Source organism: Alloalcanivorax mobilis (assembly GCF_002864685.1).
Classification (GTDB): Bacteria; Pseudomonadota; Gammaproteobacteria; order Pseudomonadales; family Alcanivoracaceae; genus Alloalcanivorax; species Alloalcanivorax mobilis.
Genome location: NZ_NMQZ01000038.1, coordinates 1 through 57,671, shown reverse-complemented (window position 1 = coordinate 57,671; position 57,671 = coordinate 1). Strand labels below are relative to the sequence as shown.

Annotated in this window: 51 protein-coding genes and 2 pseudogenes (1 of these 53 running past the window's edge); 38 read left to right on the top strand and 15 right to left on the bottom strand. The window is 64.6% G+C overall.

Going from position 1 to position 57,671, the window contains the following annotated elements; translation table 11 throughout:
• From CGS25_RS15505 to CGS25_RS15485, 5 genes are all read left to right on the top strand, one after another.
• A protein-coding gene (locus CGS25_RS15505; protein WP_089031206.1) for a ZIP family metal transporter crosses the window boundary here: on the top strand, positions 1-874 show its 3' portion. It extends 8 nt beyond the left edge of the window; the window shows 874 of its 882 coding nt (coding positions 9-882); the start codon falls outside the window, past its left edge; its stop codon occupies positions 872-874.
• A gap of 101 nt (positions 875-975) precedes the next feature.
• On the top strand, positions 976-2,454 hold the full coding sequence (gene lnt / locus CGS25_RS15500; protein ID WP_101676014.1) for an apolipoprotein N-acyltransferase: 1,479 nt from the start codon (positions 976-978) through the stop codon (positions 2,452-2,454).
• 170 nt (positions 2,455-2,624) lie between these two features.
• Entirely contained in the window at positions 2,625-3,491 is an 867-nt protein-coding gene (locus CGS25_RS15495; RefSeq protein WP_101676013.1) for an MBL fold metallo-hydrolase, read from the top strand.
• Positions 3,492-3,528: 37 nt separating this feature from the next.
• Positions 3,529-5,220, top strand: coding sequence for a bifunctional protein tyrosine phosphatase family protein/NAD(P)/FAD-dependent oxidoreductase (locus CGS25_RS15490; protein ID WP_101676012.1), 1,692 nt, complete (start codon positions 3,529-3,531; stop codon positions 5,218-5,220).
• Positions 5,221-5,250: 30 nt separating this feature from the next.
• The gene (locus CGS25_RS15485) at positions 5,251-6,957 is read left to right on the top strand and encodes a SulP family inorganic anion transporter (protein ID WP_101676011.1); all 1,707 of its coding nucleotides are present in this window, start codon (positions 5,251-5,253) and stop codon (positions 6,955-6,957) included.
• A gap of 148 nt (positions 6,958-7,105) precedes the next feature.
• On the opposite strand, the gene CGS25_RS15480 is transcribed toward CGS25_RS15485, so the two are convergent.
• Positions 7,106-7,744 carry a YdcF family protein gene (locus CGS25_RS15480; protein ID WP_232802440.1) on the bottom strand — a complete coding sequence of 213 codons (639 nt, stop codon included), beginning with the start codon at positions 7,742-7,744 and terminating at the stop codon, positions 7,106-7,108.
• Positions 7,745-7,827: 83 nt separating this feature from the next.
• Here CGS25_RS15480 and leuS point away from each other — a divergent pair, with 83 nt between their 5' ends.
• The 16 genes from leuS (at position 7,828) to lipA (ending at position 24,631) form a co-directional block, all read left to right on the top strand.
• Positions 7,828-10,278 (top strand): leucine--tRNA ligase, encoded by a 2,451-nt coding sequence (leuS, locus tag CGS25_RS15475; protein WP_101676009.1) that lies wholly within the window; start codon positions 7,828-7,830, stop codon positions 10,276-10,278.
• Positions 10,279-10,326: 48 nt separating this feature from the next.
• Complete coding sequence (locus CGS25_RS15470) at positions 10,327-10,827, top strand: LPS-assembly lipoprotein LptE (RefSeq protein WP_101676008.1); 501 nt, start codon at positions 10,327-10,329, stop codon at positions 10,825-10,827.
• Positions 10,828-10,831: 4 nt separating this feature from the next.
• Positions 10,832-11,833 carry a DNA polymerase III subunit delta gene (holA, locus tag CGS25_RS15465; RefSeq protein WP_101676007.1) on the top strand — a complete coding sequence of 334 codons (1,002 nt, stop codon included), beginning with the start codon at positions 10,832-10,834 and terminating at the stop codon, positions 11,831-11,833.
• A gap of 140 nt (positions 11,834-11,973) precedes the next feature.
• Positions 11,974-12,825 (top strand): class I SAM-dependent methyltransferase, encoded by an 852-nt coding sequence (locus tag CGS25_RS15460; RefSeq protein WP_101676006.1) that lies wholly within the window; start codon positions 11,974-11,976, stop codon positions 12,823-12,825.
• A 148-nt stretch (positions 12,826-12,973) separates the two neighbouring features.
• On the top strand, positions 12,974-14,230 hold the full coding sequence (locus tag CGS25_RS15455) for a glutamate-5-semialdehyde dehydrogenase (RefSeq protein ID WP_101676005.1): 1,257 nt from the start codon (positions 12,974-12,976) through the stop codon (positions 14,228-14,230).
• Between the two features lie 85 nt (positions 14,231-14,315).
• Positions 14,316-14,999 carry a nicotinate-nucleotide adenylyltransferase gene (gene nadD / locus CGS25_RS15450; RefSeq protein ID WP_101676004.1) on the top strand — a complete coding sequence of 228 codons (684 nt, stop codon included), beginning with the start codon at positions 14,316-14,318 and terminating at the stop codon, positions 14,997-14,999.
• On the top strand, positions 14,996-15,355 hold the full coding sequence (gene rsfS, locus CGS25_RS15445; protein WP_101676003.1) for a ribosome silencing factor: 360 nt from the start codon (positions 14,996-14,998) through the stop codon (positions 15,353-15,355). The genes nadD and rsfS overlap by 4 nt, the downstream gene beginning before the upstream one ends.
• Before the next feature lie 25 nt (positions 15,356-15,380).
• Positions 15,381-15,851: a 23S rRNA (pseudouridine(1915)-N(3))-methyltransferase RlmH gene (gene rlmH / locus CGS25_RS15440; protein WP_101676002.1), complete on the top strand. Its 471-nt coding sequence runs from the start codon at positions 15,381-15,383 to the stop codon at positions 15,849-15,851.
• A gap of 84 nt (positions 15,852-15,935) precedes the next feature.
• Positions 15,936-17,825: a penicillin-binding protein 2 gene (mrdA, locus tag CGS25_RS15435; RefSeq protein ID WP_101676001.1), complete on the top strand. Its 1,890-nt coding sequence runs from the start codon at positions 15,936-15,938 to the stop codon at positions 17,823-17,825.
• A gap of 10 nt (positions 17,826-17,835) precedes the next feature.
• Complete coding sequence (rodA, locus tag CGS25_RS15430; RefSeq protein ID WP_101676000.1) at positions 17,836-18,975, top strand: rod shape-determining protein RodA; 1,140 nt, start codon at positions 17,836-17,838, stop codon at positions 18,973-18,975.
• 70 nt (positions 18,976-19,045) lie between these two features.
• On the top strand, positions 19,046-20,149 hold the full coding sequence (mltB, locus tag CGS25_RS15425) for a lytic murein transglycosylase B (RefSeq protein WP_332872162.1): 1,104 nt from the start codon (positions 19,046-19,048) through the stop codon (positions 20,147-20,149).
• Positions 20,149-21,066, top strand: a complete 918-nt coding sequence (locus CGS25_RS15420) for a septal ring lytic transglycosylase RlpA family protein (protein WP_101675999.1) — start codon at positions 20,149-20,151, stop codon at positions 21,064-21,066. The genes mltB and CGS25_RS15420 overlap by 1 nt, the downstream gene beginning before the upstream one ends.
• A 136-nt stretch (positions 21,067-21,202) precedes the next feature.
• Positions 21,203-22,321, top strand: a complete 1,119-nt coding sequence (locus CGS25_RS15415) for a D-alanyl-D-alanine carboxypeptidase family protein (RefSeq protein WP_089034433.1) — start codon at positions 21,203-21,205, stop codon at positions 22,319-22,321.
• A gap of 219 nt (positions 22,322-22,540) precedes the next feature.
• Positions 22,541-22,810, top strand: coding sequence for a YbeD family protein (locus tag CGS25_RS15405; protein ID WP_101675998.1), 270 nt, complete (start codon positions 22,541-22,543; stop codon positions 22,808-22,810).
• A gap of 53 nt (positions 22,811-22,863) precedes the next feature.
• The gene (lipB, locus tag CGS25_RS15400; RefSeq protein WP_101676020.1) at positions 22,864-23,517 is read left to right on the top strand and encodes a lipoyl(octanoyl) transferase LipB; all 654 of its coding nucleotides are present in this window, start codon (positions 22,864-22,866) and stop codon (positions 23,515-23,517) included.
• A gap of 85 nt (positions 23,518-23,602) precedes the next feature.
• On the top strand, positions 23,603-24,631 hold the full coding sequence (gene lipA, locus CGS25_RS15395) for a lipoyl synthase (protein ID WP_101675997.1): 1,029 nt from the start codon (positions 23,603-23,605) through the stop codon (positions 24,629-24,631).
• 105 nt (positions 24,632-24,736) lie between these two features.
• On the opposite strand, the gene CGS25_RS15390 is transcribed toward lipA, so the two are convergent.
• On the bottom strand, positions 24,737-25,087 hold the full coding sequence (locus CGS25_RS15390; RefSeq protein WP_101675996.1) for a DUF6164 family protein: 351 nt from the start codon (positions 25,085-25,087) through the stop codon (positions 24,737-24,739).
• A gap of 165 nt (positions 25,088-25,252) precedes the next feature.
• Here CGS25_RS15390 and dacB point away from each other — a divergent pair, with 165 nt between their 5' ends.
• A complete protein-coding gene (dacB, locus tag CGS25_RS15385; protein WP_101675995.1) occupies positions 25,253-26,776 on the top strand; it encodes a D-alanyl-D-alanine carboxypeptidase/D-alanyl-D-alanine endopeptidase in 1,524 nt (507 codons plus the stop codon).
• Between the two features lie 246 nt (positions 26,777-27,022).
• Here dacB and CGS25_RS19350 read toward each other — a convergent pair.
• The 3 genes and pseudogenes from CGS25_RS19350 to CGS25_RS15370 form a co-directional block, all read right to left on the bottom strand.
• A pseudogene (locus CGS25_RS19350) lies at positions 27,023-29,035 on the bottom strand (TonB-dependent siderophore receptor).
• Positions 29,036-29,551: 516 nt separating this feature from the next.
• The gene (locus CGS25_RS15375) at positions 29,552-30,529 is read right to left on the bottom strand and encodes a FecR domain-containing protein (RefSeq protein ID WP_089031184.1); all 978 of its coding nucleotides are present in this window, start codon (positions 30,527-30,529) and stop codon (positions 29,552-29,554) included.
• Positions 30,526-31,041: a sigma-70 family RNA polymerase sigma factor gene (locus CGS25_RS15370; protein WP_101675994.1), complete on the bottom strand. Its 516-nt coding sequence runs from the start codon at positions 31,039-31,041 to the stop codon at positions 30,526-30,528. Before CGS25_RS15370 ends, CGS25_RS15375 begins: the two co-directional genes overlap by 4 nt.
• A 188-nt stretch (positions 31,042-31,229) precedes the next feature.
• Between CGS25_RS15370 and CGS25_RS15365 the strand changes: the two genes are divergently transcribed.
• The 6 genes from CGS25_RS15365 to CGS25_RS15340 all read left to right on the top strand — a co-directional run bounded on the left by CGS25_RS15365 (position 31,230) and on the right by CGS25_RS15340 (position 35,566).
• The gene (locus tag CGS25_RS15365; protein ID WP_408608733.1) at positions 31,230-31,922 is read left to right on the top strand and encodes a glutathione S-transferase; all 693 of its coding nucleotides are present in this window, start codon (positions 31,230-31,232) and stop codon (positions 31,920-31,922) included.
• A 573-nt stretch (positions 31,923-32,495) separates the two neighbouring features.
• Entirely contained in the window at positions 32,496-32,921 is a 426-nt protein-coding gene (locus CGS25_RS15360) for a copper resistance protein NlpE (RefSeq protein WP_089031182.1), read from the top strand.
• Between the two features lie 255 nt (positions 32,922-33,176).
• On the top strand, positions 33,177-33,863 hold the full coding sequence (locus tag CGS25_RS15355) for a MotA/TolQ/ExbB proton channel family protein (protein ID WP_101675993.1): 687 nt from the start codon (positions 33,177-33,179) through the stop codon (positions 33,861-33,863).
• On the top strand, positions 33,853-34,236 hold the full coding sequence (locus CGS25_RS15350) for an ExbD/TolR family protein (protein ID WP_101675992.1): 384 nt from the start codon (positions 33,853-33,855) through the stop codon (positions 34,234-34,236). The genes CGS25_RS15355 and CGS25_RS15350 overlap by 11 nt, the downstream gene beginning before the upstream one ends.
• Positions 34,233-34,730 carry an ExbD/TolR family protein gene (locus tag CGS25_RS15345; protein ID WP_101675991.1) on the top strand — a complete coding sequence of 166 codons (498 nt, stop codon included), beginning with the start codon at positions 34,233-34,235 and terminating at the stop codon, positions 34,728-34,730. The genes CGS25_RS15350 and CGS25_RS15345 overlap by 4 nt, the downstream gene beginning before the upstream one ends.
• Positions 34,727-35,566, top strand: a complete 840-nt coding sequence (locus tag CGS25_RS15340) for an energy transducer TonB (protein ID WP_232802439.1) — start codon at positions 34,727-34,729, stop codon at positions 35,564-35,566. The genes CGS25_RS15345 and CGS25_RS15340 overlap by 4 nt, the downstream gene beginning before the upstream one ends.
• 95 nt (positions 35,567-35,661) lie before the next feature.
• Here the strand turns inward: CGS25_RS15340 and CGS25_RS15335 are convergent, their stop codons facing one another.
• On the bottom strand, positions 35,662-36,276 hold the full coding sequence (locus CGS25_RS15335; protein WP_089031178.1) for a flavin prenyltransferase UbiX: 615 nt from the start codon (positions 36,274-36,276) through the stop codon (positions 35,662-35,664).
• Entirely contained in the window at positions 36,273-37,658 is a 1,386-nt protein-coding gene (gene mpl, locus CGS25_RS15330; RefSeq protein ID WP_089031177.1) for a UDP-N-acetylmuramate:L-alanyl-gamma-D-glutamyl-meso-diaminopimelate ligase, read from the bottom strand. The genes CGS25_RS15335 and mpl overlap by 4 nt, the downstream gene beginning before the upstream one ends.
• 146 nt (positions 37,659-37,804) lie before the next feature.
• Between mpl and CGS25_RS15325 the strand changes: the two genes are divergently transcribed.
• Positions 37,805-38,263, top strand: a complete 459-nt coding sequence (locus CGS25_RS15325) for a MaoC family dehydratase (protein WP_089031176.1) — start codon at positions 37,805-37,807, stop codon at positions 38,261-38,263.
• Between the two features lie 156 nt (positions 38,264-38,419).
• On the opposite strand, the gene CGS25_RS15320 is transcribed toward CGS25_RS15325, so the two are convergent.
• From CGS25_RS15320 to urtA, 7 genes are all read right to left on the bottom strand, one after another.
• Entirely contained in the window at positions 38,420-38,752 is a 333-nt protein-coding gene (locus CGS25_RS15320; RefSeq protein WP_089031175.1) for a zinc ribbon domain-containing protein, read from the bottom strand.
• Positions 38,753-38,769: 17 nt separating this feature from the next.
• Positions 38,770-39,999: a formamidase gene (fmdA, locus tag CGS25_RS15315; protein WP_089031174.1), complete on the bottom strand. Its 1,230-nt coding sequence runs from the start codon at positions 39,997-39,999 to the stop codon at positions 38,770-38,772.
• A 37-nt stretch (positions 40,000-40,036) separates the two neighbouring features.
• Positions 40,037-40,738 carry an urea ABC transporter ATP-binding subunit UrtE gene (urtE, locus tag CGS25_RS15310; RefSeq protein WP_089031173.1) on the bottom strand — a complete coding sequence of 234 codons (702 nt, stop codon included), beginning with the start codon at positions 40,736-40,738 and terminating at the stop codon, positions 40,037-40,039.
• A gap of 2 nt (positions 40,739-40,740) precedes the next feature.
• On the bottom strand, positions 40,741-41,490 hold the full coding sequence (gene urtD / locus CGS25_RS15305; RefSeq protein ID WP_101675990.1) for an urea ABC transporter ATP-binding protein UrtD: 750 nt from the start codon (positions 41,488-41,490) through the stop codon (positions 40,741-40,743).
• A complete protein-coding gene (gene urtC / locus CGS25_RS15300) occupies positions 41,487-42,632 on the bottom strand; it encodes an urea ABC transporter permease subunit UrtC (RefSeq protein WP_101675989.1) in 1,146 nt (381 codons plus the stop codon). The genes urtD and urtC overlap by 4 nt, the downstream gene beginning before the upstream one ends.
• Positions 42,633-42,634: 2 nt before the next feature.
• Entirely contained in the window at positions 42,635-43,561 is a 927-nt protein-coding gene (gene urtB / locus CGS25_RS15295; RefSeq protein WP_101675988.1) for an urea ABC transporter permease subunit UrtB, read from the bottom strand.
• 66 nt (positions 43,562-43,627) lie between these two features.
• Entirely contained in the window at positions 43,628-44,887 is a 1,260-nt protein-coding gene (gene urtA, locus CGS25_RS15290) for an urea ABC transporter substrate-binding protein (protein ID WP_101675987.1), read from the bottom strand.
• A gap of 317 nt (positions 44,888-45,204) precedes the next feature.
• On the opposite strand from urtA, the gene CGS25_RS15285 reads away from it, so the two are divergent.
• Both CGS25_RS15285 and CGS25_RS15280 read left to right on the top strand, forming a co-directional pair.
• Positions 45,205-48,576 carry a hybrid sensor histidine kinase/response regulator gene (locus CGS25_RS15285; RefSeq protein ID WP_101675986.1) on the top strand — a complete coding sequence of 1,124 codons (3,372 nt, stop codon included), beginning with the start codon at positions 45,205-45,207 and terminating at the stop codon, positions 48,574-48,576.
• Entirely contained in the window at positions 48,573-49,490 is a 918-nt protein-coding gene (locus CGS25_RS15280; protein ID WP_101675985.1) for a response regulator transcription factor, read from the top strand. The genes CGS25_RS15285 and CGS25_RS15280 overlap by 4 nt, the downstream gene beginning before the upstream one ends.
• A gap of 153 nt (positions 49,491-49,643) precedes the next feature.
• Here CGS25_RS15280 and CGS25_RS15275 read toward each other — a convergent pair whose 3' ends face one another.
• Positions 49,644-50,165, bottom strand: a complete 522-nt coding sequence (locus CGS25_RS15275) for a hypothetical protein (RefSeq protein ID WP_101675984.1) — start codon at positions 50,163-50,165, stop codon at positions 49,644-49,646.
• Between the two features lie 159 nt (positions 50,166-50,324).
• Between CGS25_RS15275 and CGS25_RS15270 the strand changes: the two are divergent.
• The 7 genes and pseudogenes from CGS25_RS15270 (at position 50,325) to CGS25_RS15240 (ending at position 57,498) form a co-directional block, all read left to right on the top strand.
• A pseudogene (locus tag CGS25_RS15270) lies at positions 50,325-51,587 on the top strand (6-phosphofructokinase).
• Positions 51,588-51,781: 194 nt separating this feature from the next.
• Positions 51,782-52,231: a rhodanese-like domain-containing protein gene (locus CGS25_RS15265; RefSeq protein WP_101675983.1), complete on the top strand. Its 450-nt coding sequence runs from the start codon at positions 51,782-51,784 to the stop codon at positions 52,229-52,231.
• Between the two features lie 185 nt (positions 52,232-52,416).
• The gene (locus CGS25_RS15260) at positions 52,417-54,603 is read left to right on the top strand and encodes a TonB-dependent receptor (RefSeq protein WP_101675982.1); all 2,187 of its coding nucleotides are present in this window, start codon (positions 52,417-52,419) and stop codon (positions 54,601-54,603) included.
• Positions 54,604-54,660: 57 nt separating this feature from the next.
• The gene (locus CGS25_RS15255) at positions 54,661-55,833 is read left to right on the top strand and encodes a PepSY-associated TM helix domain-containing protein (RefSeq protein ID WP_089031162.1); all 1,173 of its coding nucleotides are present in this window, start codon (positions 54,661-54,663) and stop codon (positions 55,831-55,833) included.
• Positions 55,833-56,024, top strand: a complete 192-nt coding sequence (locus CGS25_RS15250; protein ID WP_089031161.1) for a hypothetical protein — start codon at positions 55,833-55,835, stop codon at positions 56,022-56,024. The genes CGS25_RS15255 and CGS25_RS15250 overlap by 1 nt, the downstream gene beginning before the upstream one ends.
• A gap of 22 nt (positions 56,025-56,046) precedes the next feature.
• Complete coding sequence (locus tag CGS25_RS15245; RefSeq protein WP_089031160.1) at positions 56,047-56,667, top strand: DUF2459 domain-containing protein; 621 nt, start codon at positions 56,047-56,049, stop codon at positions 56,665-56,667.
• Positions 56,668-56,916: 249 nt separating this feature from the next.
• A complete protein-coding gene (locus CGS25_RS15240; RefSeq protein ID WP_089031159.1) occupies positions 56,917-57,498 on the top strand; it encodes an LOG family protein in 582 nt (193 codons plus the stop codon).
• Positions 57,499-57,671: the final 173 nt, after the last annotated feature.

Sequence of the window (57,671 nt, the reverse complement as noted above, 5' to 3'; positions counted from 1 at the left end):
GCCGCTGCCGCTGCTCACCGACACCCGGCGCGCCACCCGCATCTGCATCACCGTGGGCGGCGGCGTCGCGCTGGCTTTCTGTGCCCTGCTGCTAATGGCACCGCACTGGCCGGCCGCCCAGCGCGCGGCGCTCAACGGCGGCATGCTGTGCGCGCTGGGCACGGCGCTGGGCGCGGTGCCGGTGCTGTTTATGCGCCGGGTGTCCGCCACCAGCACCGATTGCCTGCTCGGTTTCGGCGCCGGGGTGATGCTGGCCGCCACCGCGTTTTCGTTGCTGATTCCGGCACTCGACGTGGCCGGCGAGCAGGGCCACAGCGCCTGGACGGCGGCGCTGCTGGTCAGTGTCGGGCTGCTCGCCGGCGGCGGCGGGCTGCTCGCCGTGGACCGTGTGTTACTGCGTCACCTGGGCCCGGGCAGCGCCGCCGCCCAACGCTCGGCGGCGCTGTCGCCGGTGCTGTTGTTCGTGATCGCCATCGTTGCCCACAACGTGCCCGAGGGCATGGCGGTGGGCGTGGCGGCGGCCGGCGATCAGCCCACCGGCCTGGCCCTGGGCATTGCCCTGCAAGACATTCCCGAAGGGCTGGTGGTGGCGATGATGCTGGCCGCCGCCGGCATGGCGCGGGGCAAGGCGTTTCTGTGTGGCGCCGCGTCCGGCGTGGTGGAACCCCTGGCCGCGGTAATCGCCGCCTGGCTGACCGGGCTGTCCCATTCGCTGCTGCCCTGGGGCCTGGCGCTGGCCGCCGGCGCCATGCTGGTGGCGGTGGTCCATGAAATCGTCCCCGAACTGCACCGCAACGACCATTCCACCGCCGCCACCCTGGCCCTGTGCGCCGGTTTCGCGGTGATGCTTATTCTCGACACCGCGCTGGTCTGATGAGCGTGGATTAACCCGGTTAATTTGCGTATAACGAGGCATTGCCAGAATCGGCATTGCCTTGTTCTTTGCCTTGTGACTCCGGGGACCCACCACCTGCCATGCTGAAACTTCTGTTGCCGTTGATTGCCGGCCTGCTCTTTCCGCTCGCCTTCGCGCCCTACGGCCTCTGGCCGGTGCTGCCAGTCAGCATCGCGCTCGGCTACGCCTCGCTATTGAACGCCGCCACGCCCCGCCGGGCGCTGCTGCACGGCTGGCTCTACGGCCTCGGCATGTTCAGCTTTGGCGTGTCCTGGCTGCACGTGTCGATGACCGACTACGGCGCCATGCCGCTGTGGATGTCGATCCCGTTCACCGGCCTGTTCGCCGCTTTTATCGCCCTGTATTACGGCCTCACCTTTTGGCTGAGCCGGCGCTGGCGGTTGGGCGCGCTGGGCTTCGCTGGCCTGTGGCTGATCGCCGACTGGCTGCGCGGCTGGCTGTTCACCGGCTTCCCCTGGCTGTACAGCGGCTACGCGCTGATCGACACGCCGCTGGCGGGGCTGGCACCGCTGGGCGGCGTCTGGGCGGTGACCCTGCTGGCGGTGGTGCTCTCGGCCACCGTGGTCGAGTTACTGCGCCGGCGCGGCCACACCAGCGCGCCGCTGGTGGCATCGGTGGTGCTGGTGATGCTGGCTCTGGCCGGCGGCCAGGCCGGCTTCACCGAGGCGGCCGGCGGCAAACAGAAAGTGGCGCTGGTACAGGGCAACATTCCGCAGGATTTGAAATGGCTCGCCACCATGCGCGAGCAAACCCAGGGCATTTACGCCGGCCTCACCGATAACCTGCCAACGGACACCCTGGTGATCTGGCCGGAATCGGCGATGATCGAGTTCTACCAGGACATCGAAGGCTTCGTGAATGGCGAGGGCCAGCGGCTGGCGGCGCGCGGCGGCGCGCTGATCTCCGGGCTGCCGTGGCGCGATCAGCAGCGCTTCCCGCCCACCTATCACAACAGCATCGCGGTGATCGGCGCCGACGGCGCCAGCAGCGTTTACCACAAGCAGAAACTGGTGCCGTTTGGCGAGTACGTGCCGCTGCAGGATCTGATTCGGGGCTGGATTCCGTTCTTCGATCTGCCCATGTCCAGCTTCACGCCGGGCCACCCGGATCAGCCCAATCTGCACGCCCTCGGCCAGGAGGTATCGCCGTTCATCTGCTACGAAATTCTCTACCCGGACCTGGTGGCACGGCGCACCGCCAGCGCCAACGTGCTGCTGACGATCAGCAACGACGCCTGGTTCGGCCGCTCCGCCGGCCCCCATCAGCATTTCGAAATGGCGCGCATGCGCGCCCTGGAAACCGGCCGCTGGCTGTTGCGGGCCACCAACAACGGCATCACCGCCGTGGTCGACCCCCACGGCAAAGTGGTCAAACAACTGCCCCAGTTCGAGCGCGATGTGCTGCTCGGCGAATACCAGCCCCGCCAGGGCCGCACCCCTTTTATGATCGCCGGGGTCTGGCCCAGCCTTCTTGCGGCTCTGGCCTTCGTGGTCCTGGGCCGGCATAAAAAACCCAGGAATCCGATTGGCGACCTATAGACCATTAAAGAATAAGCTTATAACTTATTTGACAATTCGTATTGGCATACCTATAAAGGGCATCGGGGCACGGATTCGCCGTACCCCGACAGCGCGCTAGCAGCCTGTCGGACTTAGGTCTGTTCTACCGCGGAAAGTCCGACAGGCTGCCAGGCCAGGAGGTCGCCGACATGTCACGCCCCCAAGTCGAAAGCTTTTTCGACGACGCCACCAACACCGTCAGCTATATCGTCACCGACCCGGCCAGCCGTCGCTGCGCGATCATCGATTCGGTGCTGGATTACGACGCCCATGGTGGCCGCACCGGCTATCGCAGCGCGCAACGCCTGGTGGACTTCGTGCGCGCGCAACGGCTCACCGTGGAATGGCTGCTGGAAACCCACGTGCACGCGGATCACCTCTCCGCCGCGCCCTGGATTCAACAACGGGTGGGCGGCAAGCTGGCGATCGGCGATCACATCCGTACCGTGCAGGACACCTTTGGCAAGGTCTTCAATGCCGGCACCGACTTCGCCCGCGATGGCAGCCAGTTCGACCACCTGTTCCACGACACCGACCACTATCAGGTCGGCGACCTGCCGGCGCGCGCCCTTCATACCCCCGGCCACACCCCCGCGTGCATGAGCCATCTGATCGGCGACGCTTTGTTCGTCGGCGACACTCTGTTCATGCCGGATTATGGCACCGCCCGCTGCGACTTCCCCGGCGGCGACGCGCGCACCCTGTATCGCTCGATCCGCAAACTGCTGGCCCTGCCCGACCAGACCCGTGTCTTTCTCTGCCACGATTATTTGCCCGAGGGGCGCGACCAGTATTGCTGGGAGACCACCGTCGGCGAGCAGCGACGGGCCAATATCCATGTGCACGAGGGCATCGACGAGGACCAGTTCGTGGCGATGCGCGAACAGCGTGACGCGACGCTGGATATGCCGCGGCTTATCCTGCCCTCGGTGCAGGTCAACATGCGCGCCGGCCACCTGCCGCCGGCGGAGGTCAACGGCACGCACTACCTGAAAATTCCGCTGAATGCCCTGTAACGGGGGCAGCGAGCCCGCACAAAACAAGGAGCCTCCGATGGCCGAAGTACATCGCCTCACCCCCGATCTCGCCGTGGCCGGCCAGTTGCAGCCGCAGGACATGCCCACCCTCGCCGAGGCCGGTTTTCATTCCGTGATCAACAACCGTCCGGAACACGAAGGCGAGGATCAACCCACCGGCGCGGCGCTCGAACAGGCCGCTCGCGACGCTGGCCTGGCCTACTATGCGCTGCCGGTGGTGCCCGGCCAGCTCAATGACGATCTGGTGGAGCGCTTCGGTTCGTTGATGCAGCATGCCCGTGGCCCGGTGCTGGCCTTCTGCCGTACCGGCAACCGCAGCAGCAGCCTGTGGGCGTTGTCACAAAGCCGCCGGCTGGACCCGAAGACCGTTCTCGCCACCGCCGAAAGCGCCGGCTACGACCTGAGCAAGCTGAGCGAACGCCTGCAACAACGCTGGCACCAGGGGCCGGCCAGCCACACTGAAAGCGCCGGCCGCAGCCCGGCGCGCACCTGGGATGTGCTGATCGTCGGCGGCGGCGCCGGTGGCCTGGCGGCCGCCGCCAGCATCTTGAAACGCCGCCCCTCATTGACGGTGGCGGTGATCGAACCCCGCGACACCCATTACTATCAGCCGGCCTGGACCCTGGTTGGCGCCGGAGCCTTTCGGCGCGCCGACACCGCCCGGGCGATGGCCCGGGTCATGCCCCGGGGCAGCAAGTGGATCCGCGCCGCCGTCGCCGGCTTCGACCCGGAGCAGAACCAGGTGGTGTTGGACGACGGCGAACGCATCGCCTACCGCACCCTGGTGGTGGCCCCGGGCCTGGAGCTGCATCTGGACGGCGTGGAAGGGCTGCGCGAGAGCCTTGGCCATAACGGCGTGACCAGCAACTACCTGTTCGATTACGCGCCCTATACCTGGGAATGCGTGCAGAACCTGAAAAGCGGCCGCGCCCTGTTCACCCAGCCACCGATGCCGATCAAATGCGCCGGCGCCCCGCAAAAAGCCCTCTATCTGTCGTGCCACCACTGGGAACAGCAGGGCGTGCTCGAGCACATCGACGTGCACTTCCACAACGCCGGCGGAGTGCTGTTCGGCGTCGAAACCTTCGTGCCGCCGTTGATGGAATACATTCGCCGCTACCGCGCCCATCTGGATTTCAACAGCAACCTGAAAGCGGTGGACGCCGGCCAGCGCACCGCCTGGTTCACCGACACCGACGCCGACGGCAACCAGAGCGAACGGCGCGAGGCGTTCGATTTGCTGCACGTCACGCCGCCCCAGCGCGCACCGCAATGCGTGCGCGACAGCGCCCTGGCCAACGGCGCCGGCTGGCTCGACCTGCACGCCGAAACCCTGCAACACAACCGGTTCCCAACGGTGTTCGGTATTGGCGACAGCAGCGGCACCGGCAACGCCAAAACCGCCGCCGCGGTGCGCAAACAAGCGCCGGTGGTGGCGGCCAACCTGCTTGCTCACCTCGACGGCCGCGCTCTGGAAGGCCGCTACGATGGTTACGGCGCCTGCCCGCTGACGGTGGAGCGCGGCAAGGTGATCATGGCCGAGTTCGGCTACCAGGGCGCGCTGCAACCCAGCTTTCCCCTGGACCCCACCAAGGCACGCAAACTTTACTGGCTGCTCAAAGCCCAGGCGCTGCCGCCGATTTATTTCAATCTGATGCTCAAGGGCCACGAATGGCTGACCGGCACTCAACCCAAGAAAAGCGTCTGATCGCCCCGGGCGCCCCGAACCTGACCGCCGGTGGTTAAGTTGCCGTTACCCGCGCGCGACTGGCTGAGCGGTTATCGCCGCGCCGACGCCCTGGCCGACCTGAACGCGGCGCTGATCGTCACCTTGATGATGATCCCCCAGGCGCTCGCCTACGCGCTGCTGGCCGGCCTGCCACCACAGACCGGCCTGTACGCCAGCATGCTGCCCCTGGTGGTCTACGCGCTGTTCGGCTCCAGCCGCACCCTGTCGGTGGGACCGATGGCGGTGGTGTCGCTGATGACCGCCGCCGCCGCCAGCCAGGTGGCGGCACCGGGCAGCCCCGAATACCTGCAAGCGGCCCTGGTGCTGGCCCTGCTCAGCGGCGCTTTTTTGCTGCTGATGGGGCTGCTGCGCATGGGCTGGGTGGCCAACCTGCTCAGCCACGCGGTGATCAGCGGCCTGATCCTCGCCTCGGGGCTGCTGATCGCCGCCAGCCAGCTCAAACATCTGCTCGGCGTGAGCGCGCCGGGCGACACCCTGCCGGCGCTGATCCGCGCGCTGCTGGCGGACCCCGGCGCCATTAACAGCGCCACCCTGGCACTCAGCCTGCTGGTGCTGTGCGCCCTGCTCGCATTACGCCGGCTGGGCGGCCCGCTGGCACGGCTGGCGCCGTTGGCGGCGGTGGTGCTCAGCACCCTGGCGGTGGCCGGCTGGCACCTGGACGGCGTCGGCGTGGCGGTGATCGGCGAGATTCCCGGCGGTTTACCCGGGCTCACGCTGCCCGCCTGGGACGCTCAGCTGTGGCGGCAACTGGCGCTGCCGGCGCTGCTGATCGGCCTGGTCGGTTTCGTGGAATCGGTGTCGGTGGCTCAGACCCTGGCCGCCAAACGGCGCCAGCGCATCGACCCCAACCGGGAACTGAACGGCCTCGGCGCCGCCAATCTGGCCGCCGCCTTCAGTGGCGGCTTTCCCATCACCGGTGGCTTCGCCCGCTCGGTGGTCAACTACGACGCCGGCGCGCGCACGCCCATGGCCGGCGTGTTCACCGCCGCCGGGCTGGCGCTGGTGGCGCTGTGGCTGACCCCGTGGCTGTATTATCTTCCCAAGGCGACGCTGGCCGCGACCATCATCATCGCCGTGCTCGGCCTGCTCGACCCGGGCACCGTGGTGCGCACCTGGCGCTACTCGCGCAGCGACTTTCTCGCCCTGCTGGTGACCCTGGCCGGGGTGCTGCTGCTGGGCATCACCGCCGGCCTGATCACCGGCGTCGCCAGCGCCCTGGCCCTGCATCTGTGGCGCACCAGCCAGCCGCACATGGCGGAGCTGGGGCAGATGCCCGGCACCGAACACTTCCGCAATGTGCTGCGCCACCGGGTGGTGGTGTCGCCCACGGTGCTGTCATTGCGGGTCGACGAATCGCTGTTCTTCGCCAACGCCCGGCAGGTGGAAGACGCTATCTACGACATCGCGGTACAACGCCCGACGGTGCGCCATGTGGTGCTGCTGTGCTCGGCCATCAGCCACATCGACGCCAGCGCCCTGGACAGCCTGGAAACCCTCAACCAACGCCTGCACGACGCCGGCCTGACCCTGCATCTTTCCGAAGTAAAAGGCCCGGTAATGGACCGCCTGACACACTCCAGCTTCCTCGACCAGCTCGGCGGTCAGGTGTTTCTCAGCCATTTCGAAGCCCTGCACACCCTCGACCCCGACAGCGCCTGCCAGGGGTTGCTGCCCGCGCACCCGGAGGTGCGGTGAGGGGCGCGGGACGCCTGACGCTAGACGCCGGACGCTAAACCCGCAACCTGAAAGTACCGGTGTGTTTCCTGCCGCTCAGCAAACACACCATTACTGTCCGCGCTGGGTTTAGCGTCCGGCGTCCGGCGTCCGGCGTCAGGCTTACCCCTCAAACCCCATACTTCACATGATACCAAAGCAGCGCCAGCCATTCGCGCCAGATCAGGGGCACTTGCGAGAGGGCGGCGGCGGAGGGGAGCCAGGCGGGGTCGGGGATCGCTGGCACCGACACCGGTGTCACGCGGATGCCCTGGGCCTGGAAACAGAGCATGGCGCGCGGCATGTGGGCGCGGTCGGTGACCAGCACCACCCGGTCGATGCCTTTCTCGCGCAGCAGGGCGGCGCTGAGGGTGGCGTTTTCCCAGGTATTGCGGCTTTCCGGTTCCAGCATCAGGGCGATGTCCGGCGCCAGCCGCCGGGCCTCGCTGGCTAACAGGCTGGCCTCGCTGTTGGCCTGGCGGGCCGGGGTGCGACCACTGGCGCCGCCGCTGAGCAGCAGCGGCAGGCCGCGCCGGCGTGCCTCGCCCAGGCCCAGATGCAAACGCCGCAGCCCGGTGGCGTTGGGCGCATAGCCCTCGCCCGCCGGGCGTCTTCCGGCGCCCAGCACCACCACCGCCGCCGGGTCGTCGCCGCCGGCCACCGGCGGCAACGGCGGATAGAGCTGACGCACCAGCGCTGGCAACGTGGCGGCAATCAGCACCAGTGCCAGCGCGGTGATCAACACGAATCGCATCCGCTGTCTGCGCACGGCGTGCTCATGTATCCTATGTGGCCGTTATGTGCTCCAGCGGAGCACACCCCTATTCCAATCATGCCGCACCAAGAGAACCGATGGACGAACAGTATCGCCCCGACCAGGTAGAAGATGAAGCCCAGAGCTACTGGAACCAACACCAGAGCTTCAAGGTCACCGAGCATCCCGGCAAGGAAAAGTTTTATTGCCTGAGCATGTTCCCCTACCCGTCCGGCCGGCTGCACATGGGCCACGTGCGCAACTACACCATCGGCGATGTGATCAGCCGCTACCAGCGCATGCAGGGCAAGAACGTGCTGCAACCGATGGGCTGGGACGCCTTCGGCCTGCCGGCGGAGAACGCGGCGATTAAGAACAAGAGCGCGCCGGCCGCCTGGACCTACGAAAACATCGATTACATGCGCGGCCAGTTGCAACGCCTGGGCTTCGGCTACGACTGGGACCGCGAGCTGGCCACCTGCACGCCAGAGTACTACCGCTGGGAGCAGTGGTTCTTCACCAAGCTGTACGAGAAGGGCCTGGTCTACAAGAAGATGTCCACGGTCAACTGGGACCCGGTGGACCAGACCGTGCTCGCCAACGAACAGGTGATCGACGGCCGCGGCTGGCGCTCCGGCGCCCTGGTGGAACGCAAGGACATCCCCCAGTGGTTCGTCAAGATCACCGCCTACGCGGATGAACTGCTCGACGATCTGGAGCAACTGGATGGCTGGCCGGAACAGGTCAAGACCATGCAGAAAAACTGGATCGGCCGCTCCGAAGGCGTGCAACTGGACTTTGTTCTTAAAGGCAGCGACGAAACCCTGAGCGTCTACACCACTCGCCCGGACACCCTGATGGGGGTCAGCTACGTGGCGGTGGCGGCGCAGCATCCGATCGCGCAACTGGCCGCCGGCGACAATAAAGAGATCGCCGCCTTCGTCGATGACTGCACCCACACCAAGATGGCCGAAGCGGAACTGGCCACCATGGAGAAGAAAGGCGTGTTCACCGGCCGCTACGCGATCCACCCGATCAGCGGCGAGGAAGTGCCGCTGTGGATCGCCAACTTCGTGCTGATGGACTACGGCTCCGGCGCGGTGATGGCGGTGCCGGCCCACGATCAGCGCGATTTCGAGTTCGCGCAAAAATATAATTTGCCGATCCGCCCGGTGATCGAGCCCGCCAATGGCGAGCCCATCGACCTGGAACAGGGAGCCTTCACCGCCAAGGGCCGATTGGTGAACTCCGGTGAATTCGACGGCCTGACGTCCGCCGAAGGCTTCGACGCCATCGCCGCCTGGCTGGAACAACATAAAAAAGGCGAGCGCACCGTTAACTATCGTCTTCGTGACTGGGGCGTGTCCCGCCAACGCTACTGGGGCGCGCCGATCCCGATGCTGACCCTGGACGACGGCACCCAGGTGCCGGTGCCCGAGGATCAACTGCCGGTGGTGCTGCCCGAAGACGTGGAAATGGACGGCGTCACCTCGCCGATCAAAGCGGACCCGGAGTGGGCGAAAGCCGAATACAACGGCCAGCCGGCGACCCGCGAAACCGACACCTTCGACACCTTTATGGAATCGAGCTGGTACGCGGCGCGCTTCACCTGCCCGGACAACGACACCGCCATGCTCGACCCGGAGCGCGCCAACTACTGGCTGCCGGTGGACCAGTACGTGGGCGGCATCGAACACGCCATTTTGCATCTGCTGTACTCGCGCTTTTTCCATAAGCTGCTGCGCGACACCGGCCTGGTGGAATCCGACGAACCGTTCAAGCGTCTGCTGTGCCAGGGCATGGTGCTCAAGGACGGCGCCAAGATGTCCAAGTCCAAGGGCAACACCGTGGACCCGCAAGCGATGATCGAGGAATACGGCGCCGACACCGTGCGCCTGTTCATGATGTTCGCGGCGCCGCCGGAACAGTCGCTGGAATGGAACGACTCCGGCGTGGAAGGCGCGCACCGGTTTATCAAGCGGCTGTGGCGGCTGGTCGCCGAGCACCTGGAGACAGGCCCGGTGCCGACCCTGAACGTGAGCGCTCTGGACCGCGACGCCAAAGCGCTGCGTCGCAAAACCCACGAGACGATCCAGAAAGTGGGCGACGACATCAGCCGCCGCTACACCTTCAACACCGCCATTGCCGCGGTGATGGAACTGAGCAACGAAATCAGCCGCTTTCAAGGTGATGACGACAACGCTCGCGCCGCCCGTCAGGAAGCCCTGGATGCCGCCGTTTTGCTGCTTTCGCCGATCATCCCCCACGCCAGCCACGCTCTTTGGGCGGCCCTGGGCCACGACGGCGCGGTGATCGACGCACCCTGGCCAGTGGTGGACGAACATGCTCTGGTGAAGGATTCCGTGGAGCTGGTGATTCAGGTCAACGGCAAGGTTCGCGCCAAGCTGGAAGTGCCGGTGGGCGCCGCCAACGACGAACTGGAAACCCTGGCCCGGGAAGAGCCCAATGTGCGCAAATTCACCGACGGCAAAACCGTGCGCAAAGTGATCGTGGTGCCCGGTAAACTGGTCAATATTGTCGCCAATTGACGGCCGCCCGGCGCGCCAACGCCGGGCACCAATGAAAAGGACAGCGAGATGAAGCCGCGCACGCTTTTGATACTGGCACTGAGCCTCGTACTGGCCGCCTGCAGTGGCTGGCAGTTGCGCGGCGACACGCAAAACCCGCGCTTTGAAAGCGTCACCCTGGTGGGCGCCAGCGCGCGCCTGCGTTACAACGTGGAGCGTGGCCTGGCGCCCAGCGGCACCCTGGTGCACAGCCAGTCGCCGTACATCGTCAACATCATCGACGAGCGCTGGAACCGGCGCACCGCCGCCGTGGACGAACGCGGCCGCGCCGCCGAGCGGGAGCTGACCTACGAGATCATCTGGCAATTGATCGACCGCAAAACCAACGCGGTGCTCAATCCCCCCCGGCACATCATGGCGATCCGCAGCTTCGCTTACTCGCCGGACAACGTCACCGCCACCTCCGACGAAGAATACCTGGTGGAAGAAGACCTGTTCGACGACATCACCTACCGGCTGATCAACCATATCGCCGACGCCTCCCGCAAAATCGTGCCGAAAGAAGAGTAGTCCCATGCGCCTGCGCGTCGAACAGCTCGGCAAACACCTGCAAGGCGATCTGCTCAACGCCTACCTGGTGGCCGGCGACGAGCCGCTGCAACAGGACGAAGCCCTGGACGCCCTGCGCGCCAGCGCCCGCGAGCGCGGTTTCGACGAGCGCCACCGGTTCAGCGCCGACACCGGCATCGACTGGAACGCGCTGCGCAACGAAGCCCAGAGCATGAGCCTGTTCGGCGGCCGCCGTATTCTTGAACTGGTGCTGCTGGACAAACGCCCGGACAAAAACGGCAGCGAGATCATCCGCGAGCTGCTCGCCCAGGGCTCGCCGGACACCCTGCTGCTGGTGCGTTGCTCACGGCTGGACCGCCGCCGGGATTGGAACAGTGCCTGGGTCAAGGCCCTGGAAAGCAGCGGCGCGGTGCTGGAAGTGTGGCCAGTGGAAGGCAAGCAACTGCAACACTGGTTGCGCGAAAGGTTGTCCAGCCGCGGCCTGAGCATCGGCGAGGAGGCGCTGGAGCTGCTGATTCAGCGCAGCGAAGGCAACCTGCTGGCGGCCGCCCAGGAAGTGGATAAGCTGGCGCTGATCGCCGACGATGGCCAGGTCACCGCCGTCAATGTGCAGCAGGCGGTGGGCGATTCCAGCCGCTATACGCCGTTCGATCTCACCGACGCCATCAGCGGCGGTGACGCCCCCCGTGCCATGCGCATCCTGCGCACCCTGCGCGCGGAAGGCGTGGAAGCGCCCGTGGTGCTCTGGGCCCTGGCCCGGGAAGTGCGCACCCTGGACGCCCTGGCCAGCGGTGGCGCCCCGCCGCGCATGCCGCCGCAACGGCTGCGCGCCTTGCAGGCCCAGGCCAACCGCCTGCCACCCCGGCAAATCCATCGCGCCCTGCAACTGGCGGTGCAGGGCGATCAGGCCATCAAGGGCATGAGCCCCGGCGACCCCTGGCAGCACCTGGCCAGCCTGGTGATGCGCCTCACCGGCGCGCCGCTGCCGGCGATCATGGAGCGGTGAATCGGCGCGGCAACCGATAACAAACCCGCTCACTGGCACCGCTTTTAACTTTTAACTTTTAACTCATTACCCATCGCCACAAAGCCCGCTTCATCCGATATCCTGTATTCTGATCCCTATATCCATTCAAGGACCCTCCCATGGCGCGCGCCCCGGACTCCTCATCAATCAGCTTTACCGCCCTGTACACCGGCCAGGTGTGGGTGCGGCACGGCCTGTCCGAGCCATTTTTCCATACTCGCCAGGGCGCTTTGTTGTATCGGGCGATGAGCCCGTTCGAGGCGCTCGGCAAGCGGCTGCTGGGCGGTAACATCCGCACTTTTCTGCTGCAGCGGCACCATCTGATCGACGCCCGCCTGGCAGCGCTGATCGCCGCCGATCCGGCTCTTCAGGTGGTGGAGATCGCCTGCGGCCTGTCGCCGCGCGGCTGCCGGTTCCGCGAGCGCTTCGCCGCGATCACCTATGTGGAGGCGGATCTGCCGGACATGGCCCGGCGCAAGCGCCGCTTACTGGCGCGCCAGGGCGCGCTGGGGCCGGATCACCGCGTGGAAGCGGTCAATATTCTCGACCCGGACAGCGCCGAGAGTGTCACCGCCCTGCTGCGGCGGCTGGACCCGACGCGGCCGGTGGTGGTGATCACGGAAGGGCTGATCAATTATTTCAGCCTGGCCACCCTGGCGCCGTTCTGGCGCCGCCTTGCCGAGGGCCTGCGTGCCTTCCCCAAAGGGATTTACCTGTGTGACAACTACCCCCTTTACGCCAATATGCGCTTTCAACGCACCCTGAAAACCCTGGGCGGCGCGCTCGGCGCCGTGTCGCGCAGTCAGGTGAGTTTCCATTTCCGCTCCGACGCCGAAACCCGGGCCCACTTCACCGCCCAGGGCTTCGACGCCCTGACCGTGCACGACCCGGCGGACTATTACGCCGCCCTACCGATTCCGCGCACCCGGGGCACGCCCATGGTCAGGGTGCTGGAGGCGAAAGTCGGATAGAACCGCGCGGCCGGCCGTGCCGGGCGACAAGCCGCGGGCAACCAGCGTCAAACCGGCAGAGCCTTCCCTTGCCGCTTGTGGCTTGCAGCTTGCTATACTAGCCACCTTCGATTCACTTCGCGGTTTGGTAATGGGTGTAGCAGAAACAATGGATATCCAGCAGTACATGGCCGATGTGGGCCGGCAGGCGCGCCAGGCGGCGCGGGCCATGGCGCGCGCCAGCGCCGGTGATAAGAACACCGCCCTGGCCGCCATCGCCGCCGCGTTGCGCAGCCACCGTGGCGCCATTCTCGATGCCAACCAGCGGGATCTGGCCCGTGGCCGCGACCATGGCCTGGACGCGGCGCTGCTGGATCGGCTGGAACTGACCACCGCGCGCTTCGATGGCATGGTCGAGGGGCTGGAGCAGGTGATCGCCCTGGCCGACCCGGTGGGCGGCATGACCGACCTCAATTACCGCCCGTCGGGCATTCAGGTGGGCAAGATGCGCGTGCCCCTGGGCGTGATCGGTATCATTTATGAGTCGCGCCCCAACGTCACCATCGATGCCGCCGCTTTGTGCCTGAAATCCGGCAACGCCGCGATTCTGCGTGGCGGCTCCGAAGCGATTGATTCCAACCAGGCGATCGCCGAGTGCCTGCGTGTGGGCCTGCGTGAAGCGGGCCTGCCGGACACCGCCGTGCAAGTGGTGGAAACCACCGACCGCGCCGCCGTCGGCGAAATGATCAGCCACCCCGAGTACGTCGACGTGATCGTACCCCGTGGCGGCAAGGGCCTGATCGAACGCATCAGCCGGGACGCCCGCGTGCCGGTGATCAAACATCTGGACGGCAACTGCCACACCTACATCGACGTGGACGCCGACCCCGCCAAGGCGATCAAAGTCGCCTTCAGCGCCAAGACCCAGCGCTATGGCACCTGCAACACCACCGAAACTCTGCTGGTGCACGCCGCCATCGCCGAGCGGGTGCTGCCGGAACTGGCCGCGCTGTACCGCGATGCCGGCGTCGAACTGCGTGGCTGCGAGCGCACCCGCGCGCTGCTCGGCGACATCGTTGAGGCCAGCGAGGCGGACTGGGCCGAGGAATACCTGGCGCCGATTCTGGCGATTCGCCTGGTCGATGATCTGGATCAGGCCATCGACCACATCGACCGTTACAGCTCCCGTCACACCGAGGCGATCATCACCGAAAACTACAGCCACGCGCGGCGCTTTCTGGCCGAAGTGGATTCCAGCTCGGTGATGGTGAACGCCTCGACCCGCTTCGCCGACGGCTTCGAATACGGCCTCGGCGCGGAAGTCGGCATCTCCACCGACAAACTGCATGCCCGCGGCCCGGTGGGCCTGGAAGGCCTCACCAGTCAGAAATGGGTGGTGTTTGGCGACGGCCACGTGCGGCAATAGCAGGTGCCTTTTCTGAACTATCGAGCTCGGCAAAAAAGCCGGACGCCGGACGCCGGACGCCGGACGCTAAAACCAGGGAGGCGCAGTGGTTAGCGTCCAGCGTCCAGCGTCCAGCGTCCAGCCTTTAATTCTATTCGGCGGCACCTTCGATCCGATTCATCGGGCCCATGTGCGTGCGGCGCTGGCGGTGTCGACGGTGCTGGGCGACGCGCCGGTGCGGCTGCTGCCCAATGCGGTGCCTCCGCATCGTGCGCAGCCGCGCGCCGATGGCGCGCAAAGGCTGGCGATGGTCACTCTGGCCTGCGCCGGCCACCGGCCGCTGGCCGTGGACGACTGGGAACTGCGCCAGCCCGGGCCATCGTTCACCCACACCACCTTGAAACACTTCCGGCGCCTGATTGGCGACCGGCGGCCGCTGGTGTTCATGATCGGCGCCGACAGTCTGGCGGGCCTGGATCAGTGGGAAGGGTGGCGGCGCTTCGCCACGCTTTGCCATCTGGCGGTGGTGCCACGCCCCGGCGCGCCGGCGCCGTCCCTGGCCATTAGCCGCGCCTTTCCGCGCGGTAACGCCTCGCAACTGCTACGGTTAGCAGCGGGGCGTCGTCTTATGCTCACCCGTCCCTGCCTGGATGTCTCCGCCACCGAAGTGCGCGAGGCCCTGGCGGAATCCGGTGATTGCCGTGCCCTGGACCCGAAAGTGCTGGCCCACATCCACCACCAGGGCTTGTATAATGTTCCCGCCACCCACTCCGATAACGAGGCCTCATGAGTTCTGATCAAACACTGCTGGATCTGGTGCTCAACGCCCTGGATGAGATGAAAGCAAACAACGTGGCGAACCTGGATGTAAGAGGTCTGACCAGCATCGCCGATGACATGGTGATCGCCAGCGGCACCTCCAATCGGCACGTCAAGGCAATGGCCGACAACGTGCTTGAGCAAGCCAAGAAAGCCGGTTACGCGGCGCTCGGCACCGAGGGGGAAAAAGGCTCGGAGTGGATTCTGGTGGACCTGGGCGACGTGATCGTGCACCTGATGCTGCCCGCCACCCGCGAGTTTTACGACCTGGAACGCCTGTGGAAAACCCCCGAGCACCATCCGGACCGCAGCTCCCGGGACGCCTGACGCATTCCACCGAACGGAGACCGTGTTGCGCATTCATTTGCTCGCCATCGGCACGCGCATGCCCGCCTGGGTGGAACAGGGCTTCAGTGAATATCAGAAACGCCTGCCCGCGGACATGCGCCTGGAACTTGAAGAGATTCCGTTGCCTAAAAGAGCCAAGGGGGACGTCGCCGCCCTGGTGCGCGCCGAAGGCGAGGCGATCAGCAAGCGCCTGGAAAAGCACCCCGGCGCCCACTGCGTGGCGCTGGAAGTCACCGGCAAACCGCTGGACACACCCGCCCTGAGCCGCCGGCTTGGCGAGCAGCGTGATCTGGGCCAGGATCTGACCCTCCTGGTGGGCGGACCGGACGGGCTCTGCCCGAAGGTGTCCGCGGCGGCCCATGAACGCTGGTCGTTGTCGGCGCTGACCTTGCCGCACCCACTGGTACGGGTGCTGCTCGCCGAACAGATTTATCGCGGCTGGACGCTGCTCGCCGGCCACCCCTATCATCGCTGAGCGGCGCGCGATGCCGGGCTGGCGCCCCCGCGGGCTGATCGCCCCGGCCTTTAACCGTTACTCCGGATTCGAGCTCTTTGTTTAATGCGCAGACCGCTGACCCTTAAGGACCACCACAACGAACAGCGCATTTTCAGCGCCAGGCTGCTGGTCAGCGCGGTGTTGGTGATGGCGCTGTCCGCCGGGCTGGCCGGGCGCATGATGTGGCTGCAGATCTCGCAGCACAGCCGCTTTACCACTCTCAGTGATGAAAACCGGGTGCAAACCCAGGCGATGTCGCCGCCGCGCGGGTTGATCACCGATCGCAACGGCGTGATTCTGGCCGCCAACCGGCCCGATTTCACACTGGAGCTGATTGTCGAGCAGCTCCCCGACCTGGACGCCACCCTGAACTCCCTTGGCAAGCTGGTACGCCTTGACCCGGAAGACATCGAGCGCTTTCGCAAACGCCTGACCAGCCCGCGCCGGCCATGGGACCCAATCCCCCTGCGCGGGCGTTTGAGTGAAGAGGAAATCGCCCGGCTGACGGTCAATCAGCATCGTCTGCCCGGGGTACGGGTGTCCGCCAACGCCATTCGCCACTACCCGTTCGGGCACCTGTTTTCCCATGTGCTGGGTTACGTCAACCGGCTCAACGCGGAAGATCTGGATGCCATGACCCTGGCGCAACAGTCCAACTACGCCGGCACGCATTTTTATGGGCGCAGTGGCGTGGAGCGCTATTACGAGCATCGCCTGCATGGCCAGGTGGGTTACCGTCAGGTGGAAACCAACGCGCGCGGCCGCATCCTGCGTGTTCTTGAAGAGCAGCCGCCGGTGCCGGGGGAAAACCTGCGCCTGAGCATTGATCTGAAAGTGCAGCAGGCCGCCTACGACGCTCTCGGCGACCGGCGCGGCGCGGTGGTCGCCATTGACCCCCGCGATGGCAGTGTACTGGCGTTTGTCAGCCGTCCCGGCTTCGACCCCAATCTGTTCGTCACCGGCATTTCCCACCAGGATTACGCCCGCTACCGGGAAGACCACGACAACCCGCTGTTCAACCGCGCCCTGCAAGGCCGCTACCCGCCTGGCTCCACCTTCAAGCCGTTCCTGGGCATCGCCGGGCTGGATGCGGGTGTCACCGACTGGCAGCGCACCATTTTCGACCCCGGCTATTATCAACTGGAAGGCGACTCGCATCGCTATCGCGACTGGAAACGCTGGGGGCATGGCCGCGTCGATCTGCACAAAGCGATCGTCGAGTCCTGCGACACCTACTTTTATGATCTGGGCTTTCGCCTCGGCATCGCACGCATGCATGACTTCCTGTCCGGCTTCTCCCTGGGCGAAGCCACCGGCATTGATCTGTTCAACGAATCCACCGGCATCCTGCCCTCCAAGGAATGGAAGCGGGCCGCCCGGGGCCGCCCCTGGTTCCATGGCGACACCATCAATTCCAGTATCGGCCAGGGCTTTGTGCTGACCACGCCACTGCAACTGGCCACCGCCACCGCGATTCTCGCCAACGACGGCGGCCAGGTGGTGCCAACCCTGGCCGCCGACGAAAGCCACCCGCCGCTGCGCCCCGACATCAAACTGAAAGACCCGGAAAACTGGCACCGAATGGAACGGGCCATGTCCGACGTGGTCTACGGCAACCATGGCACCGGCCGCTCCATGGCCGAGAACGCGCAATACGACATGGGCGCCAAGAGCGGTACCGCCCAGGTGTTCTCGATCGGCCAGGATGAAACCTACAACGAAGACGAGCTGGCCGAACGGATGCTGGACCACGCCCTGCTGATCAGCTTCGCCCCGGTGGAAAAGCCAGCCATCGCGGTGGCGGTGCTGGTCGAGAATGGCCGCCACGGCGGCTCCACCGGCGGCCCGGTGGCGCGCCAGGTGATGGACGCCTGGCTGCTGAACGAGCAGGGTAAGCTGGATGTTCCCGCGCCCCTCGCGCGGGGCCCGGCGCCCGTGGGGCCGAGCCAATGAGCCTGAAACGATGAATCCCAGAGAGTATTTTCGACAAATGCCCGGTCGGGGCCCGGTGCTGGGCTCGCCGCTCACCGAGCGCCTGCATCTGGACGCGCCACTGCTGGCGGCCTTATTGCTGGTGATTCTCGGCGGCCTGACCGTGCTCTACAGCGCCGGCGGCGCCTCCATGGAGCTGGTGATTCGCCAGTTGATGCGCTTCGGCGTCGGCTTCACGGTGCTGTTCGTGCTCGCCCAGATGCCGCCGCGCAGCTACCGCTTCTGGGCGCCGCTGGTGTACGCCGTCGGCCTGGTGCTGCTGATTCTGGTGATCATCGCCGGGGTCGAGGCCAAAGGCGCCCAGCGCTGGCTGGCGCTGCCGGTGGTGGGCCGCTTCCAGCCCGCCGAAATCATGAAGCTGGCGGTGCCGGCGATGGTCGCCTGGTTCTTCAACGAACGCGACCTGCCCCCCAATAAGACCGACGTGCTGGCCGCGCTCGGCCTGATTTTCGTACCGGCGGTGCTGATCGCCATGCAGCCGGATCTCGGCACCGCCATTCTGATCGCCGCCGCCGGCCTGGTGGTGCTGTTCATGGCCGGCCTGTCCTGGCGGCTGATCACCCTGGCCGTGGTGGTGCTGCTGATCGCCGCGCCGCTGATGTATTTTTTCGTGTTGCACGATTACCAGCGCAACCGGGTGGATACCTTCCTCAATCCGGAGCATGATCCGCGCGGCGCCGGCTGGAACATCATCCAGTCGAAAACCGCCATCGGCTCCGGCGGCATCACCGGCAAAGGCTGGATGGACGGCACCCAGTCGCGGCTGGACTTTTTGCCGGAATCCTCCACAGACTTTATTCTCGCCGTGCTCGGCGAGGAATTCGGCCTGATCGGCTTTCTGCTGCTGATGAGCGTGTATCTGGTGATCGTGGGTCGCGGCTTCTTTATCAGTTGGCAGGCCCAGGAGACGTTCTCCCGGTTGCTGGCCGCCGCGTTGACGATGACATTTTTTATTTATGTTTTTGTGAACGTGGGCATGGTGTCCGGACTCTTACCCGTGGTCGGGGTACCCTTGCCGCTGGTCAGTTACGGTGGCACCTCCATCGTCACGCTGATGGCCAGCTTCGGCATGCTGATGTCGATACACACCCATCGGCGGCTGATGCATTAGGGCCTGTTCACACTGAGTTTGGTGAGCGCGCCCCGCAGCTTCGCCCTATCCCCGTTAAGGAGACAACAACGTGCGTCAGACCTTTGCCTTGCGCCACCGGTTCGCCGGCCTCGCCCTTGGCCTGATCGCCGGCCTGGCCAGCGCCGCCACGGCCAATGCCGCGCCGGAGGCCGATTACGCCGAGCGCCCGCAGGCCCGCGCCATGATCGACAGCCTCGGCGCCAAAGGCCTGGACAAAGTCCGCCTGCGCGAGCTGCTCAACGACGCCAAACGCCAGGACGCCATTCTTACCGCCATTGCCCGCCCCGCCGAACGCACCCTGGACTGGGCCCGTTATCAGAAGATTTTTCTGCAGGAAAGCCGCGTGCAAAAAGGCGTCGCCTTTGCCCGCCAGCACCGCGACGCTCTGGATCGCGCCGAGCGGCAATACGGCGTGCCCCGGGAGATCATTCTGGCGATCATTGGCGTGGAAACACTCTACGGGCAACATAAAGGCCAGTATCGGGTGCTCGACGCCCTGGCGACCCTGGGTTTCGACTACCCGCCGCGCGGCGAATTCTTTCGCAAGCAGCTGATGGCGCTGTTCGAACTGGAGCGCGAGGCCCACATCGACGCCAGCGAAATCACCGGCTCCTACGCCGGCGCCATGGGCTACCCTCAGTTCATCCCCACCAGCTACCAGGCCTACGCGGTGGATTTCGACGGCGACGACGTGATTGATCTGGTCAACAGCCCGGCGGACGCCATCGGCAGCGTCGCCCATTATTTTCACGAGCACCGCTGGCAACCGGGCTTGCCGGTGGCGGCCCGCGCCCGCATTGACGGCAACGGCTATCAGGCGCTGGCAAAAAAAGGCTACAAGCCCTCGTTTACCCTGGACGACGCCCGGAAAAACGGCGTAGTGGCAGTCAGTTGCGACAGTGATACGCTGGGCAGCCAATACTGTTTCGATCTGGCCGCAAACACCCCGGTGGCGTTGCTTGACCTGACCGGCACCGACGGCCATGAATTCTGGCTGATTACCGATAATTTCTACGTAATCACGCGCTACAACCACAGCGAACTGTACGCCATGGCGGTATTGCAACTCTCCAAGCGGTTGGCGGAAGCCCTGGCCGCCTCACCACCCCCCCCGGCGCCGGCCACTGACGCCACCCGGGGGGTGGCACGGTGATGCGCGGGCTGATTCTTGTCGCTCTGGCTCTGGTTCTGGGTGCCTGCGCCACGGCGCCGGCGCCCTCTTCCAGCGGCGGCGCCACCGCCCCCCCCGGTGCGAGCACGCCGGCGAGAACAGGCACCGCACCGGGCTCCGACCGTTACCACCACCGCACCGACGCGCCCCCCACGGAGCGCCGCGAGGTGGACGACCTGCCCGAGCCGGTGCCCAAGATGGAACCGCTCAGTGCCTATGGCAACCCGGAAACCTATTCGGTGTGGGGCACCACCTACAAGGTGCTGCGCAGCGCCGAAGGCTACCAGGCCGAGGGCCTGGCCTCCTGGTACGGCAACAAGTTCCACGGTTACCGCACCTCCAGCGGCGAACCGTTCGACATGTATCGCTTCACCGCCGCCCACCGCACCTTGCCCCTGCCCAGCTATGTGCGCGTCACCAATCTGGACAACGGCAAGAGCCTGGTGGTGCGCGTCAATGATCGCGGCCCGTTCCACTCCGACCGCATCATTGATCTCTCCTGGGCAGCGGCGGTGCGCCTGGGCATTGAGCAGCATGGTACCGGCCGGGTGCGGGTCGAAGCCCTGAGCGTGCAGGACACCGGCCCCGGCCAACGGCCGGATTCGGTGCCCACGGCGGTGCGCGCCGCCGTGGACAGCCCGCCGCCCGACGCGGCCCGCAACAATGGCCCAACCCGCGACCTGTACCTGCAGGCCGGCGCGTTCCGCGCGCTGGACAGCGCCCGCAGCCTGGAACAGCGGGTGCGCCAGGAGCTCAAACTGCCGGTCACCGTGCGCCAGCCGGAAGCCGGCGCGCTCTATAGAGTGTGGCTGGGCCCGTTCAGCAACAGCGCGGACCGGGAAGAGGCGATCCAGGCCCTCACCCAGGCCGGTTTCGCCCGGCCCATCCCGGTCAACTGACAGCCGGCGACCCGATCGCCAGAATCGCCGCCCCGCGGCCATCCTCCCGGCCAACCGGGATGCTAAAACCAACAGGCAGGAAACGATGATCCAAGTTCGCTCTTTCCGAGACGCAATCTCTCTCGCCGTGGCCCTCATGGCGTTCGCCTTGGCCACCCCCGCCCAGGCCCTGGACATGGTGCCCCGTCCACCCCAGGTCGAGGCGCGCAGCTACCTTCTGATGGACGCCAACAGCGGCCAGGTGCTGGTGCAGCACGATGCCGAGAAGCCGCTGCCGCCGGCCAGCCTGACCAAAATGATGACCGCCTACATCGCGGAAAAAGAGATCCAATCCGGCAATGTGTCCGATGAAGACATGGTGCCGATCAGCGTGCACGCCTGGAAAATGGGCGGCTCGCGGATGTTCGTCAAGGAAGGCTCCAAGGTGCCCCTGAAAGATCTGCTCAAGGGCATCATTATTCAGTCCGGCAACGACGCCAGCGTGGCGGTGGCCGAATATCTGGCCGGCTCGGAGGACGCTTTCGCCGACCTGATGAACCGTCAGGCGACGCTGCTGGGCATGAAGAATACCCACTTCGTCAACGCCACCGGCTGGCCGGCTGAGAACCACCTGACCACCGCCCACGATCTGGCCCGGTTGGCGCGCGCCATCATCAACGATTACCCCGAGCACTACGACATCTACGCCGAGAAGGAATTCAGCTACAACGGCATCACCCAACCGAATCGCAACCTGCTGCTGTGGCGGGACCCGTCGGTGGACGGCCTGAAAACCGGCCACACCGAAGAAGCCGGCTTCTGCCTGGTGTCCTCCGCCAAGCAGGGCGAAATGCGCCTGATCTCGGTGGTGATGGGCACCGATTCGGAAGCCGCCCGCGCCCGCGAATCGCAAAAGCTGCTGACCTACGGGTTCCGCTTCTATGAGACCTACCAGGCCTACGGCGCCGGCGACGTGCTCGACACCCCGGATGTGTGGATGGGCAAGGCCAACCAGGTGCGCCTGGGCCTCGGCGACGCCCTCGCGCTGACCATTCCCAAAGACAGCGGCGAGCGCCTGAAAGCGGAAATGAGCGTTCAGCCGCAACTGCATGCACCGATCAAGAAAGGCCAGGAACTGGGCAAGCTGACCATCAGCCTGGACGATAACGTCCTGGTCACGCGCCCACTGATCGCCCTGGAAGACGTGGAAGAAGCGGGCTTCTTCGCCAAGATCTGGGATCACGTGGTGCTGTTCTTCAAAGGTCTGTTCAGCTAAAACCGTACAGCAGGGCTTGCTGTTCGCCGACGGCGTTTACGAGGTGATTCCCGCCTTCACCGGCGTGCTGTTCCAAGCCGGGACAGCACGCCGGTGGTCCGCCAGGATGGCACGCCGCTGGGCAAGGGGCGGCCCGGCGACACTTGGAAAATCGCCGCGCGCCACTATATCCAGTTCAAGCGCCGTCTGTGCGGCATCGAACAATGAGGATCGCCACCCATGGCCATACGTGAAGAATTGTGGGACTTCCCCCACGACATGCAGCTCAAGGTAATGGGCGCCACCGACGCGCCTCTCGAAGACGCCGTGATCGAGATTCTCGAAACCCACCTGGATGACTTCGACCGCCGCGCTCATCTGAGCAGCAAACCCAGCACCAAGGGCACCTTCGTGTCGATCACCGCCAGCATCACGGTGCGCGACAAACAGCAGGTCGAGGCGATCTACCAGGCGCTGAATGACTGCGAGCATGTCAAGATCAGCCTGTGAACAACGCCTCGGGTTCCCTTGCGAGCGCTCCGGCGCCCGCCAATAATGCCGCCATGGACGTTCTGATTCGCTCGTTCGCGCAGGTCGATTACCAGCCGTGCTGGCAGGCGATGCGCGATTTCACCGAGCACCGCGACGACACCACCGCCGACGAGATCTGGGTGTTGGAGCACCCCCCGGTTTACACCCTGGGCCAGGCGGGCAAACCCGAGCACGTACTCAACCCCGGCGACATTCCGGTGGTACGCAGCGACCGCGGCGGCCAGGTCACCTACCACGGCCCCGGCCAGACAGTGATTTATCTGCTGCTGGACGTGCGCCGGTTGGGCATCGGCAGCCGCGCCATGGTCAATGCGATTGAGCAATCGGTGGTGGATTACCTGGCCACGCAGGGGCTGGAGGCGGTCAACCGCGACGACGCCCCCGGCGTGTACGTGCAAGGCGCCAAAATCGCCTCCCTGGGTCTGCGCATTCGCCGCAAGGGCAGCTACCACGGCCTGGCGCTCAACCGCGACGCCGACGCCACGCCCTGGCAACGCATCAACCCCTGCGGCTACGCCGGCCAGCCGATGACCAGCCTGGCCGCCCTCGGCGTGGACGCCGCCCGACCACGGGTGGAGCAAGATCTGGTTACCATCCTGGCGCGGCGCCTGGGCCTGAAACCCCGGACAGCCGCGCCGCCGCGATGGTATGCTTTACCCCAGTGAAACCGGGCCCGCCAGTGCGCCACGGCCCTCACCCAGCCCCCTCACCCAGCCGACAAGGCACGCAACCGCGAACGAGAGCATTTTCATGAGCGAAGTCCAGGCCAACCGCCCGGCGAAAGCGAAGGTTCAGAAAGCCAAGGTTCAGATCGGCGACAAACTGCGTGGCGCCGATAAAGTCCGCACCATTCCGGTGATCAATGAAGTGGCCCCGGCGCGGGAACGCAAACCGGATTGGATTCGGGTGCGGGTGCCCGCCAACGGTGAAATTCAGCGCATCAAATCGATGCTGCGCCGCCAGAAGCTGCACACCGTGTGCGAGGAAGCGGCCTGCCCGAACCTGCCGGAATGCTTCGGCGGCGGTACCGCCACCTTCATGATCATGGGCGACATCTGCACCCGCCGCTGCTCGTTCTGCGACGTCGGCTTCGGCCGCCCCAACGGCCTCGACCCGGACGAACCCCGGCACCTGGCGGAATCGGTCGCCGATCTGGGGCTGAAATACGTGGTGATCACCTCGGTGGATCGCGATGACCTGCCCGACGGCGGCGCCGGCCACTTCGCCGAGTGCATTCGCGCGGTGCGCGAACTGAGCCCGGACACCAAGATCGAAATTCTCACTCCGGATTTTCGCCCCTGCCTGGACGACGCGCTCGACATCCTGCAAGCCACCCCGCCGGACGTGTTCAACCACAACATCGAAACGGTACCGCACCTGTACAAAAAAGCGCGCCCCGGCGCCCGCTACGAACACTCCCTGAAACTGCTGCAACGCTTCGCCGAGCGCTGCCCGGACGTGCCCACCAAATCCGGCATCATGGTCGGCTTGGGCGAGACCAACGACCAGGTGCTGGAAACCCTGCGCGACCTGCGCGAGCACGACGTGGCCATGATCACCATCGGCCAGTACTTGCAGCCGAGCAAATTCCACGCCCCGGTGGAACGCTACGTGCATCCCGACGATTTCCGCATGTTCGCCGACCAGGGCCGCGCCCTGGGCTTCACCTCCATCGCCTCCGGCCCGATGGTCCGCAGCTCCTACCACGCCGACCTGCAACACCAAGGCATCGATGTCGGCGACCCGAATAATCTGGGCAAAAAGGCAGTTAAAAGTTAAAAGTTAAAAGTTAAAAAAACACGTTGGGGTTATGCAATTGCGTTATCGCATCGCTAGGCGGTGTTTTTCTTCAACTTTTAACTTTCAACTTTCAACGTCTTCGCATTACCCCAACGTCAAAAACGGCACCACACTAATCAACAACACCACCACCACCGCCACCGCGAACACCACCGTCCGTAAAGGGTGGTCGCGCAGCGAGGGGGCGCGACCTTCGGCGCGGGCGGTGTCGAACGCCTGGCGCATTCTTGTTTTTCGTTCACGCTGGTAGTCGCCCAGTAACGTCTGGGCGTGTTGCTGCTGAGCCTCATCGCGCAACCACAGGCCACCGCCGGAGATGCCCCAAACGCTGGGCTCGGTTTCGTAGACGTCGATGCGATGCGCCTCCAACAGGGCCCGCACTTCCTGCAGTTCATCGTCCGGCACGCGGCGCAGGTTCATCAACAGCTTGGACATGGAACAACCTTGTCGTTTCAAAGCGGTCAGGCCGGCCACTATAACAGCCAGCGCCGCGCCTCAGAATTTACAATTCAGCGACACCCGGCCCCCTGACCGGCGATTTCTTTTCCTTTAGGCTAGTAATCACTAACCCGAACAACGAAGTAAAAAGGGAACTTTTGTATGTGGCTTGCCCGTCGCCGCCGTGTCTTTCCCACCCTGGCCCTGGTGTCTCTGCTCGGCCTGCCCCTCTTCACCGCCGCCGACGAGGCCCCCGCCGCCAACGACTGGCCGCAAAAGATCCTGGAAACCATGAAAGCGCGCGCCCTGCCCTCCGAGGATCTGGCGCTCGCCGCCATGCCCCTGGACGGCCCCGGCGAAGCGCGCTTCTTGAACGCCGACACCAAGATGAACCCGGGCTCGACCATGAAGGTGCTGACCACTTACGCGGCGCTGGAATTACTGGGCCCCACATTCAAATGGCACACCCGCCTGTACACCGACGGCGACATCAGCAACGGCGTGCTCAAGGGCAATCTCTACTTCGTCGGGGCCGGCGACCCCAAACTGACCCAGGAACGCCTGTGGCTGCTGCTGCGCGATCTGCGCGCCTCCGGCATTCGAGAAATCCGCGGTGATCTGGTGCTCGATGGCAGCTATTTCCGCTTGCCCCACGGTCTGCCCCTGTTCAACGACGACGGCGACGACGTGCATGCGCCGTTTCTGGTGGAGCCGGACGCCCTGCTCACCAACCTGAACATCTTTCATATTCAGATGCTGGCCCGGGACAGCGGTGTCAACGCCTGGCTGGAACCGCCCCTGGCCGGCGTCAAGCTGGACAACCAGGTGACCACCAGCCAAAGCGGAGGCTGCCCCTCTTCCCGGCGCCTGGGTTTCGAGCCGGCCACCGACGCCAATGGCACCGTCACCGTGACGCTTACCGGCAATTTGCCGTCCGGCTGCCGGGCCTCGGACTATCTGTCGCTGATGAATCACGCCGACTACACCGCCGCGCTGCTGCGCGGCCTCTGGCAGGAACTGGGCGGGCGCATCAGCGGCGCCAGCCGCGAGGGCCGCCTGCCCGCCGGCGCCACTCTGCTGGGCACCACTTCATCGCCGGACCTGGTCACCACCGTGCGCGACATCAACAAATGGAGCAGCAATGTGATGGCCCGCCAGCTGTTTCTCACCATTGGCGCGGAAAACCGCCTGGCCGGAGACGCCGACGACCTCGCCTCGGCACGGCGCACGGTGCTCGACTGGTTGGCCCTCAAGGGCATCGACACCCGCGAGGTGGTGCTCGACAACGGCTCCGGTCTGTCCCGCTCGGCGCGCATCGCGCCGCGCCAGCAGATCAAATTGCTCGAGCAGGTGTGGCGCAGCCCGTTCGCCGCCGAATTGATCGCCTCGCTGCCGCTGGTGGCCATGGACGGCACCATGCACAACCGCCTGCGCAACACCGGCCTGCGCGGCGAAGGCCATGTGAAAACCGGCTCCCTGACCAACGTGCGCGCGGTGGCCGGCTTTACCCGTGACCGCAACAACACCACCTGGGCGGTGTCCGCCATCGTCAACACACCGGTGGCCTGGAAAAGCACCGCGGTGCTCGACGACGTGCTGAAAGCGGTGCATGGCCTGCCCGCCGACGACGCCGCCGAAGTCTCCCAGACCGATGCGCCGCGCCAGCGCCCCACCCCCGGCGGCTGATTGCCAGCCACCGGGGGTTGTGGCACGGGTAAACCGGCCAATGGACTGGCCACATAAACCCAATGACGATCTGCATTCTCGACCTTGCCCCGTTTATCCCAAGCGATTCCGCGCTACAAACCTCGTCACTTCCCGACAAGGCAGTGCAGTTGCATGCCGCCGCCGCCAGCCTGAGCGGACAACTGGCCCCAGGCTTTTCCGGATCAATCTGACCCAGTCGACCACCGCCCGGGGCCCAGCCGAGCCCTACCAGCGGTAACTCACGGTGCCCAACAGGGTGCGCTCGTAGCCCCAATAGCAACGGCCAGCGTTATTGCAGCCGGTGAAATATTCCCGGTCAAACAGGTTCTGTACATTCAGATCCACCTGCCAGTTTTTGCCGAACGGATAGCCCACCGCCAGGTCGGTCAGCGTCACGGTGTCGGTCTCCAGCTCGCCATAAACACTGGAGTAGGAGTAGGTGTGGCCGATGTAGCGCAGGCCCGCGCCCACCCGTAAACCACTCAAACGCCCCTGTTGGAAATGATAGTTCGCCCACGCGGACGCCTGGTGGCGCGGCACGAACACCATTTGCTTGTCTTCCTGAAGCGAGCCCGGGGCGTCGTCGGTGATGCGCGCGTCGGTGTAAGTGTAAGAGGCGGTGATGCTCAGGTTATCGCTGACCTCGCCCACCAATTCGAGCTCCACCCCTTCGGCGCGGCTTTCGCCGACCTGGCGGTAATCGCCCAGGGTGCCGTCGTAGATCACGTCGTCCTGTTTGCGCAGATCATAAACCGACACCGTCATTTGCAGGCCGGCCCCCGGCGGCGCCACTTTCACGCCGACCTCGAACTGCTCACCGGTAATCGGATCGAGACGGCCCTGGCCGCTGGACATCTGCTGCACCGGCACGAACGACGTGGCGTAACTCAGGTAAGGCGAAACGCCGTTGCTGAACTGGTACATCAACCCGCTCTGCCAGGAGAACGCGTCATCGCGGGTATCCAGATCCGTGCCGCTGACCCGATCACGCTACTGGCTGTCGACCCAGTCGTAGCGCCCGCCCAGCAGCGTGCTCCAGTTGTCGTAGCGCCCCTGCCACTGGCTGTAGACGCCGGTCATCTGCTGATCGGTGGTGGCGTCCTGCTGCAGCAGCGGCGTACTCGGCTCGGCGCTCCATTGTGGATCGAACACGTCGATGGTTTCGCCCATGCCGGCGTACCACACCTGCTTCCAGGCAGTGCGATCGTAGCCGGCACCGAACAATAACCGGTGTTCGAAATCGCCGCTGTGTAAAGTCCCTTCAAGCTGGTTGTCCAGCGCGTAGGTGCGCGCTTCATTGCTCCGATCATAAGCCAGCGTATCAACCAACGTGCCATAGCCACCATCGTCCAGCGGCTGCCACCAGATTTCATTCCGCTGCACTTGTGATTTCAAATAGCGGCTGTTTTGCCGGAACGTCCAGACGTCGTTGAACCAATGCTGGTACTCGTAGCCCAGCGACCAGAATTCACGGTCAAAGCCGTTCCAGTCCGGGTGGCCGATCAGGGTGCCGCTGTCCAGTTTGCCATTGGGGTTATGCAGCACGGTGCCGGCGGCGGGCAATCCCAGCTCCATGTTGGTCTTGTCTTTCTGGTAATGGGTGAGCAGGGTCAGGCGGTCGTCATCGGACAGCCGCAGGGTCAGCGAGGGGGCGATATAAACCCTATCGTCCTGAACATGGTCGGTCTGCGTATCGGCCTCGCGGCCCAGCATCACCAGGCGGCCCAGCACCGCGCCATCGGCGGCCAAGGGCCCGGACACGTCCACCCCCACCTGGCGCCGATCATGGGAGCCGTAACTGGCCTGCACCTCGCCGCGCGCTTGCTCAGTGGGCCGTTTGCTGACCAGGTTGACGATGCCCCCGGGCGCGTTTTCGCCATACAGAATGGAGCTCGGCCCGCGAAACACCTCGACCCGCTCCAGCCCGTAGGGCTCGGAACTGGTGTCGTACCGATTGGGTTGAACCCGCAAGCCGTCACGGAACAGGCCATAGCCGTAATCGGTGGCGTTGAAGCCGCGAATAAAAAAGAAATCTCCGGCCAGGCTGTCACCGGCGGGAAACGGCGGCGCGAAAATGCCCGGCACATAACCAAGCAGCTCGGTCAGGGTTTGCGATTTCTGGTCTTCCATACGCTTGCGGGTGACCACGCTGATCGAACGCGGCGTCTCCGAAAGCAGGGTGCCGGTTTTGCTGGCACTGAGGCTGCGTTGCGCCAGATAGCCCGGGTCCGGCCCCACCGGCGTGGCGTTGACGTGGGCGTTCACCGACACCCGCTCGAGCTGATTGGCTGTCTCCAGGGTCACGGTGCGCTCGTCCACGAAGCGTGCGGCCAGGCCACTGCCGGCCAGCAATTCGGAAAGCCCGTCGCGAGCAGAATACACACCCCGCAGGCCGGCGCAGTGTTTGCCCGCGGTGAGTGTCACCGCGCCGCTCAGGTACAAACCGGCACGCTCGGCGAACTGGTTCAGACACCGGCCCAGCGGCCCCGGCGGGATGTCGTAACGGACGTCGCCTGCCTGGGCCTGGGCGGCGGCGGGCCACACCAACGCCAGCGGCGGCAACGACACGCCTGCCAACAGCAACGGGATCGACAAGGCCAAGGGCCGTAACGGCACAAAACGCTTCAAGATGATTCCTCCGGAGATTTCGATTCGCGATTACCCGAGGAATCGAACCAGCGACCGAAAAGGGGAACCGTTGGCACAACGCCGGACGTCGGACCCTTGTGGCGCACCAATGACGCGCTGGGAAATTTATTGCCCGGAAACAGTGACCCACCAGGGCAGAATGCGCCGCACCCGCACCGGCAGCGCCCGCTCCAGCATCGCCAGGGCACGGTCGGTGTCGCCCAGCGGGTACGCCCCCATCACCCTTAATCCGGCCACCTCCGGTTCCACGCCCAAATGACCATGGCGGTAACGGCCCAGCTCCGCCACCAGAGCGCCCAGCGACCAGTCGTCCGCCAGCAACAGCCCCTGCGTCCAGGCCTCGCCGGCCGGGTCCGTTGCCTCCAACGGCGCCACCGTGGTGGCGGAAAAACGGGTGCGGCTGCCCGCCGGCACCCGCACCCGTTCGGCATTGCCCGCCGGCGCGACCCGCACCGCGCCTTCGGACACCGCCAGGGCGGTGTCGTCGCCGGTGCGGCGCACCGTGAAACGGGTGCCCAGCGCCTCCACCTCGCCATCACGGGTGGCGACCCGCAGCGGCCGCCGCTGAACGTCATGGCCGCTGCTGACCAGCACTTCCCCGGCCACCAGCGTCAGTTGCCGCGCGTCGGCCCGGTAATCCACATTCAGGGCGCTGTCGGTGCCCAGCCACAGCCGCGTGCCATCGGCCAGCCGCAGGGATTTCACCTCGCCCACCGCGGTGCGGTAGTCCGCCTGCCAGCGCCCGGCCAGCCGCGGCAAGGGCGTGGTGCGCCAGGCGGCCCAGCCCAGGGTGCCGCCCGCCGCCAGCACCGCCAGGCTCTTTAACGCCTGACGGCGCGAGAGCCGTTGGCCACGCACCGTCTCAAGAGTGCGCGCGGCACGTTCCGGCTGATCCTCGCGCAACGCGCCCAGGCGCTGCCCCACCGCATCGATACAGTCCCAGGCCCGCCGGTGGGCGGGCTGGGCCTGTAACCAGCGTTGCCAGCCGGCCCGATCACTGGCCGAGACCCGCTCGTCGTTGAGCACCGCGAACCAGTGCGCGGCCTGCTCCAGCGCGCGCCGATCCGCGTCCGAGGCGGTCATGATCGTGCCCCTGAGTGGTAATCGATCTCCACCAGCGCGCACTGCAACACGGCCCGCGCCATGTACTTTTTCACCATGCGCTCGGAGACCCCCAATTGTTCACCGATCACCCGATAGCTGAGCCCCTGCAACTGCGACATCAAAAAGGCACTGGCCACCTTCTCGGGAAGACGGCGCAGCATCGCATCCACCTGGCACAAGGCTTCCATCACCAAAGCCTGCTGCTCCGGCGACGGCGCCAGCGCCTCGGGCTGCCCGGCAAGCACCGCCAACCAAGCGTTCTCGATCTCCCGGCGCCGCCAGAAATCGACGCACAGGCCGCGCGCCACCGTGCTCAGATAGGCACGGGCGCCTTCGTTACTGTCGAATTGGCGCGGCCGCGCCAACAACCGGACAAACGCATCCTGGGCCAGATCGGCGGCGGTTTCCGAGCACCCCAGCCGGCGCCGCAATAACTGACGCAGCCAACCATGATGTCGAGCGTAAAGCTGAGCGAGGGAGTCGGAGGCCATGAAATAACGCCGCTGATGCGGTCTCCAGGGTGTTGGCTAAGGAAGGAAGGGGCTGGCAAATCAGGCATCCTTGCCCTCGCCGCCAATAAAACTAATTCTCATTCTCTATTGAAAAACGGCGATGGGTCAATCGTCTCCCGCCCCGCTTACCCTTCACGCCCTGGATGCTATGCTCGGTGGATTCTGCAATGACCAACCCGGAAGAGCCGATGATTACCGTTCACCACCTTGAAAATTCCCGCTCCCTGCGCGTGCTCTGGCTGCTCGAAGAGCTTGAATTGCCCTATCAGATCGAACACTACCAGCGCGACCCGAAAACCATGCTGGCGCCGGATTCCCTGCGGCGCATCCACCCGCTGGGCAAATCACCCGTGATCAGCGACGGCGACACCGTGGTGGCGGAGTCCGGCGCGATTCTCGAATACCTGGTCGAAAAGCACGGCGACGGCCGCCTTAAACCGGCGGTGAACGATCCGGGCTGGCTGGATTACACCTATTGGATGCATTACGCCGAGGGCTCGCTGATGCCCCTGCTGGTAATGAAGCTGATCATCGGCAAGGTGCCTAAGTCGCCGATGCCGTTCTTCGCCAAACCGATCGCCAAAAAAATCAGCGGCGGTCTGATCGGCGGCTTTCTGCAGCCCCGCATTCAGGACCATCTGGGCGTGATCGAAGCGCACCTGGCCAATCACACCTGGTTCGCCGGCGACGCCCTCACCGCCGCCGATGTACAGATGAGCTTTCCGTTGCAGGCCGCCTCCGCCCGCGCCGATTTGTCACAACTGCCCAAGGTGCGTGATTTCATCGCCCGCGTGGAAGCCCGCCCGGCCTATCAACGTGCCCTGGAGCGCGGCGGCCCGCTTAAGGTGCTGGGCGGCTGATGGAGCGTGATCAACCCAAGCCATCGATGCAAAAATGTGAACTGGTCCTGATTCCCAGGCGGCGAACCTGACGCTGCCTCACTAGGTCGTTATTCTGAGTGGGCGCACCGGGCAGCCCTTTCGTCGCCAAACATGGCGTTCGCGGGGTGATAAAAAAGCATTACAAGCCCTTACAGGAACTCACTGTTCTCATCGCCCGGGCTGCAATAGGGTCTGCCCACGCCCGCACGATTCGCCATCATGGCTCTCGTGGCGGGCGGCGGGCAGCCTCAAGGGGAGGTTGCCTTGCGGCCACGGATCGGCCGTTCGGCGATCACTGCTCCTGCTTGTTGGAGTTGAATCGGAACCATACCGATCCGGGGAACCATGATTTTATTCTATTTTTTCGCTACGTTGGCCGTGATCTTCCTGATTGTGGAACTGGTCCAGCGGGTGTCCGCGCGGCGTCGCGGCTGAGCCCCCGCGAGCGCTTCCGGGTTAAACAGTGTTAAAGCCGTGAACCTGTTCACAGGGTTTTCGTCTAACCTGACCATGCCATTTCAATCACATGCCCATTGTCAGGGAGACAAAACCATGAAGAAGCTCCTCTCCGTAGTCGGCCTCGCCGCCGGGCTCGCTCTCGCCGGTTGCCAATCCGCACCGATGAATCCGATGGCCAGCAAAATGGTTTACAGCGGCGTCCTGCCGTGCGCGGACTGCGCCGGTATTCGCACCACCCTCACTCTCTATCGGGACCAGAGCGCCAAGCCTTCCCGCTATGAGCTGACCCAGCAGTATCTGGGCACCTCCAAGCCGACCACCAACGAGGTCGAGCGCGGCGCCTGGGTCAGTGACCGGATCGAACTGGACGACAAGAAGTACGACGTCTACACGCTCAACCCGGAAGATGAGGAAGCCCAGCACCGCTTCCTTCAGAGCGCCACCAATGCCGTGGAAATGCTCGACAGCGCCGGCCAGCGGGTCGAAACGGACATGAACTACACCCTGATCAAACGCTGATCAGAGCACGGCACTCACGCTGTGTTTCCTCTCGCGCCGGCGTTCCGCCGGCGCTTTCATTTGGGGCCCGCGAGCCCGATTTGAGTGCAAATAGGAATGACTTGCATTCAAAGTCGTAAGTGCTAGACTGCCGGCTCTCTGGAGGTCGCCACGGCGGCCATCCACCCGCCGCTGGTTTCTTTTTACAGGAAGCCCGCTCAGCGACCCGTGTGGAATCCGCCCCAGCGATTTCCGTCCGTCAACTGGAGTTCGGACATGACCTCATCCCTGCAATTTCAACTTCCCGACTGGTTCGTTTCCGGCGGTCCAACGATGTGGATTCTGGGCCTGATGTCGGTGGTGGCCCTGGCCACGCTGATCTCCAAGATTCTGCAATTCTCCCGCCTGCGCCCGCTCGGCACCAAACGCGCCGATGCGCTGCTGGAAAGCCTGGAACGCGGTGAAAGCCCGGAAGTGGGCGAGGCTCAAGGCTCCCCGGTGGATAAGGTCTTGATCACCGCCTGGCACAACCGCGACCTTGATGAGCAAAGCTGGGAAGAAGATTGCCTTCGCCGCGGCCGCGAAACCCTGGAAGAAATGCGCGGCGGCCTGCGCGTGCTGGAAGTGATCAGCGCCCTGGCGCCGCTGCTCGGTCTGCTGGGCACCGTGTTCGGCATGATCGGCGCCTTTCAGGCGCTCGAACAGGCCGGCTCCCAGGTGGACCCCTCGATTCTCTCCGGCGGTATTTGGGAAGCCCTGCTGACCACCGCCGCCGGCCTGAGCGTGGCGATTCCGGCATTGGCCGCGTTTCACTGGGCGGATCGCACCATCGAACTGTGCCGGGAAAAACTGCAAGACCGTCTGGCGCGCCTGAAAGTGCAGGTCCGCCGTCGTCAGGCCGCCAAGCCGGTGCGCGAAGAACAGCAGGCCGCTACGCCGCGCCGGGTGGTTCATGCATCTTGAACCCGAGCGTCACCGCTCGCCCAGCATCAGCCTGACGCCCCTGATCGATGTGGTGTTTATCCTGCTGGTGTTCTTTATGCTCGCCACCCGTTTTGGCGAGTGGAAAGACCTGCCCGTGAACGTGCTCTCCAGCGAAGCCAGCGAACAGAGCAACGACAAGCAGTGGCTGACCCTGACCGTCACCGCCGACGGCCAGGTGGAAATGGAAGGTCGCACTCTGCCTATTGATGAGCTGACCGCCGCTCTTGAAGGCCACAGTGAGTCCGTGCTGATCAGTGGCGATCCGGAAGCGCCGGTGCAAGCCGCCCTGGCCACGCTGGACGCCGCCCGCGCCGCCGGTCTGGAAGACGTGCAGTTGGAGCTGATGCCATGAATCTGGAATCGCCGGACAGCGGCCGCCGGCCGCCTCTGGAACCGGTTCTGCCACTGATTAACGTGGTATTTCTACTGCTGATCTTTTTTATGGTGGCCGGCCACCTTGGTCCGATTGAAAAGACCGACGTGCAGGCACCGGAAAGCGCGAGCGGCACCATCGACGAAGATCTGACCCAATTGATGCTGGTGCTCAACAAAGACGGTCAGTTGCTGCGCGACGGTGAGCCCTTGGACGTGTCGGAATTGCCCGCGTTGCTGGAAGCCCGCCGAGCCGCCCAGGCGGAAAAGCAAGCGCTCAATCAACCACAGGTGGCCGATCAAACACCTGCCAGCGCCACTGCCACGAACGACGATGACGACACCACACCACCGGTGCGCCTGCTCACGGACGCCGGCACGCCTTTGAAAATCCTGCGCGAAAGCCTGGCCACCCTGCGTGACGCGGGCGTGGCGGAAGTACGCCTGGTCACCCGGAGCGAGAGCGGATCGTGACAAGTCGGAGCCGTCAAACCATCAGTTGGGGGGTCGCTATTCTGGCCCACGCCGCCCTGCTCATCACCGTGGGCAGCATGACCCTGGCCGGCGGCCGCCCCGGCCCCGCCGGTGTGCCCGGCAATGAACAGGCCGTCACCCTCAAGCTCGGCCGCTCAGCGCCCGGGGAACTGGGTGTGCCGGCGCTGGCGCAGGCCGAAAAACCGGCGCCGGAACCGCAGCCCAAGCCCGAGCCGAAACCCGAACCCAAGCCCAAACCGAAGCCGGAACCTAAACCCAAGCCCAAGCCCAAACCTGAGCCTGAGCCTAAACCTGAGCCCAAGCCCAAACCGGCGCCCAAACCCGAACCCAAGCCGGAGCCGAAACCTGAGCCCAAGCCCGCGCCGCAGCCGAAACCGGTGCCCAATGCGTCGCCGGAAGGTAAGGCCAACGGCGGCGGCGCGGTGGGCACCGAACAGGGCGAGCAAGTGGCCCAGGGCCAGGGCAATCAGGAAGGCGCCATGGGCATCGCCGGCGACCCGGGACCAGGCGCCCATCGCAGCGGCGACCATGACAACCTGCTGGATCGCTACCTGGCCAAGGTCCGTGACACCATCGAATACAACAAGGTCTACCCGGCCCGCGCGCGCATGCGCCGCCAACAGGGTGAAGTGGTGTTGAGCTTCCAGGTAAACAGCGATGGCCGTGCCGAACAGGTGGAGCTGGCCGGCAGCTCGGACAGCCGCATCCTCGATCAGCAATCCCTGGAACTGGTACGCCGGCTGCGCTTCCCACCCCCACCGGATGAACTCGGTGGCTCGATTCCGGTCACCATCCCGATCCGGTATACGCTTTAGGGGGTCAGTGTTCAGTGTTCAGTGTTCAGTGTTCAGTGTTCAGTGTTCAGATAATCCCCGGCCTTGCTGAAAACTGAACACTGAAAACTGAAAACCTACTCCCCTTCCCCCCACCGCTTGACCAGCGCTTGCTCGATGCCGAGCTGGTCGAGGATGCGCGCGACCACGAAATCCACCAGGTCTTCGACGCTTTCAGGGCGGTGATAAAAGCCCGGGGCGGCGGGCAGGATGGTGACGCCCAGGCGCGCCAGCTTCAGCATGTTCTCCAGATGAATCGCCGAGAACGGGCTTTCCCGGGGCACCAGAATCAATTGCCGGCGCTCCTTAAGGGCCACGTCGGCGGCCCGCTCGATCAGATTGTCGCTGGCGCCGCAGGCGATCGCCGACAGGGTGCCGGTGGAGCACGGGCAAATCACCATCGAGGCCGGCGCGCCGGAGCCGGAGGCCACCGGCGCGGTCCACTGCTCCAGGCCACACACCACCAACCGCCCCTTGTCGGTGCCGCTGTGCGCGCGCAACGCCTGCTCCGCCTTGCCGGTGCCGGCCGGCAGGCTCAGGTCGGTCTCCATGCCGATCACCACCCGCGCCGCCTTGGAGAGGATCACGAACACCTCGCAGTCCGCGGCCAGCAGACACTGCAGCAAGCGCAGCCCATAGGGCGCCCCGGAGGCGCCGGTGAACGCCAGGGTCACTCGCCTGCTGGGGCTCATGGCGTCACCTCCCCGGGAGAGGACGCGTGCCGCCGCTGCAAGGCAGCGACCAGCTTGCCATGAATGCCGCCAAAGCCGCCGTTGCTCATCACCACGATGTGGCAGGGCCCCTGTTCAGCGCCCGCCACCTGTTCGATCAGCGCCTCCAGATCGTGCGCCACCCGCGCCGGCGCCGTCGACGCGCTCACCACCTTGTCGAGCGACCAATCCAAGCCGGGCGGTTGGTACCAGATCACCTGGTCCGCCTGGCCGGTGCTGGCGGCGAGCTGATCCTGGTGGCGACCCAGGCGCATGGTGTTGGAGCGCGGCTCAATGATCGCCACGATCCGCTCATCGCCGACTTTGCGACGCAGCCCTTCCAGAGTGGTGGCGATGGCGGTGGGGTGATGGGCGAAGTCGTCGTAGACGCGCACGCCGGCGATCTCGCCACGCAACTCCATGCGCCGCTTAACACCGGCGAAGGCGCTGAGCGCGGCGGCGCCGGCGGCCAGCGTGACCCCCACATGGCGGGCGGCCAGCAGCGCCGCCATGCCATTGCTGACGTTGTGCCGACCGGTCAGCGACCAGTCCACCCGGCCCGCTTCGGCGCCGTTGTCCAGCACCAGAAACGAGGAACCGTCGTCACTGAGCAGCCGGTAGCCCGGATCGCCTTGCTCGGCAAAACGCTCCGACTCACTCCAGCAGCCCTGCTCCAGCACCTGCTCCAGCGCCTCGTCGCCGGCCGGCAGAATAATCCGTCCCTGGGAGGGAACAGTACGCACCAGATGGTGAAACTGGCGCTGAATGGCGGCCAGATCGGCGAAGATATCCGCGTGATCAAACTCCAGATTATTCAGAATCGCGGTCCGTGGCCGGTAGTGCACGAACTTGCTGCGCTTGTCGAAAAAGGCGGTGTCGTACTCGTCCGCTTCGACCACGAAAAACGGCGTCTCGCCCAGCCGGGCGGAGACGCCGAAATTGCCGGGCACGCCACCGATCAGGTAGCCCGGCGCCAGCCCCGCGTGTTCAAGAATCCAGGCCACCATGGCACTGGTGGTGGTCTTGCCGTGGGTACCGGCCACCGCCAGCACCCAGCGCCCGGGCAGCACCACCTCGGCCAGCATTTGCGCACCGGAGGTGTACGGCAGGCCGCGATCCAGCACCGCTTCCACCGCCGCGTTGCCCCGGCTCAGCGCGTTGCCAATCACCACCAGATCCGGCGCCGGCTGCAACTGCGCCGCGTCGTAGCCCTGAATCAATTCGATGCCCGCCGCCGCCAGTTGATCGCTCATCGGCGGATACACGTTTTCATCGGAGCCGGTGACCCGATGCCCCAGAGCCCGCGCCAACTGCGCCAGCGAACCCATGAAGGTGCCGCAAACGCCAAGAATGTGGATATGCATGAAAGACCTCGGTCAAAATCCGGATTCAGGATACAACATCGGCTTCAAGCCACAAGCCACAAGCGGAGGGCTTAGGGATTTTCATCTTGAAGCTTGCGGCCTGAAGCTTGAAGCTATCTCCTTTTTGAATCGTGCGAGGAGAGACCATGCTGGTTATCAACGGCAGTGAAGAACTGAAAAGCTGGGAAGGCAAGGAACTGGGCGTCAGCGAGTGGATCGGGATTGACCAGGACCGCATCAACCTGTTCGCCGACGCCACCGGTGACCATCAGTGGATTCACGTGGATGTGGAGCGCGCCAACCGTGAGTCGCCGATGGGCGGCCCGATCGCCCACGGCTACCTGACCCTGTCTCTGATTCCCATGCTCAAGGACAAAATCTACAGCATCGAAGGCGCCACCGCTGGCATCAACTACGGCCTCAACAGCGCCCGCTTCCTGGCCCCGGTGCCCGCCGGCGCGAAAGTGCGCGGCCGCTTCGTAATGAAATCCGTCACCCCCCGTGGCGAAAACCGCTTCCTGATTTGCAACGAAGTCACCATTGAACTGGAAGGCAGCGAAAAACCCGCCTGCATCGCCGAAAGTCTTGGGTTGGTTTTGTTTTAGAAAAGAGAAAGTTGAAGGTTAAAAGTTAAAAGCGCGCGACTCCTGCCGGATAAACGGCTAAGCCGAGCGCGCGCGAACTTAACGCGGGAGCCCAAGCCGGGCCCCGTTTTTTCAACTTTCAACTTTCAACTTTCAACTTTCAACTTTCAACTTCTTTCAATGACTAATCATCCAAGGCCGGGCGGTGGGGAACATTTTGTGGCCTTCGGCGGTGTAGAACACCTTGGGCTTGTCACGGGCGTGGTGGCAGCAGCCACGGTCTTTTTCGGTGGCGTGGTTGCCGTGGCGGGGTTCGTGGGCGGCGTGTTCGTTGCGGGCCATGGCCTGACGTTTTTCCGGGGCCATGTCGAGCAACGCCGGGGCCACCAGAATCACCCTGGCGGACAGCACCCCGCAATGCGGACACGGGCAGCATTCGCCGGAGGCACTGACCGGGACCAATTCGTGAAACAGGCCATGATCGGCGCATTTATAGTCGTACAGTGGCATCGTGGTCCCCTTGTTCGCTATTTGTCCTTGGCCAGAGGCAGGTCAGTGCCGCCTTTCACCGCCTTCACCGGACCGTCGGCGTTGGGTTTAACGTCGAACTCGAAGATGTCGGTGGGTAACCACAGGGTGGCGCACGCGTTGGGCACATCCACCACGCCGCTGATGTGCCCCTGCACCGGAGCGCAGCCCAGCAGTGAGTAGGCCTGAGCACCGGTGTAACCAAATTTTTTCAGGTATTCGATGGCGTTCAGGCAGGCCTGGCGGTAGGCCACGTGCACGTCCAGGTAATGCTGCTTGCCCTGCTCGTCCACCGAGATACCTTCAAAAATCAGGTAGTCGTCGTACTTGGGCGCCATCTTGCTGGGTTTGAAAATCGGATTCTTGATCGCGTACTTGGCCATGCCATCCTTTATCAGGCTGACGCGCAAATGAATCCAGCCGGCCATTTCGATGGCGCCACAAAATGTGATCTCGCCGTCGCCCTGGCTGAAGTGCAAATCGCCCACCGACAGGCCCGCGTCTTTCACGTACACCGGGAAATACACCTGCGAGCCCCGCGAAAGATCCTTGATGTCGCAGTTGCCGCCGTGTTCGCGCGGCGGCACCGTGCGTGCGCCTTCGGCGGCGGCGGTGGCCTTCGCTTCGCCGCTGAGCTTGCCCATGTGGGCGGTGTCGGCGTAGGGCAGATTGACCAGCCCCGGCACCCGGTCCGGCTCGGTGTCGTACAGCTCTTTTTCCCGGCTGTTCCATTCATCGAGCATTTTTTTGGAGGGCAGGCAGCCGATCAACCCCGGGTGGATCATGCCGGCGAACTCGACACCGGGAATGTGCCGGGATTGAGTGAACATGCCGTTGAAATCCCAGATTGATTTCTGCGCTTCGGGGAAATGCTCGGTGAGGAAGCCACCGCCGTTCTGTTTAGAGAAAAAGCCGTTGAACCCCCACTGGCTGTCGTCGAACGCGCCGATGTCGAGAATGTCCACCACCAGCAGATCGCCGGGCTCGGCGCCTTCCACCCCCACCGGGCCGGTGAGAAAGTGCACCTGGGTCAAGTCCACGTCGCGCACGTCCTCTGCGTTGTCGTCGTTATGAATCTGACCGCCGGTCCAGTCGTGGCACTCAAGAATAAAGTCGTCCCCCGGCTTGACCATGGCGGCCATGGGGATGTCCGGGTGCCAGCGGTTGTGCACGCCTTCGTTGTCGTAGGGGGATTGCTTCAGGTCGATTTTGATGATGGTGTCAGCCATGCTTTTCTCCTCACGTTAAACAATGAAATCTCTGCGATCAGACCGACAGGTACGAGGCGATGCGCTGTTCGTCAAAGGCGCCGCGCTCCTGCTCATGCACCAGTTCGCCTTTTTCGATCACCAGCACCCGATCGGCGATTTCCAGTACGAAACTCAGCACCTGCTCGGAGACCACGATGGACAAACCGCGCTCATCGCGGATGCGCTTCAGAGTGCGGGCGATCTCCTGGATGATCGAAGGCTGGATGCCCTCGGTGGGCTCATCGAGCAACAGCACGCTGGGGCCGGTGGCCAGCGCGCGGGCGATGGCGAGCTGCTGTTGCTGGCCACCGGAGAGGTTGCCGCCCCGCCGGCCCTGCATTTCCTTGAGCACTGGAAACAGCTCATAGAGGTCTTCGGAAACGCCACGGCCAGCGGCACCCTTGCCCGCCGCCGGTAAACCGGTTTCGATGTTTTCCTTCACCGTCAGAGTGGGAAACACCATCCGCCCCTGGGGCACGAAACCGAGGCCGGCGCGCACCCGCTGGTGGCTCTTCAATGCGGTCAGGTCCTGGCCGTTCAGCTCAATGCGCCCGTGGCGCACCGGCAGCATGCCCACCAGGGATTTCATCAAGGTGGTTTTGCCCATGCCGTTGCGGCCCACCACCGCCACGATCTCGTTGTCCTTGACCGCCAGGTTCAGGCGCCGGATCACTTCGCTCTGGCCGTAGGCCACGCTGTAGTCGGAAACGCTTAACATGGTCAGTGCCCCAGGTAGACTTCAATCACGCGCGGGTCGGATTTGACTCGCTCCAACGACCCTTCCGAAAGCACCTTGCCCTGGTGCATCACGGTGACCCGGTCGGCGATGTCCTCGACGAACTGCATGTCGTGTTCGATCACCAGCACTGAATGGTTGCGGGTGATCACGCGCAGCAGTTCGGCGGTCTTCTTGCGTTCGGACACCGACATGCCGGCCACCGGCTCATCCAGCATCAGCAGATCCGGCTTTTGAATCAGCAGCATGCCGATCTCCAGCCATTGCTTCTGGCCATGGCTGAGCAATTCCGCGCGCTGTTCGAGCTGGTCGGCGAGAAAAATGGTGTGCGCCACCTCCTCCACCGCATCGCGTACCCGGGCATCGCGGCGAAACGACAGCGCGCCCATCACCGAGCGCCCGCTCGGATAGGAAATTTCCAGGTTTTCAAAGACGGTCAGGTCTTCGTAGATGGACGGATTCTGGAACTTGCGCCCGACCCCCGCGCGCACGATCTGATGTTCCTTCATGCGCGTCAGCTCACGGCCGCGAAAGCGGATCGAGCCGTTGGTGGCGCGCGTCTTTCCGCAGATCAGATCCAGCACCGTGGTCTTGCCGGCACCGTTGGGGCCGATGATCACGCGGATCTCCTGGGGGTCGAGATAGAACGACAGATCATTGACCGCTTTGAAGCCATCGAAGGACACCGTCAGCCCCTCCACGGCGAGAATAAAATCGTCGTTGACCGGGCTCATGCGGTTTCCTCCTTAACGACCTGTTCCCCTTCGACGCCGCTCCGTTGCGCCGGGCGCCGGCGCAAGTGCCGCTCCCAGGGCATCAGATACCGCCGGTACAGACCGGCCAGGCCATTGGGAAACGCCAGCACCACGCCGATAAACAGCGCGCCCATGGCGTACAGCCACAGCTCCGGAAACGATTCGGAAAAGCTGGTCTTGGCGGCGTTCACCAGCAACGCGCCATACACCGCGCCGAGCAATGACAGCCGCCCACCCACGGCGCAGAAAATCACCATTTCGATGGACGGCACGATGCCTACGAACGACGGCGACATAAACCCCACCTGCAAGGTGAACAGGGCGCCACCGATGCCGGCGAACATTGCCGCGATGCAAAACACGAACACCTTGAATGACGCCACGTCGTAACCGGAAAAGCGCACCCGGTCTTCCTTGTCGCGCATCGCCACCAGAATGCGCCCCAGCTTGCTGCCAAGGATGCGGCGGGCGAACAACAGACACACGAACAGCAGCGCCACGCACAGGTAATAAAGCACCAACTTGGCTTCATTGCTGCGAATGTCCCAGCCCATCAGAGTGCGCAGGTCGGTGATGCCGTTAGCGCCACCGGTGAAGCCCTGCTGGCCGATGATCAAGATGGTGACAATGGCGGCGATCGCCTGGGTGATGATGGCGAAATAGACGCCACCGACGCGGCGCTTGAACATGGCCACGCCGATCACGAACGCCAGAATCGCCGGCACCGCCAGCACCGCGATCACGGTAAAAGAGAAGCTGTGAAACGGCTGCCAGAACCACGGCAGCTCGGTGACCTGGTTCCAGTCCATGAAATCCGGAATACCCGGTGTGGACTGGTTGCTGGTGGCCTCCGGGCTGGAGGATTCCAGTTTCAGAAACATGGCCATGCAGTAACCGCCCAGGCCAAAGAACACACCCTGGCCGAGGCTGAGAATGCCGCCGTACCCCCAACACAGCACCAAGCCAATGGCGACGAACGCGTAGGTCAGGTATTTGCCCACCAGATTCAGACGGAAGGCATCGAACACCAGCGGAAACACCACCGCCAGCAATAGCGCCAGCAGCAGGTAATAAAACGCTTCACGGGAGGCAAGCAGACCGATCACGGATGGCTTTTTCATGGCTACCTCCTGATCTTCAGGGCGAACAGCCCCTGCGGGCGCAGCATCAGAATGCCCACCACCACCAACAGCGTCAGAACCTTGGCCATGGAACCACTGAGGAAAAACTCCATGGTGGACTGCGCCTGGGAAATGGTGAACGCGGAGGCGATGGTCCCCAGCAGGCTTTGCGCACCGCCGAACACCACCACCAGAAAAGTGTCGACGATGTACAACTGCCCGGAGGTGGGGCCGGTGGAGCCGATCATGGTGAAGGCGCTGCCGGCAACGCCGGCGATACCACACCCGAGCCCGAAGGTGGTGCGATCCATGGCGCTGGTGTCGATGCCCACCGCTTCGGCCATCGGCCGGTTCTGCACCACCGCGCGCACCTGGCGACCCCAGCCGGAACGAAACATCAGCAGGTACACCGCCAGTGCGATCAGCAACGAAAGCACCATCACGAACAGACCATTGATGGGAATTTCCACCAGGTCGGTGAGCGCCACCGAGCCCAGCATCCACGAGGGCAGTTCCACGCCCACCTCGCGGGCGCCGAAGATCGAGCGAAAGCTTTGTTGCAGAATCAGGCTCAGCCCCCAGGTGGCGAGCAGCGTGTCCAGCGGCCGATGGTACAGATGGCGGATCATCAGCCATTCCACCAACATGCCCAGGGCGCCGCTGACCAGAAACGCCAGCACCATGGCGACGAAGAAGTAGCCGGCGAACAAAGCCGGCATATAGGCTTGGAACAATTGCGCGGTGAGCCAGGTGGTGTAGGCGCCGAGAATCATGAACTCCCCGTGCGCCATGTTGATCACGCCCATCTGGCCGAAGATGATCGCCAGCCCCAGGGCCATCAGCACGAAAATGGAAAACAGGGACAAACCGGCGAAGCCTTGCATGGCGAAGATCGACATCAACTCCGACATGGAATAATCAGCGAACATGGCAGCGCTCCCGAGCGGTGGCACCCAAAAAAACCGGCGCGGCTCCCGCCGCGCCGGGCCGAAGGATTACTTATAGCCTTCCGGGAACGGGTTCGGTTCCATCAGCTCCTTGGTCTCGTAGACCACTTCGTACTGGCCGTTCGCCTTGGCGTGACCGATGCGCGTTTTGGACCACAGGTGGTGGTTTTCGTGAATCCGCACATAGCCTTCCGGCGCGGTGGTCAGCTCAATGCCCGGTGAGGCGGCACGCACCTTATCGATATCAAAGGAGCCGGCTTTTTCCACCGCCGCTTTCCACAACCACGGACCCAGATAGGCCGCCTGGGTGACATCGCCGATCACGATGTCGTCACCCCAGCGTTCCTTGAACGCTTTCACGAAGGCGTCGTTGTTGGCGTTGTCCAGGCTCTGAAAATATTTCATCGAGGCATAGGCGCCCTGCACGTTCCCGCCGCCGATGCCGAGAATTTCGTCCTCGGTGACGGAGATGGTCAACAGCAGTGGCTTTTCTTCGGTCAGATCAATGCCCGCCGCCTTGAGCTGCTTGTAGAAGGCCACGTTGGAACCGCCCACCACGATGGCGTAGATCACGTCCGGTTTTTTCAGCTTGATTTTGTTGATCACCGAGTTGAACTGGGTGTGGCCGAGCGGGTAGTACTCCTCGCCCACCACTTTCAGCCCTTTCTTCTCGATGTGCTTGCGGGCGATCTTGTTGGAGGTGCGTGGCCAGATGTAATCCGAGCCGAGCAGATAGAAGCTCTTGGCGCCCTTCTCGCGCACCACCCAATCGATGCCGGCAAGAATCTGCTGGGTCGCTTCCTGGCCGGTGTAGATCACGTTCGGAGATTGCTCCAGGCCCTCGTAGAAGGTGGGGTAATAAAGCATGCCGTTGTATTGCTCGAACACCGGCAGCACCGCCTTGCGCGACGCCGACGTCCAGCAGCCGAACACCGCCGCGGCCTTGTCGTTGACCAGAAGTTTGCGGGATTTTTCCGCGAAGGTGGGCCAGTCGCTGGCGCCGTCTTCCTGGATGAACTCGATCTTGCGCCCCAGCACCCCGCCCTGGGCGTTGATCTGCTCAATGGCGAGCTTCTCCGCCTGCACCGAACCGGTCTCACTGATCGCCATGGTGCCGGTAATGGAATGCAGAATGCCCACCTTGACGGTGTCGTCGGTGACCGCCAGGCCGGTGCTGTTGACCTCCGACGTGGCCGGCTTGGCCGCCATCAGCGGCGTCGACAGCGCCAACACCGCCGGCAGGGCGATCAGCCCCGCCAGCAGCCGGCGGCGCGGCCGGGAAAAAAAAAGTGTGGTTCGGGTTTTCATGGTCGTCCCCTCGTCAGCGAAATGTCTCGATGGCGAGTATGGGAAGCCCGGCGACCACCGCCCATGGGGTGAACGGGGCAGGCGCCTACGTCATTTGACGCATGGCCCCACCATCGGCACGGCCCTACCCTCGGGCGCGGGAATAAGGCGGCGGATGCTTTTCCAGAGCCGGCCTCGCCGCCGATGGTTTTGATTTTGGCGTCCGGCGTCCGGCGTCCGGCGTCCGGCGTGATCCTGCCAGGCAGTCATCACGGCACGGTTCGTGCTTCTTCTAAAAACAGCCGGCTCATGTCGACGCGGCCAGCGGATGGGGATGAATGGCCATACAGCAGCGGATTTTTCGCGTTCGGCGTAACTACAACCAATGGGTCGCCAACCAGACCCTGGAAGATTTCGCCCTGCGTTTCACCGCCAAGGCGGCGCGCCGCTGGTCGCCGGGGCGGGTCGCCAACACCGCCCTGGGGGCGATTTCGTTTCTGGCGCTGGAGGCCATCGGCGGCGCCATTACCCTTAACTACGGCTTCACCAACGCGGTGGGCGCGATCGCCGCGGTGGTGATGGTGATCTTCCTGCTCGGCCTGCCGGTCAGCTATTACGCCGCCCGCTACGGCGTGGACATTGATCTGCTCACCCGTGGCGCCGGCTTCGGTTACCTCGGCTCGACCCTGACCTCGCTGATCTACGCCTCTTTCACGTTTATCTTCTTTGCCCTGGAAGCGGCCATCATGGCCATGGCCCTGGAGATCCTGTTCGGCATCCCGCCCACCTTCGGCTATCTGATCAGTTCGCTGATGGTGATCCCGCTGGTCACCCACGGCATCACCTACATCAGCCGCTTTCAGCTCTGGACCCAGCCGCTGTGGGTGCTGCTGCAACTGACCCCGTTTGTCTTCATCCTCATGCAGGACCCGCAATCCCTGCAGCGCTGGCGCGCCTTCGACGGCCTGGCCGGCAATGGCGGCGGCTTTAATCTGCTGCTGTTCGGCGCCGCCGCCACGGTGCTGTTCTCGCTGGTGGCTCAGATCGGCGAGCAGGTGGATTTCCTGCGCTTTCTGCCGGAACCGGAGCCGGGGCGACGCTGGCGCTGGTGGGGCGCGCTGCTGGCCGGTGGGCCGGGTTGGATTCTGGTCGGTGGAGCCAAGATTATGGCGGGCTCGTTCCTTGCCGTGCTGGCGTTCAACCATGGGCTGCCCCATGAGAAAGCCCAGGAGCCCATGCACATGTATCTGGTGGCGTTCAGCCACGTCACCGGCCACCCCGCCACCCTGCTCGCCCTGGCCGGGGTGTTCGTGGTGCTTTCCCAGCTGAAGATCAACGTCACCAACGCCTACGCCGGCTCCATCGCCTGGTCCAATTTCTTTTCCCGGCTCACCCACAGCCATCCCGGCCGGGTGGTGTGGCTGGTGTTCAACGTGGTGATCGCCCTGGTGCTGATGGAGATTGGCATCTATCGCGCGTTCGAATCGATCCTGGGCAGCTACGCGGTGGTGGCGGTGGCCTGGATCGGCGCGCTGGTCGCCGATCTGGTGATTAACAAGCCGCTCGGCCTGAGCCCCCGGCACATCGAGTTCAAACGCGCCTATCTGTACGATCTCAACCCGGTGGGCTTCGGCGCCATGCTGATCGCCACCGGCGTGGGCCTGGCGGCGCGCGCTGGATTGTGGGGCGACCAGGTGCACGCGCTGGCCTCGTTCGTGGCGCTGGCCAGCGCCTTCGTGGCCGCGCCCCTGCTCGCCATCGCCACCCGTGGGCGCTATTACATTGCCCGCCAGCCGGAATCCAATGAGGCCCTCGCGAACCGCCCCTGCTGCATCTGTGAGCACCGCTTCGACGTGGAAGACATGGCTTTCTGCCCGGCCTACAACGGCCCGATCTGCTCGTTGTGCTGCTCACTGGACGCGCGCTGCAACGATGCCTGCAAGCATCATGCGCGCTTCCAGGAGCAGTTGATCGACTGGCTCGGCGGCGTGCTGCCCCGGGTGGTGGTGGTGCACCTGCGCTCGCGGCTGGGCCACTTTGTCGGGTTGCTGACCCTGGTGGTGCTGGTGATGGCCGCCCTGCTCACCCTGGTCTATCACCAACTGCCCGACGGTGATCCGGCCATGCGCCAACTGATGGCCGCCACCCTGGGCAAGGTGTTCGCGATTCTGGTGATCATCAGCGGCGTGGTAGCGTGGCTGTTCGTGCTCGCCCACGAGAGCCGCGTGGTGGCCCAGGAAGAGAGCCACCGGCAAACGCGCATGCTGATCGAAGAGATCAAAGCCCACGAAAAAACCGACCGCGAACTGCAAAAAGCCAAGGAACTGGCGGAAGCCGCCAACCAGGCCAAGAGCCGCTATCTGACCGGGCTCAGCCATGAGCTGCGCTCGCCGCTCAACGCCGCGTTCGGCTACGCCCAGTTGCTGGAACGGGACACAGCGATTCCCGAGCACCGGCGCGGCGCGATCAGCGCCATCCGCCGCAGCACCGAGCATCTTTCCGATCTGATCGAAGGGCTGCTGGAAATTTCCAAGATCGAAGCCGGCCGCCTGGAGCTGTATCGCAATCAGGTGAGAATACGCTCGCTGATCGATGAGCTGGTGGCGATGTTCCGCCTGCAGGCGGAGGAGCGCGGCATTGATTTCGCCTTCCACAGCCTCGGTCCGCTGCCCGAGTGGGTCACCACCGACGAAAAGCGGCTGCGCCAGATTCTTATCAATCTGCTCTCCAACGCGATCAAATTCACCCGCCGTGGCCGCGTGACCCTGCGCGTGCGCTATCGCAATCAGGTCGCCGAATTCGCCATTCGCGACACCGGCGTGGGCATCGCCGAAGAAGACCTGAGCCGCATCTTCCGGCCCTTCGAGCGGGTGCGCAAACCCGGTGTGCCGGCGGTGCACGGCACCGGCCTGGGGCTGACCATCACCAAGCTGCTCACCGACATCATGGGCGGCGACATTCGTGTCACCAGTGAACCCGGCGCCGGCAGTGAATTCCGCCTGTCGATGATGCTGGCCAGCGTCAGCCGCGCGGCGCCGCGCGGCGACAGCCAGCGGCCGGTAAGCGGCTATCGGGGCCGCCGGCGCCATCTGCTGGTGGTGGACGACGACCCCGCCCATCGCGGCCTGATCAGCGACCTGCTCACGCCGCTCGGCTTTCGCGTCAGCGAAGCCCCCGACGGCGCCACTGGCCTGCGCCTGTGCGCGGGCCACGACCCGGCCCCCGACCTGGTGCTGCTCGACATCGCCATGCCCGCCCTGGATGGCTGGCAAACCGCCCGGGCGCTGCGCGAACAGGGCTACCCCGGGCCGCTGGTGATGCTCTCCGCCAACGCCCGCGAGAGCCAGAGCGACGCTCCCCAGGACCTGCACGACGACTACCTGATCAAGCCGTTCAAAGTCGGCACTCTGCTGGACACCCTCGCCCGGCACCTGAACCTGAGCTGGCGCTATCACTCTCCGGTGCCGGCCAGCGGCACGCAAAAGGCCAGGCCCGAGCGGCTGGCGGTGGCCAGCCTGAATCTGGATGACAGCCTGCGCGACGAACTGCTGGCATTGGCGGAAATCGGCCATTTCGACGGGCTCCGCGCGGCCCTGGCCCGCGCCGAACGGGACCGCCGCTTGCCGGCCTCGCTGTCCAAAGCGCTTAGGCAGGGCCTCGAACGGTTCGACTTTCAGGCCCTGGTGACGCTACTGGAGACTCCGCCATGAGCGGCCCCGCGCAACGCAAGGACCTGATCCTGGTGGTCGACGATTGCGCCGATTCCCTGGGCATGATCCACCACGCCCTGGGCCAGGCCGGCCTCACCGCCCTGCTCGCCCTGGAAGGCGAACAGGCGCTCGGCATCGCCGAAAAGATGGTGCCCGATCTGATCCTGATGGACGCGGTGATGCCCAACCTGGATGGTTTCGAAACCTGCCGGCGCCTTAAGGACACCCCGGAGCTGGCCGGCGTGCCGGTAATCTTCATGACCGGCCTGAGTGACCCGGAGGATGTAATCCGCGGCCTCGAAGCCGGCGGCGTCGACTACGTCACCAAGCCGGTGCGGCCGGACGAACTGATCGCGCGCATCCGCGTGCATCTCAACAACGCGCGCCTGACGCGCAGCGCCCACACCGCCCTGGACCGGCTCGGCCAGGCGGCGTTCTCCACCGACGCCCAGGGCCAGTGGCGCTGGGCCACCCCGCAGGCGGAGCAGATGGTAGCCGGCGACGACGGCCAACGTCCCGACCGCCTGCACGCCCTGGCCGGGCACATCCGCCACTGGCTTCGCCACCGGCCCGCCCCCGGCGACCGCCTCGCCGTGGAGCTGCCGCCCAGCGCCCTGCGCCTGCGCTACCTGGGCGAAGACAACCCCGGCGAGCACCTGTTTCGCCTGCTGCTGGAAGACGGCGACGGCGAAGCCAGCCTGCTGCGCACGCAACTGCGCCTCACCGAACGGGAAACCCAGGTGCTGCTGTGGATCTCGCAAGGCAAAACCAACCGGGAAATCGGCCAGATCCTGGACCTCAGCCCGCGCACCATCAACAAACACCTGGAACAGGTGTTCCGCAAACTCGGCGTCGAAAACCGCACCGCCGCCGCCGCCATGGCGTTACGGTGTTTGGGACAGGGGACAGGTTGAAGGGAACAGGGCGCAGGGAGAGGCCGTGCCGTCGGCGACGCCGTGCTTTGTGGAGAGGGCTGCAAGCTTCAAGCTGCAAGCTTCAAGGGCGGCTGCGTGCCCCCGCAGATTGCGTTTTTTTGCAGCTTGGAGCTTGGAGCTTGTAGCCGCTGGTCATGCCGCCTCAAACACCTCCGGCATCCAAACCCCGATCAGCATGAAAGTAAGCACCAGCAACCCGAACGCCAGGGCCAGGCCGAGCAAGGGGCTGACCGACAGGGCGCGGTGGTATATGAAGCTTTGTACCGCCAGTTGCCAGACCACCAGCATCAGGTACAGGCCATCGATAAAGGGCACGTGCTGGCCGGTGGCCAGGCTCAGCAGCAGCAGCGGGATCGACACCAGCGACAAAGCGATGTCCACGCCGATCAGCGCCAACGCGGTCTGCGTCCAGCGCGCCCGCAATCCCTTGAAACCCAGTATCGCGGCGCTGGCGCCGAGCATCAGCAGCATCGACAGCATCTGCACGCCGATCATCTGCGCCACGCTCAGGCCGGTCTGCAGGGCGCCGTTGATAAACTGCACCAGCAGCCATACCGCCAGCAAAATGGCCACCAGCGGCGGCGCGAAGGGCATATCTTCCGGGCCGCTGCGAAACAGGCAGACTCGGGCAAAAAGACGGATCAAAGCGTTCATGGTTCCTCCCGGCGCGTATTGTTCCAGAGCCGGCGGCGCGAAACCATTGCCGTGGGCCTCAGGGGCTCTCCGCCACGGGGGTCGGCGCGCCAACGCCGTCATGGAAGTTAACGGGAACAGGCCTTAAACTGCGCGCGAATTCATCAGGGAGAAGTCCGCATGGCGCGCAAGAACGCGTTTTACGCCCAATCCGGCGGTGTCACCGCCGTGATCAACGCCTCCGCCGCCGGGGTCATCGAAACCGCCCGCGAGCACAAACAGACCATCGGCAAGGTCTATGCCGGCCGCAACGGCATCATCGGCGCCCTCACCGAAGAGCTGATCGACACCAGCAAGGAAAGCAAAAGCGCCATCGCGGCATTGAAGCACACCCCGGGCGGCGCCTTCGGTTCCTGCCGCTACAAACTCAAGGACCTGAACAGCGCCCGCCGTGAATACGAACGGCTGATCCAGGTGTTCAAGGCCCACGACATCGGCTACTTCTTCTATAACGGTGGCGGCGATTCCGCCGACACCTGCCTGAAGATCTCCCAGCTCTCGGAAACCATGGGCTACCCACTGCAAGCCATTCACGTGCCCAAGACCGTGGACAACGACCTGCCGATCACCGACGTCAGCCCCGGCTTTGGCTCGGTGGCCAAGTACACCGCGGTGAGCTGCCGCGAAGCGGCCCTGGACGTGGCCAGCATGTGCGCCACCTCCACCAAGGTGTTCGTGATGGAAGTGATGGGCCGCCACGCTGGCTGGATCGCCGCCGCCGCCGGCCTCGCCAAGGACCAGCCCGACGCCGCCCCGCACATTATTCTGTTTCCGGAAATTGCCTTCGACCGCGCCGCCTTCCTGAAGAAAGTCGAAGCCACCGTGAAGAAAGTGGGCTACTGCGTGATCGTGGTCTCCGAAGGCGCGCGCACCGCCGACGGCACCTTCCTGGCCGACGCCGGCACCACCGACGCCTTCGGCCACAAGCAGCTGGGCGGCGTGGCGCCGGTGCTGGCGCAAATGGTCAAGGATGAACTCGGCTACAAATACCACTGGGCGGTGAGCGACTATCTGCAACGGGCGGCGCGCCACATCGCCTCCGCCACCGACGTGGAGCAAGCCTACGCGGTGGGCCGGGCGGCGGTGGAGTTCGCGGTGGCCGGCAAAAACGCGGTGATGCCGGCGATCGTGCGCAAGAAGAGCAAGAAATACGCCTGGAGCATCGGCGAGGCGCCGCTGAAAAAAGTGGCCAACGTGGAAAAGAAATAGCCGCGCTCGTACATCACCCGCGACGGCGTCGGCATCACCCCGTCCGCGCGCGCCTACCTGGAACCGCTGATCGCCGGCGAATCCTACCCACCCTACAAGAACGGCCTGCCCCAGTTCGCCCGGTTGAAGCTGGTGCCGGTGGCGAAAAAGCTCAACGACAACTTCGATCTCTGATCCCGCCGACGGCGCCGCCCGGCGGCGGCGCCCACGGAACGCCGCCGCCCCGGCGCTGTCTGTTCTCCACGGGTGGCCGGCGCCGCCGACCACCCGCGACTCGCAAATTCCTGCAAAACCGTACCCGGCCATCTTGCGCCGGCCCGGGTTACACGGTTTGGTAGGGATCAAGTCTGTCCGCCAAGGAGAACCGGGTGAAAAAGCTGTGTTGGATGGTGCTGCCAGCGCTGATGGGGAGTGCCCAGGCGGCGGATCTGCTGACCATCAAGGGTCTCGCCGAGCGCCTGGACTCGGATCAGGCACCGGTCATCATTGATGTGCGCGGCGAAGGCCCCTACTTGCAAAGTCACATCCCCAGCGCGGTGATGATTCCCTACGACCACATCGGCAAACACGTGGATCTGCTCTACGACCGCAAAAAAGAGCCCATGTTGCTGTATGGCAACACTGAACGGGACGCACGCAGCGCCGCTGACGCTCTGGAAGAAGCCGGTTTCAAGCGGGTAATGATTCTGGTCGGTGGTTTCCAGGCCTGGCAGGCCGCCGGCGGCGCGCTCACCGACCCGATACCGGCCACCCCGGCGCCGAGCGCCGACCGCGACGCCACCACCGGTGCGCCGCCATCCACCGCGGTCGAGGATTGATCGCCCCGGCGACGCCGGCGGATTCACCATCGCGCACCCCTGCCCCCCTTTGCGGCCGTGATCGGGCTGGGCCGATCCGGCGAGGGGCCGAACGGTGAGTCGCCAGCCAATTAATGCAAACCATTCTCATTATGTTTATACTCCCCGCCATAAAATCTGCGTAACCGACCACCACGGGGATCACCATGCGACCGACCGCCTTCCGGCTTTCCGCCCTTTGCCTTTCCATTATCGCCGCCGCCGCCGTGCCCATCGCCCAGGCTCAGACCGACGGCGACGAAAGCGAGCGCTACAGCCTGGACGCGGTGCAGGTGCAATCCAGCGCCGACGCCTCCAAGGAAGGCCTGAGCGAGATCTATGCCGGCGGCCAGGTGGCGGAAGGCGGCAAGGTGGGGATTCTGGGCAACCAGGCGGTGATGGACACCCCCTACAGCTTCACCACCTACACTGGCCAACTGATTCAGGACCAGCAGGCCGCCAGCGTTGGCGAAGTGCTGCTCAACGACCCGGCGGTGCGGGTCGCCCGCGGCTTTGGCAACTACCAGCAGGTGTACCTGGTGCGCGGCCTGCCGATCTATTCCGACGACATTACCTATAACGGCCTCTATGGCCTGTTGCCGCGCCAATACCTGGCCTCGGAATTCATCGAGCGGGTGCAGGTGTTCCGCGGCGCCAACACCTTCCTGAAAGGCGCCGCCCCCGGTGGCAGCGGCCTCGGCGGCGCCGTCAACGTGGTGCCCAAGCGCGCCCCCAACGAACCGATCAACCGGATCACGGCAGGGGTACAAAGTGGTGGCCAGGCCAGCCTGGGCGCCGACATCGCCAGCCGCTCCGAGGACGGCCGTTTCGGCATCCGCCTGAACGCCGCCCGCCGCGACGGCGACACCGCCGTGGACGGCGAGGAATCGGAACTGTCCATGGCCCACATCGGCGTGGATTTCCGTGGCGAGGCGCTGCGCGTGTCCGGCGACCTGGGCTTCCAGAAGCACCGCATCGACGGCGGCCAGCCAAGCATTACCTTCGCCTCTGGCGTGCCGATTCTGGATGCGCCGGACGCCGACGAATCGATTGGCCAGTCCTGGACCTACTCGGACGAGCGCGACCTGTTCGGCACCCTGCGCGCGGAATACGACTTCGCCGACAACATTACCGGCTGGGCCGCCTTTGGCGCGCGCAGCAGCGAGGAATCGTCGATCTTCGCCAACCCCACGGTGAACGACGCCGACGGCAATTACAGCAGCTACCGTTTCGATACGGCTCGCGAAGATTCGGTGATTACGGGTGAAACCGGCGTGCGCTTTAATTTCCGCACGGCCGCCATCGCTCACACCGTCACGGTCAGCGGCTCCACCTATGAACTTGAGTCCGATAACGCCTACGACCTGTCAGCCATTGGCGCAGTGACCGGCAATATCTATAACCCGTCCACCATGACAATACCGCCCCTGTCAGGCAGTGGTGCCGGCGGCGATCTCGGCGATCCCAGTCGTACCATCAAAACCCGCTTCCAAAGCGTGGCGGTGGCAGATCAACTCTCTATGCTGGATGAAACATTGCTGGTGACTCTGGGCGCCCGCTATCAGACGCTCAAGGATTACAGTTACGACTATGTGACCGGGGAACGATTGGGCGATTCAAGCTATGACGACGACGCTGTCACTCCGTCAGTGGGTGTGTTGTACAAACTCACGCCGGCGGTCTCGCTCTACGCCAGTTACATTGAGGGCCTGCAAAAAGGGGAGCGGGCCGGTGTTAAAGCAGGCACCGGAACCGCCGTTAATATCGGCCAGGCTCTGGAGCCCTACGAAACCAAGCAAGGCGAAGTCGGCTTGAAGTACGATGGCGGCAATGTGGGCGGCAGCGTTTCCGTCTATCGCAGCCGGAAGCCGGTCGCCGGTCTCAACAGCGAAGACGTTTTCGAGGTCGTCGACCACCAGGAAAACACCGGCGCCGAACTGATGGCCTACGGCAACCTGACCCGCGACCTGACCGTGCTCGGCGGCGTCAGCTTCCTGGACGCGGACGTGGACGGCGACGACGCCATCGGCTCGCCGGACACCCAGGCCAACCTGAACCTGGAATACCGCCTGCCGCAACTGCCCGATCTGGCGGTGGACGGCCGGGTGATCTACACCAGCACCCAGTTCGCCGACGCCGCCAACGAGCAGAAAGTGGACGCCTGGACCCGGCTGGATCTGGGCGCGCGTTACCTGATCGCGCTTAACGACAGCACCTTCCTGACCCTGCGTGGCCGGGTGGAGAACGTCACCGGTGAAGACTACTGGGCCTCCGCCGGCGGCTTTCCGGGCGCCGGCTACCTGACCATCGGCGCGCCGCGCACCTTCCTGCTCTCGGCCACGCTGGATTATTAAGGCGGTCTTTAACCGACAACCCAAGCGCCCCGGGCTACGGGGCGCCCAGGCAGTCCCATGAAACAAACTACCTTGCGTCTGTGGTCCGCGATTCACAAATGGACCAGCCTGATCTGCACCGCCTTCATAATGATGCTGTGCCTGACCGGTCTGCCGTTGATCTTCCATGACGAGATCGACCACGCCCTGGACAGCGGCGACTGGCAACCGGCCCATCCGGACGGCCCGATGCTGTCGCTGGACGCCATGCTCAATGCCGCCCTCGCCAACCGGCCCGGCGACGTGCCCCTGTTCATGAGCTTCGACATCGACCGTCCGGTGGTCAACGTCACCTCCGGGCCCAGCGTGGACGCCACCGACGGCCAGATGCACTTCGCCTCGTTCGACCGCACCAGCGGCGCGCTGGTGCCCGGCCACGCCGACGGCGGCGTGATGGACTTTATTCTGCAACTGCACACCGACCTGTTTCTGGGCCTGCCCGGCATGCTGTTTCTCGGCGCCATGGGCCTGCTGCTGGTGGCCGCCATCGTTTCCGGCGTGGTGCTGTACGCGCCGTTCATGCGCAAACTGAAATTCGGCACCCTGCGCCAACCGAGCCAGGCGGTGCGCCACAGCTCACACCGGCGGCGCGCCAACCGCATCAAATGGCTGGATTACCACAACCTGCTCGGCATCGTCACGGTGGCCTGGTTGTCGGTGGTCGGCGTCACCGGCGTGATCAACACCCTGGCCAATCCGATCGTCGACGCCTGGCGCACCCAGTCGCTGGCCGATCTTACCGCCGGCTACCGGGACGCCAGCGTGCCCACCCCGGCGCAGATGGCCTCGCTGGACGACGCCGTCGCCCAGGCGCAACGGGCCGCCCCGGACATGACCCTGCAGTTCGTCGCCTTCCCGGGCGGCGGCTGGTCCACCGATCACCACTACGCCATCTTCCTGCACGGCAACACGCCGCTCACCGAGCACATCATTACCCCGGCGCTGGTCGACGCGCGCACCGGCGAATTCGCCGACATGCGTGAAATGCCCTGGTACAACAAAGCGCTGGCGCTGTCCGGCCCGTTGCATTTCGGCGACTACGGCGGCCTGCCTTTGAAAATTCTCTGGGCGATCCTTGATGTCTTCACCATCGTGGTGCTGATCACTGGCCTGTATCTCTGGATCGTGCGCCGCCCGGTCAGCGCCCGGAACAGCTACGCCACGCCCCCGGCGGCCACCGGGAGGTCCTGATGCGCGAACCGAACACAAAGCGCGTCAATACCTCCTGGCGGATTTTCGCCGTGCCGCTCTTTATCGGCCTGTTCAGTCTGGTCGGGCTGCTCGGTGCCCTGCTTGGCGATGGCCTGCTGGATGTGGTGTCCTGGGCGGGGCTGGCGGTGCCGGTGGTCATTGTCGGCTGGGCGATGAAGAGAAAGCGTTAACCACGCTGCGCTAGGAGCGACCATGAAAATTCCGCTCGCCTGCCTGCTGGCCGCATTGCTGCTGGCGCCTGCCGCCCGTGCCGGCGACGACCCGGCCACCGTGCTGGTGGTGCGCCATCGCTGGCATACCGGCCTGGTGCTGCCCGCCGACCGCCTGGCGCCGCCGCTGGCGTTCCTGGAACAGCAATTCGACTCGCCGCGGTGGTACGAAATCGGCTGGGGCGACAACGACTTCTACCGCCGCACCGACAACCTCTGGCTGCTCGCCAAGGCGCTACTCTGGCCGACCGACTCGGTACTGCATGTGGTCGCGCTGGATCGACACCCGGCTCGATTGCCTCACAGCGACGTGCAGGCGTTGTGTCTTTCCGCCGCGCACCTGCAGCGATTTCAGCACGCCCTGGCGGCGGATTTTCAGCTTAATGACGCCGGCCAGCCACCGGCCGCCGACCCCGGCCTCTACGGCGACAGCCGTTTCTTCCCGGCCCATGGCTCCTTCTGGTTCGCGCGCACCTGCAATACCTGGACCGCCCGGCGGCTGCATGATGCCGGCGTGGACATCCGCACCTTTATGACCCTGCGCGCGAAAAGCGTGATGTCGCAGATTCGCGATCACGGCCAAGCAGGCGCGTGCCCCAAATGAACGGACATCGGCGCCAAAGACCAGGCGGTATCAATCGCTGCGTACAGCATCTGGCTGGACGCGGCACTGCCTTCCAATCTCCCACAGCCGCTTCGTTGTTCGCCAAGTGCCAATCCGATATCTGGAATCCCCGGCTGAACGTTCTGGTGACGATTGGCGTGCCCGCCTGTCACGGCGCGGGTTTGCGCCAACCGCTCAGCCGGTACATCCTTAACGGCTTTCAGCAGAGCAACCAGCGGAGATCAAACCATGCGCGATATCTGTGTGTATTGCGGTTCCAGCCCCGGACGGCGGGAGGAGTATGTCGAGGCGGCGCGGGCCTTCGCCGGTGAACTGGTGGCCCGCGATCTGGGCCTGGTGTATGGCGGTGCCAGCGTCGGCGTAATGGGCGCGGTGGCGGACGCGGTGCTGGCCCAGGGTGGCCGGGTCACCGGAGTGATCCCGCAGGCGTTGCAGGACAAGGAAATCGCCCATCCGGCACTCACCGATTTGCACATCACCGGCTCCATGCACGAACGGAAGACAAAAATGGCGGAGCTGTCGGATGGCTTCGTGGCCATGCCCGGTGGTGTTGGCACCCTGGAAGAGCTGTTCGAAATCTGGACCTGGGGCCAGTTAGGTTGGCACGGCAAACCCTGCGCGGTGCTCAACGTAGCCGGCTACTACGACGGCCTGATCCGCTTTCTCGACCACGCCGCCGACGAGCAATTCCTGCGCCCCTGGCACCGCGACATGCTGCTGGTGGAAGAGCAACCAGCGCGATTGCTGGAGCGCATGGCGGACTATCAGAAACCGCAGGCGAAAACATGGGTAAAAAAGGGGGAGTTGTAGAGAGTCAGTTGAAAGTTAAAAGTTAAAAGTTAAAACGCGATCAAGTGCCGACCGGGCAGCAAAGCCGTGCCCGCGCTGGCCGGTACCCCGCCCTTTCACGGCCACCAGGCCGCAGCAGAGCCTCTGGACTGGCCCCATTTAAGTAGACACTGATTTTAAAGTGGCCGCATAGT

Coding starts and splice junctions, on each gene's coding strand:
- lnt (WP_101676014.1), top strand. CDS start 976: ATGCTGAAACTTCTGTTGCCGTTGATTGCCGGCCTGCTCTTTCCGCTC.
- CGS25_RS15495 (WP_101676013.1), top strand. CDS start 2,625: ATGTCACGCCCCCAAGTCGAAAGCTTTTTCGACGACGCCACCAACACC.
- CGS25_RS15490 (WP_101676012.1), top strand. CDS start 3,529: ATGGCCGAAGTACATCGCCTCACCCCCGATCTCGCCGTGGCCGGCCAG.
- leuS (WP_101676009.1), top strand. CDS start 7,828: ATGGACGAACAGTATCGCCCCGACCAGGTAGAAGATGAAGCCCAGAGC.
- CGS25_RS15470 (WP_101676008.1), top strand. CDS start 10,327: ATGAAGCCGCGCACGCTTTTGATACTGGCACTGAGCCTCGTACTGGCC.
- holA (WP_101676007.1), top strand. CDS start 10,832: ATGCGCCTGCGCGTCGAACAGCTCGGCAAACACCTGCAAGGCGATCTG.
- CGS25_RS15460 (WP_101676006.1), top strand. CDS start 11,974: ATGGCGCGCGCCCCGGACTCCTCATCAATCAGCTTTACCGCCCTGTAC.
- CGS25_RS15455 (WP_101676005.1), top strand. CDS start 12,974: ATGGATATCCAGCAGTACATGGCCGATGTGGGCCGGCAGGCGCGCCAG.
- rsfS (WP_101676003.1), top strand. CDS start 14,996: ATGAGTTCTGATCAAACACTGCTGGATCTGGTGCTCAACGCCCTGGAT.
- mrdA (WP_101676001.1), top strand. CDS start 15,936: ATGCGCAGACCGCTGACCCTTAAGGACCACCACAACGAACAGCGCATT.
- rodA (WP_101676000.1), top strand. CDS start 17,836: ATGAATCCCAGAGAGTATTTTCGACAAATGCCCGGTCGGGGCCCGGTG.
- CGS25_RS15420 (WP_101675999.1), top strand. CDS start 20,149: ATGCGCGGGCTGATTCTTGTCGCTCTGGCTCTGGTTCTGGGTGCCTGC.
- CGS25_RS15415 (WP_089034433.1), top strand. CDS start 21,203: ATGGCGTTCGCCTTGGCCACCCCCGCCCAGGCCCTGGACATGGTGCCC.
- CGS25_RS15405 (WP_101675998.1), top strand. CDS start 22,541: ATGGCCATACGTGAAGAATTGTGGGACTTCCCCCACGACATGCAGCTC.
- lipB (WP_101676020.1), top strand. CDS start 22,864: ATGGACGTTCTGATTCGCTCGTTCGCGCAGGTCGATTACCAGCCGTGC.
- lipA (WP_101675997.1), top strand. CDS start 23,603: ATGAGCGAAGTCCAGGCCAACCGCCCGGCGAAAGCGAAGGTTCAGAAA.
- CGS25_RS15390 (WP_101675996.1), bottom strand. CDS start 25,087: ATGTCCAAGCTGTTGATGAACCTGCGCCGCGTGCCGGACGATGAACTG.
- dacB (WP_101675995.1), top strand. CDS start 25,253: ATGTGGCTTGCCCGTCGCCGCCGTGTCTTTCCCACCCTGGCCCTGGTG.
- CGS25_RS15375 (WP_089031184.1), bottom strand. CDS start 30,529: ATGACCGCCTCGGACGCGGATCGGCGCGCGCTGGAGCAGGCCGCGCAC.
- CGS25_RS15370 (WP_101675994.1), bottom strand. CDS start 31,041: ATGGCCTCCGACTCCCTCGCTCAGCTTTACGCTCGACATCATGGTTGG.
- CGS25_RS15365 (WP_408608733.1), top strand. CDS start 31,230: ATGACCAACCCGGAAGAGCCGATGATTACCGTTCACCACCTTGAAAAT.
- CGS25_RS15360 (WP_089031182.1), top strand. CDS start 32,496: ATGAAGAAGCTCCTCTCCGTAGTCGGCCTCGCCGCCGGGCTCGCTCTC.
- CGS25_RS15355 (WP_101675993.1), top strand. CDS start 33,177: ATGACCTCATCCCTGCAATTTCAACTTCCCGACTGGTTCGTTTCCGGC.
- CGS25_RS15350 (WP_101675992.1), top strand. CDS start 33,853: ATGCATCTTGAACCCGAGCGTCACCGCTCGCCCAGCATCAGCCTGACG.
- CGS25_RS15345 (WP_101675991.1), top strand. CDS start 34,233: ATGAATCTGGAATCGCCGGACAGCGGCCGCCGGCCGCCTCTGGAACCG.
- CGS25_RS15335 (WP_089031178.1), bottom strand. CDS start 36,276: ATGAGCCCCAGCAGGCGAGTGACCCTGGCGTTCACCGGCGCCTCCGGG.
- mpl (WP_089031177.1), bottom strand. CDS start 37,658: ATGCATATCCACATTCTTGGCGTTTGCGGCACCTTCATGGGTTCGCTG.
- CGS25_RS15325 (WP_089031176.1), top strand. CDS start 37,805: ATGCTGGTTATCAACGGCAGTGAAGAACTGAAAAGCTGGGAAGGCAAG.
- CGS25_RS15320 (WP_089031175.1), bottom strand. CDS start 38,752: ATGCCACTGTACGACTATAAATGCGCCGATCATGGCCTGTTTCACGAA.
- fmdA (WP_089031174.1), bottom strand. CDS start 39,999: ATGGCTGACACCATCATCAAAATCGACCTGAAGCAATCCCCCTACGAC.
- urtE (WP_089031173.1), bottom strand. CDS start 40,738: ATGTTAAGCGTTTCCGACTACAGCGTGGCCTACGGCCAGAGCGAAGTG.
- urtD (WP_101675990.1), bottom strand. CDS start 41,490: ATGAGCCCGGTCAACGACGATTTTATTCTCGCCGTGGAGGGGCTGACG.
- urtC (WP_101675989.1), bottom strand. CDS start 42,632: ATGAAAAAGCCATCCGTGATCGGTCTGCTTGCCTCCCGTGAAGCGTTT.
- urtB (WP_101675988.1), bottom strand. CDS start 43,561: ATGTTCGCTGATTATTCCATGTCGGAGTTGATGTCGATCTTCGCCATG.
- urtA (WP_101675987.1), bottom strand. CDS start 44,887: ATGAAAACCCGAACCACACTTTTTTTTTCCCGGCCGCGCCGCCGGCTG.
- CGS25_RS15285 (WP_101675986.1), top strand. CDS start 45,205: ATGGCCATACAGCAGCGGATTTTTCGCGTTCGGCGTAACTACAACCAA.
- CGS25_RS15280 (WP_101675985.1), top strand. CDS start 48,573: ATGAGCGGCCCCGCGCAACGCAAGGACCTGATCCTGGTGGTCGACGAT.
- CGS25_RS15275 (WP_101675984.1), bottom strand. CDS start 50,165: ATGAACGCTTTGATCCGTCTTTTTGCCCGAGTCTGCCTGTTTCGCAGC.
- CGS25_RS15260 (WP_101675982.1), top strand. CDS start 52,417: ATGCGACCGACCGCCTTCCGGCTTTCCGCCCTTTGCCTTTCCATTATC.
- CGS25_RS15255 (WP_089031162.1), top strand. CDS start 54,661: ATGAAACAAACTACCTTGCGTCTGTGGTCCGCGATTCACAAATGGACC.
- CGS25_RS15250 (WP_089031161.1), top strand. CDS start 55,833: ATGCGCGAACCGAACACAAAGCGCGTCAATACCTCCTGGCGGATTTTC.
- CGS25_RS15245 (WP_089031160.1), top strand. CDS start 56,047: ATGAAAATTCCGCTCGCCTGCCTGCTGGCCGCATTGCTGCTGGCGCCT.
- CGS25_RS15240 (WP_089031159.1), top strand. CDS start 56,917: ATGCGCGATATCTGTGTGTATTGCGGTTCCAGCCCCGGACGGCGGGAG.